Raw genomic sequence first — 57185 nt, 5'->3', positions numbered from 1 at the left:
TCAGTGTGTAGTCATTACTCACTGAAGAAACGTTAAGTTCAGTCGCGTTTGGTGAATGTCGATTCAGTAACCAACTGAACCCGTCAAAATAACTGGCACTGCATGCAACTAAAACCAAGGTGGTCATAACCAGCTTAGTCGCTAACTGATTAAGTCGTAACCATTTTAAACAGGTAGTCGCTAACTTTTATGCCACTCAAATTGCTCAAAGGGTTTATCCAGTGGGGTTTCTGCCAGATGGTTTACGTAGTTGCTCATCACCTTCTGACTCAGGATCATCACTATCTCGAGCAATTGGCGCTTATTGAAGCCTGCGCCGAAAAACGTATCCAGCTGCGAGTCACTAAGATGACCCCGGTCTCTGACCAGAGCCAGCGTCGTATCTCTGAGTATTTCCAGTTCATCGCTGGGCAGGGGCTTTTCGTCCCTCAGCGCGTCGATCAGCTCATCACTGACCTCCATATTCTTTGCAATACCAGTGTGTGCCGGCACACAGTAATGACAGGCGTGTTCAACATTAATGGACTGCCAAACCACCGTCAGCTCATCCTTATCGAAGCTGCTCTCGGTGGCGCGCTGATGCAATAATTGATACCCCTCCAGCAAACCTGGTGCTTCGGCCATCACCGCATGCAAATTAGGGATCATGCCAAAGGCATCTTGAGATTTTTTCAACAGGGGTTGCGCCGCCTCGGGTGCCGATTGGATATCGTGCAACGTAAAGTCAGTCATTGCTCCTCCATTCATTGCTGAAAAGTACATTAACAACATAGTTGCACGTGAACGCTCGTTCAAGCTATATTTGAACAATCGTTCAAATGCTTAGTTATGCGTTATCCAATGACGAAATATGACCGTCAGGCGGCCATCGATAAAGCCATGGAGCTTTTCTGGCAACGAGGCTATCAGGCCACAACCATGAGAGACCTACAGCAAGCACTGGATATGCGCCCCGGCAGTATTTACTCTGGCTTTGGCAGCAAGGAGGGGTTATTTCGCGAGGTTTTGAACTGCTACACCCAAAACAGCCTGGACCTACTGAACAAGCACCTGACCCAGACGTCTGATGCAATGGCAGGTTTAGAGCGTTTTTTCTATGCGAGTCTGGAACCGGGGGACTGTCCCAGCACCGAACCGTGCCGCATTTGTTTGCTAACCAAGGTGGTGACGGAGATCGGTGACAGCCATCAAGAGCTGGCCGAGTGCGCTCGTCTGTCCCTTGAGTACATAGAGCACGCTTTTGAACGCGCCTTGAGAGCGTCTCAGCAACAGGGAAAACTTGAAGAGTCAGCCAATTGCCGCGAACTGGCCTGCTGGCTGCAGATGCAAATGATCGGACTCAGGGTCTATGCCAGCGTGCAGTCGGATCCTGAGTGTCTGCGACAAATGGTGGCACGGGTGTTTAATGCCCTACCCGTGACCAGCTGATTCAATTACATGCCTGGCTTTGTTGCCGGGCAATGCTGGTCGATAAAGGCCCGGTGGCTTGGCATTGCTCGTGCGCCATCGGTCAAACTCTGACGGATCTGTTGCAAAAGCGGCTCCAGCCGGGTCACCGGTATATCCTCTGATAACGGCGACATCCGCCTTGGCCGGACTCTCAGTCCCTCAAGCACCGCATACCAGTTGTTGGCGGTGAATAGGTCATCCTCTCCCGGTATCAGGCCACCGTTTTCCTCAAACAGAGTCAGCTTTTTCTCTAATCGCTCAGGCAGGTTCATTCTCTGGTAGTAGCACCAGAACTCACTATCTGAGCGCTGGTTTTTACAGTAATGCAGAACCAAAAAATCTCTGATTTCTTCAAAATCCCGACGCATGCGCCGATTGTATTCCTCTTGCAGAACCGGATTAAAAGCGCGATCCGGCAACAGGCGCAGTAGGTGCTTCACTCCACGCGTCACCATATGGATAGCGGTGGACTCCAGTGGTTCCAGAAAGCCTGCCGCCAGCCCGATAGCCACACAGTTACCCAACCAGGGTGAGGGCCGAATGCCGGTGCGAAAGCGGATCCGTCTTGGGTCGGACAATGGTGGCGTCGGCAACTGTTCGAGCAGAGTCTGTGCCGCCGACTCACTATCGATATAACGATTATCGTAAACATAGCCATTACCGGTGCGGTGCTGCAGAGGGATATGCCAGCTCCAGCCATAGGCCTGGGCCTTGGATTCAGTGTAAGACGGCGGCTCTGGGAATGGTTCACTTTGAATTGTCACCGCCTCATTAACCGTAAGAAACTCTGACCAATCCTCGAATTCGGCACCCAGCGTCTGACCGCTAATCAGGGCGGAAAAGCCGCTGCAATCCAAAAACAGCTGACCACCCACCGCGCTACCGTCGGATAATAACAGCTGCGATACGTGACCATTCTCGTGACAGAGAACTTGCTCCACCCGTCCCTCAACACGCTCCACGCCGAGCTTTTCAGCATGGTTGCGAAAATATCGCGCTGCCAGAGTCGCGTCGATATGCAACGCATAAGCGGAAGCCTGCATGGGGTGATTTTTGACCATGGCGGGCATCATAAAGCCGCCCGCCTCTGCTAACACGGCAGCGGGAGAATGGGCCATTAACGGGCTATTGTTACCCGCCTGATAAGACTTAAGCCAGCACTGATAAAAGTCCTGATGGAATAGTGGCTGCCCAAGTTGACCAAAGGGATGCATGTAGGCATCAGTCTGCTCTAACCATCCGCTGAACCGAATGCCAAGCTTGAAAGTCGACTGGGTTTGCCGAATAAAGTCGAATTGGTCGATGCCTATGCTGCTCAGTACATCCAGAAACGGAGGAATGGTAGCCTCGCCAACCCCGATGGTGCCAATCTGTTCCGACTCCACCAGAGTAATGCGCACTGGCTGGTGTCGAAACTGATAAGACAGAATCGCGGCACTGAGCCAGCCAGAAGTGCCCCCACCGAGAATAGTGATGTGTTGAATTTTCGCCATTACTGAGAATGCTGTTCGAGAAACTGATTTAAGGCATCCATATTGTCGGACGCCAACACGGGAATACTCACGTTCGCCCCGAGTTGATTTTGTACCATATCCCGGTATACCGGTCCCACTTCACAAGCAATCGCCACACAGCCCGCACTTTCGAACAACCGATAGGCATTCGATAACTCCACTTCTGCCTCCGATGTTACCGCCGCCAGATTGCGGGGATGTTCAAACAGCAGCCAGCTTTGCAGGGTATTGCCCTGCTCTAACACCTTCAGACAATACTGACGGATGCCTTCTTCGTTAAAGCCTTCCTCTGGGTAGGTGTGGACAATCCGACCCTGTGTTTCAACCCTAAATTTACCGTGAGCCAGCATAGTTTCTCCTGAGAACTCTCTGATTATCCCATAATGTATACGAGCTAATGGTTTAACCAGGTCACTGAGCCAGCCTTATCCAGCAGCGCTTTGCCGTAAACACTGGGTGTCTGATACCCCGGCGGCGCATGCCGATTGAGTATTTCCTTAACGATAACGCCAAGACAAAGGGCATCCCACTTGACCGGATGGGGCCCCACCAGTGATAGGGTTCGCTTGTCTTGTCCGTTGGAAGCTATAGCCTTAATACGGGTACGTCCTGCTTTTAATTGTGAGTCTGTTAAGACTTTGTCAGACTTTAATCCATTAACAAAGGCCAAAAAGGGGCACAAGAACCTGAGGCGCCAACGTAAAAGACGTGTAACCCAACCAGGATAAGTACTGTAAATATCGATATTGGCGATGCCGGTATCTAACCCCGCGGTGAAAAGATCGCCATGCCAGTAGTCCCTGATGCCTTCAAAGCGCTGACCCTGTAACTCGAAGAACTTTGGCTCCAGAGAGATATCGGCATCGGTTAAGGCCCCCTTGCGTCGGGCTTGAGGTAACTGTGGCAATTTAGACAACCAGGATAACTTCATCGCCTTGGTATATTTACCTTCAACCCCTTGAAACAACACCAATTGGTGAGGCCGGTTTAGCAAGGTTTTGATCATGGTGGCCACCAAAGCCGTTGGCGTCAGTCCCACTCCTGGCATCAACATAACCCCTTGGTCCTGAGCATGGTTATTAAACCGGTAGACCCTCTGCAAGCTGGCGATATCGTCGCAAAAATCCAAATAATGCGTCTGGGTCTTCAAACACGCTGAGAGCAGTTTCTTTTGTGTCTTCTTATAGGGTGCTTTTAAATTGATGAGCACCTTCGCGTCCGATAGCAAGGAGGACCAATCACCATTGAGCTTAATCACCTGACTGGGGCATAAAAGCTCCTTAGCCTGTCGATGAATGCTGCTGACATTATCCGCCAATAAAGGTTTCAGGCCCGCCGCCACCAGCACCTGGGCGTACACCTTTCCTTCATAACTGGCCGCGCCGTACAGCACAATGTCCGTCATTCACTTTGACCCTGTTGACATATCACCGCGCTGACACTGACAGATTTGGCTCCAGCGAAGTGATGATTGCTTTTCTGCTAACTTACCATAACTTATACAGTTAATTAGGTTCTGGCAATCTCAGACACCCGAGATCAGATGCTCAAGGGTTGGGGCTAAGGCTCGCAGCTGCTCCGCTTCCGCAGAGGCTGGGTCCATCAGGGTAAAATCGGCAAACTCAAATCCCGGTGCCACCGAGCAGCCCACCAGAACCTTGTCCGATAAAGGCTCGGTTGCCTGCCACATACCCGCAGGGACAACATGGCAAAAGCAGTTCTCCAGAGCGGACAGAATGACACTCTTAGGACGGCGATGACTACCGTCCCATAGCGTCAGCTTGATGCCCTCGCCCCGGTATAGATTCCATACTTCATCGGAGGTCACTCGATGGAACCGGCTGACCTCTCCCGGATTCAGGGAGAAATAAATATGGGTTAAGGCGCTGCGCTCATGAGCGTTGTCGGTCTGCACCCGGTGAGCGGAGCGAAATACTTCCTGGAATCGACCGCCTTCAGGATGCTCAACCAGTGCATTCGGCGTCATCGGCGACAAATTTTGCTCTTCCATTGGCTTTTCCTTTTGTGAATGCCTCCAGACTCTCAGTATATGGTGCTCAAAACGCCCCCGCATGACTCTTTAGTGAAAATCCACTCACATTCCGTCTTAGGAAACCAGAATGAAATAAATCCGCAATATCACTGTCATAGTTGGCAGGCAGACTAGGTGCCGTCATTCTAACGGACCCGGATTTGTTATGTTGAAACGTTCAACCCTTGTACTCGTAATCAGCAGTGTCGCTTTTACTGCACAGGCGAATTTAACCGATGCCTCAAGCCCATGTCAGATGAATACAGCCATATTAGAACTGGATACTGACAAGTTCAGCCACCAGGAAAACCGTTGGACTTTAGTTAAAGGTCAACAGGAAGTCGTGTTCTCAGGTTCGCGCTATGCGGGCAACCACCAACATCGCGAACAATTATGCCTGGATGATGGAGATTACACCCTGACCGTTGAAGACAACTACGGTGACGGCCTGTCCGAGGGACACTACCGCCTGATGGTAAACCAACAGACATTAGCCGAAGGCGCGGATTTTGGTTACCGCAACGTGCACAGTTTTACTCTGGGTCAGGGTAAAACTCAGGCACCAACAACCCAACCCGGCGAGTAACGCCGGGCCTGAATCTGTTACTCCGCGCTGTCGGTAGTCGATACCTGAGCAAAGGCTGTCACTGGTCGTAACTGCCCGTAGCGCATCACATGAGTGATAGTTCGAAAGGCGCTCGCGGAGTGACCGGGATCCTGTTTCAGGATAATCAGGTCAGCATTCTTACCCTTCTCGAGCGTACCTAACTCGTTCTCCAGACCCATAGCCTTAGCGCCATTTTGGGTCGACATGACGATAATATCCTTTGGCTCAATGCCAGCTTCTTCCATCATTTCCAACTCTGTATAAATAGCAGGACCGTGAAATACGACTGGGATCCCGGCATCGGTGGAAGTGGCAACAGTAATACCCGCCTCATGGACTCGCTTGGCATTCACCTGTGCCATCTGCAATAGCTCCCCGCGAGCAAGAAGCTTGTCGGCAAACTGCGTGGCGGACATTTCCTGATAATAGCTCTTGAAAGTCTGATATCCCTCCTGAACCAGGACGCGGGTTCGCTCGTCGATACAGCCATTCGGATCATCAAAATCAGGGGGTAAACCATGATAAATTTCCATCTCTGCCAAAGCTTTTAGTTTCTGCATACCCATGGTCGGCTGGTAAACAACGTCGTTTTTCTTGGCCAGAGACAAAAACTCCTCGTCAACAAGTTGGTCCTCAACACTGTGCACCAGTATTTCTGCACCTGCTTTGAGAGCCGACTTTGCTTCTCTAAGCTCCGGTGCATGAACTATTAACTTGAGCCCGAGACGCTTGGCTTCCTGGCCGACCACCTTTAATCGCTCATCAAACTCATCTACGACGTCATCGGCAGGTGGCTGATACCAGACCTTTACTGCAGACGAACCTAGCTGAGCTAACCTAGCAACGCTCTGTCTCGCTTCTTCATCCGTTGCCATTGGTAAGAACTCAGGTGTGCCTCTGTATTTTTGATGAGTCATTACAAATCTCGAGGCTGGTGAAGCTCCGTGGGTGATCAAAGGTCCCGAACCAAAAAATCTTGGAGCATTTGGGTTTTTAATGGAGGAACTTTGCAATGGCAAAGTCCAGGGAAAGCCACCAGTGTCAAGAACTGCCGTGATGCCTGAACACAAATAACTATGGTCAAACTTCTCAGTGTGCTCCTTCAGGTAATCTTGTGCATCGCTTAAATCATACGCTTTTTGAGCAAGGAGCGAACCTTGCCGAGTATCAATCCAACCACTGGCGGCGTAGTGGACATGAGCATCCACTAAGCCTGGAGTAATAAATTTCCCCGAGGCATCAACAATATTGGCAGTATCAGGAACCGTGCAATCCGAGCCCATACAGCGAACATGGCCCTTATCTACAACGATAGTCGCATCGGTTAGCGGGGCAGCGCCTGTGCCATCATAAACTGTGGCGCCGGTGATAACTGAGGGTACAGCACTGACTAAGGGCGTAAAGACAACGCCTAGTAATAACAAAAAACGTCTCATCATCCTTCTCCTTGAGGCTAAGGGGAGATACTTCCTGCTGACATTCAACTCTCCCAATACGAGATTACGTTGACCCGAGCGGGTCAGAGGCAAGAATAGACGAGATCAGGGATAAGTCTAAGCAGGGAAGTCTCCCCCTGCCTGTAAGGCGATTATGCCAGTGTATCGCTAGGTATTCTCACCCAGCCTTCCATCAGTACCCGAGCGCTGCGGCTCATGCTGACCTTATCCACATTCCAGTGACCATTGGCCTGGCTGGCCTTACCGCCCACGGTGAGCGTCCCGGAAGGATGTCCGAAGGTCACCGATTCGCGGTCACCACCGCCGGCGGCCTGATTCACCAGAGTGCCGGGAATGGCCGCGGCAGCGGCAATGGCAACGGCCGCAGTGCCCATCATGGCATGGTGCAATTTGCCCATTGACAAGGCCCGCACCAGCAAATCAATATCCTCAGCGTTAACCTGCTTGCCACTGGATGCCGTGTAACTCTTTGGCGAGGCCACAAAGGCCACCTTGGGCGTATGCTGACGATTAGCCGCCTCAGCCACATCCTGAATCAGGCCCATCTTAATCGCACCGTGTGCACGTATGGTCTCGAAACGCGCTAAGGCTTCCGGGCTACCATTAATCGCCTCCTGCAATTCAGTGCCCTGATAGCCAATTTCATCAGCATTTAAAAATACCGTGGGGATGCCCGCGTTGATCAGGGTGGCGTTGAGCACTCCAACACCGGGCACCTCCAGCTTGTCCACCAGGTTGCCGGTGGGAAAGATGGCGCCATCCACCGGCTCGACGAAGTCCACCTGGACCTCCGCCGCCGGGAAAGTCACCCCGTCCAGTTCAAAATCGCCGGTCTCCTGCACCTCTCCGTTGGTCATGGGGATATGAGCGATGATGGTCTTCTGGATATTGGCCTGCCAGATTCGGATCTCGGCAATACCATCATCGGGAATGCGATCGGGATGCACCAGATCGTTGGCGATGGCAAAGGCGCCCACGGCCGCGGTCAGGTTGCCGCAGTTACCGCTCCAGTCGATAAACGGCTTATCGATAGAGACCTGTCCAAACAGGTAATCCACATCATGATCCGGCTTATCACTGGCCGATAAGATCACCGTCTTACTGGTACTGGAAGTCGCTCCGCCCATACCATCAGTGTGCTTGCCATAAGGATCGGGGCTGCCGATTACCCTTAACAACAACTTATCCCGCTTCTCACCTGCCACCTGCGCCGCCTCCGGCAAATCCTGCAGCCGAAAAAACACGCCTTTCGAGGTGCCGCCTCTCATATAGGTGGCCGGGATTTTAATCTGAGGTTGATACATGTTTGTCTCCAAGATTATTCACCATTGTCAGCGGCACCGAAGTGGTCGAGGGAACGACCACCAAACACATCAATGTTTGCGAGCCAGCAAAAATCACACTTTTTGCGCCGCGACCCAAGCGGGCTGTCGGGAGCAGCACGCTTGTTATATTCCAGCAATGGATTCCTGCTTGCGCAGGAATGACCATGACCCTTAGGCAGTTTCCGCCTCAATAAAGTCCTGGGCAAAACGCTGTAAGACGCCACCAGCTGAGTAGATAGACACTTCCTCTTGAGTATCCAGTCGGCAAATCACCGGCACATCCAGCTGTTCGCCGTCCTTGCGGGTAATGTGCAAGGTTAGCTCAGCGCCCGGGGCTACATCGCCTTTGACGTCGTAGACTTCGCTGCCATCAAGATTCAGCGTCTTGCGGGTCGTGCCTGCTTCAAACTCCAGCGGCAGTACACCCATACCAATTAAGTTGGTGCGGTGAATACGCTCGAAGCCCTCAGCCACAATGGCTTCCACACCGGCCAGACGGACACCCTTGGCGGCCCAGTCACGGGAAGAACCCTGACCGTAGTCGGCCCCGGCCACAATGATCAGCGGCTGCTTGCGCTCCTTGTAAGTCTCGATCGCCTCCCACATGCGGCTGACCTTGCCTTCCGGCTCGATGCGGGTCAGCGAGCCCTGCTTCACCTCACCGTCTTCCATCACCATTTCGTTCAACAGTTTCGGGTTAGCCAGAGTGGCTCGCTGGGCAGTCAGGTGATCGCCCCTATGAGTGGCGTAGGAGTTAAAGTCCTCTTCCGGAAGGCCCATCTTATCCAGATATTCCCCGGCCGCGCTGTCCAGCATAATGGCATTGGACGGTGACAAATGATCCGTGGTGATGTTATCGCCCAGCACAGCAAGCGGACGCATCCCGGTGAGTGAGGGCTTACCACTAAACTCCTTCTCCCAGTAAGGGGGGCGTCGAATATAAGTGGACTGAGGCCGCCAGTCGTACAGCGGGTTAATCTGCTCGCCATGATCCACGGCAATATCGAACATGGGCTCGTAAATCTTGCGGAACTGCTCCGGTTGTACGCTCTCACGCACAATGGCATCGATCTCGGCGTCATCAGGCCAGATGTCTTTCAACGTCACGGGGTTGCCGTCTTTGTCTTTACCCAGCTCATCTTTTTCGATATCGAAGCGAATGGTACCGGCAATGGCGTAGGCCACCACTAAAGGCGGCGATGCCAGGAACGCCTGATCGGCATGGGGATGAATCCGGCCATCGAAGTTACGGTTACCGGAGAGGACGGCGGTGGTGTACAGGTTCCGCTCTTTAATCTCTTGTTCAATTTTCGGGTCCAGCGCGCCGCTCATTCCGTTGCACGAGGTACAGGCAAAGGCCACCACACCAAAACCCAGTTTTTCCAGTTCCGGCAGCAGCTTGGCTTCTTCAAGATACAGTTGCACGGCCTTGGAGCCCGGTGCCAGTGAGGTTTTCACCCAGGGCTTGCGGGTGAGTCCCAACTTGTTGGCATTACGGGCGATCAGCCCTGCCGCGATCATATTGCGCGGGTTGCTGGTATTGGTGCAGCTGGTGATCGCCGCAATAATGGCGGCGCCATCGGGCATCTTGCCTTCTTCTTCGGCATCCAGGTGCTTGCTGATACCCCGGCTTTCGAGATCGGTGGTAGACACCCGGTTATGGGGCGTGGACGGTCCGGCAATGTTTCGAACCACAGATGACAGGTCAAAAGTAAGTACTCGCTCATACTCGGCGCCGGTCATATCATCGGCCCACAGGCCGGTTTGCCGGGCGTAGTTTTCCACCAGTTGTACCTGTTTATCGTCCCGGCCGGTCAACTTGAGATAGTCGATGGTCTGCTCGTCGATATAGAACATGGCCGCCGTGGCGCCGTATTCCGGCGTCATATTGGAGATGGTGGCTCTGTCACCCAGGGTCAGGTGAGAAGCCCCCTCACCGAAAAATTCCAGATAGGCCGATACAACCTTCTCTTTACGCAGGAATTCGGTCAGCGCCAAAACAATATCGGTGGCGGTGATTCCGGGCTGTGGCTTGCCTTTCAGCTCCACACCCACAATATCCGGCAGGCGCATGTAAGAGGCCCGGCCCAGCATCACGCTCTCAGCCTCAAGGCCCCCAACACCCACTGCGATCACACCCAGGGCATCCACCATGGGCGTGTGGCTGTCGGTACCCACCAGCGTATCGGGGAAGGCCACACCATCGCGAGCCTGCACCACTGGCGACATACGCTCTAAGTTAATCTGGTGCAGAATACCGTTCCCCGGCGGGATCACATCGACATTTTTAAAGGCGGTCTTGGTCCAGTTAATAAAGTGGAAGCGGTCTTCGTTGCGGCGTTCTTCCACGGCCCGGTTTTTCTCGAAGGCGTCCTTTTCATAGCCGGCGTGTTCTACCGCCAGCGAGTGGTCCACGATTAATTGTGTGGGCACCACGGGGTTTACCTTGGACGGGTCACCGCCTTTCTCGGCGATGGCATCCCGTAGCCCCGCTAAATCCACCAGCGCGGTCTGGCCCAGAATGTCATGGCAGACCACACGGGCCGGGAACCACGGGAAATCCAGATCACGACGACGCTCAATGTGCTGACGTAGCGCGCCTTCCAGTTGCTCGGGCGGGCAGCGACGCACCAGGTTTTCGGCAAAAACTTTGGAGGTGTAGGGCAGTTTGTCATAGGCGCCCGGCTGAATCGCTTCCACCGCCTCGCGGGTATCGAAGTAATCCAGGTTCGCCCCGGGCAAGGGCTTACGGTAATCAGTATTCATGGTCTTTTTCCAGGGTCATGCTAAGCAGGGTAATAGAACTGACAAAATAGAAACTCACCGGCCCATGCCGGTGAGTATTTGCTTACTAGCGCTCGCTGATAGCAGGTACCGGGCGCAGCTCTTCGCCGGTGTACTCCGCCGAAGGACGGATAATGCGGTTGTCGGCGCGCTGCTCCATTACATGGGCGGCCCAGCCGGTCAGTCGGCTCATCACAAAGATGGGGGTAAACAGCTTGGTGGGAATACCCATAAAGTTGTACGCAGAGGCATGGAAGAAGTCGGCGTTACAGAACAGCTTCTTCTCGCGCCACATCACTTCCTCACAGCGAACAGAAACCGGATAGAGCACGGTATCACCCACATCCTTGGACAGCTTTTCCGACCACTGCTTGATGATTTCGTTGCGTGGGTCAGAATCTGAGTAAACGGCATGGCCGAAGCCCATGATCTTCTCTTTACGCTCTAACATGCCCATCATTTCTTTCTCGGCATGCTCAGGAGAATCGAACTTCTCGATCATGTCCATGGCAGCCTCATTGGCGCCACCGTGCAGCGGGCCGCGGAGGGAACCGATGGCGCCGGTAACACAGGAATGCATATCCGACAGCGTCGATGCGCACACCCGGGCTGTGAAGGTGGAAGCATTGAACTCATGCTCGGCGTACAGGATCAGCGATACATTCATCACCTGCTCATGCAGTTCCCGCGGCTTTTCGCCGTGCAGCAGATGCAGGAAATGCGCACCGATGGTGTCATCGTCGGTCTCCACGTCCACTTTCACGCCGTCGTGGGTGAAGCGATACCAGTAGCAGATGATACTGGGGAAGCAGGCCAACATACGGTCTGTTGCATCCTGCTGCTGGTCGAAGCTTTCTTCCGTTTCCAGATTACCTAACATGGAGCACCCCGTGCGCAGCACATCCATGGGATGGGCGTCTTTGGGGATACGCTCAAGCACCTCTTTTAGCGCCGTTGGCAGGCCGCGCAGTGAACGCAGCTTAGCTTTGTAGTCATCCAGTTCCTGCTGGTTGGGCAGCTTACCCTTGAGGATCAGATGGGCCACCTCTTCAAACTGGCATTTGTCGGCCAGCTCTTTCACGTCATAGCCGCGATAGGTGAGGCCAGAGCCGGATTTGCCCACAGTAGATAGGGCGGTTTTACCAGCCACTTGTCCGCGCAGACCTGCGCCACTGAGTTGCTTCGCCATAATTTGTCTCCTGGTGTTCTGTCAGTAATTTTGTTTCTGAGTAAGATTAACGTCGGGTATTGGCGTTTATTTATTCTTTCCTTCGGCAAACAAGGTATCCAGCTTTTCTTCATACTGGTGGTAGTCGAGATAATCGTACAGTTCCATACGGGTTTGCATGGTATCGACGACAGCTTTTTGATCGCCGTGCTCTAGGATGCTTGTATAAACATTTTCCGCCGCCTTGTTCATGGCCCGGAACGCGCTTAAGGGGTACAGCACCATATCGGCGCCCCACTCGGCCAGTTCTTTCTTATTCCACAGCTCTGTCTTACCGAATTCGGTGATATTAGCCAGAATGGGCACACCCAGGGCTTCGGCAAAGGCACGATAGTGCTCTTCGGTTTGTACCGCCTCGGCAAAGATGCCATCGGCACCTGCAGCCACATAAGCCTTAGCCCGTGCAATAGCGGCCTCTAACCCTTCCTGTGCGAAAGCATCGGTACGGGCCATAATGAAAAAATCTGGATCAGTTCGGGCGTCCACGGCCGCCTTAATGCGATCCACCATCTCACCGGTAGAGACAATTTCTTTATTGGGACGATGACCACAACGCTTCTGAGCCACCTGGTCCTCCATATGCACTGCTGCTGCACCGGCTTTTTCCATATCGCGAATGGTCTTGGCGATGTTAAAGGCGCCGCCCCAACCGGTGTCGATATCCACCAGCAGCGGCAAATCACAAGCCGAGGTGATGCGCTGTACATCGGCGATCACATCATTTAAAGAGGTCATGCCCAGATCCGGTAGGCCGTAAGAAGCATTCGCCACACCGCCGCCTGACAGGTAGATGGCCTGATGGCCGATTTTTTTGGCCATAATGGCGCTGTAGGCGTTAATCGTTCCGACAATTTGCAGCGGATGGTTATCCGCCAGCGCCTGTCTGAATTTCTTTCCCGGACTGGTCATAGTGTCTCCTGCTGGTTCTGGGTTAACTTGCGTTGAATATTGTTTCTGGAATAAAGAATATGGCGGCGCATCAGCATTTCCGCCAATTCCTCGTCTCGATTGGCAATGGCCTGCACAATCTGCTTGTGCTCATCAAAGGCAGTGGTCACTCTGGGCCCGGCCATGCCAAGCTGTACCCGGTACATACGCACCAGGTGATAAATGCCATCGATCAGCATTGAAATAAGGTGCTGGTTCTTGCTGCCGACAATGATGCGGTAGTGAAAATCGACGTCGCCCGCTTCCTGGTAATAGGACTGGCCGTCTTTAACCCGGTCGAAGTGTTCACCAAGCAGCCCTTGCAGGCTGTCAATCTCGTCCTGGCTCATATTACGTGCCGCCAAGCGGGCTGCCATGCCTTCCAGCGCCTCACGCACCTGATACAGTTCAATGAGCCCCTCGGGTGTCAGCGTTACTACCCGGGCGCCAATATTGGCTTTTCGCTCCACTAGGTGACAGCGCTCTACCCGGTTGATGGCCTCACGCACCACCGCCCGACTGACCTGATATTTTGTCGACAACCCCACTTCACTGAGTTTCGTGCCTGAAGGAATCTCTCCTTCTACAATATCCTTACGAAGCTGAAAAAATGTCTTGTCGGAAGAGGTCACCGGCTGTTCGTTGAAAAAGGCCATAGGTCGCTATCGAGCATTAAAGTGTCGACAATATAGCCTCGTATAATTCATTTATCAACCTATGACCGCTTTATTGTCGACAATACTTCGGTGCACCTGACTAGGGCTAGCAATAACCTTATAAAACAGACGTTGTTGTTGGCGGCCTGATGACCTAGGCTGCGCAAAGAAAAGGCACAGAAGCGCGAATTTATGACTCAGATACCCTTTCAGTTGAGCCAAAGCTACGCTCAGGCCCTGCCCGAAGCCGGTACTGTGTGGCCGCCGGCTCAGATCCACAAACCCCGCACCCTTTATTTTAATGACAAGCTTGCCCGGCAGTTGCACCTTCCCCTTGAAAACGCAGATTCCCATACATTGGCACAGCTGTTCAGTGGTAATGCCTTTCGCGATGCTGATACCTGCTTTGCCCAGGCCTACACCGGTCACCAGTTTGGTCAGTTAGCACCGATGCTGGGCGATGGCCGCGCAGTAATCTTAGGCGAGTGGCTGGACGATGATGACCGCCGTTGGGACATCGCTCTGAAAGGATCGGGCCGCACCCCATACTCGCGCGGGGGCGATGGTAAGGCCGCATTAGGCCCCATGCTACGGGAGGTATTGATCAGCGAGGCAATGGCCCACCTGGGCATTGCCACCACCCGCAGCCTGGCGGTGATCGGCACCGGCGAAGTCGTACACCGGCAGCACCCCGAACCCGGCGCCATCCTCACCCGCACAGCCGCGAGCCATATTCGCATCGGTACCTTCGAGTATTTTATGCATGGGCAGGATACAGCCAGCCTCAAAAGGCTGGCTGACTATACCCTGGAGCGCCATTTCCCTGAGTGCGCCAACAAAAAAGAGCCTTACCTGGCCATGCTGGATGCTGTCATTGAGCAACAGGCCCGGCTTGTCGCGCAATGGATGAGCGTGGGCTTTATCCATGGCGTGATGAATACCGATAATATTGCGCTGTCCGGTGAGACCATCGACTACGGTCCCTGTGCTTTTATGGATGCCTATCACCCGGATACCGTATTTAGCTCCATCGACCGCCAGGGCCGTTATGCTTATGACAACCAACCCATTATCATGCAGTGGAATCTGGCCCGCTTTGCTGAAACCCTGTATCCCCTATTGGACGGCGATCATGAACAACGTATCGAACGACTGACCCAGGCAGTACATACTTTTCAACCACAGTATGAAGCGGCTTATCTTGATAGATTCCGCCGCAAGCTGGGTCTCTTGCAAACGGCGCACACCGGTGATGGTCAACTGATTCAGGACTGGTTGTGGTTACTCGAACAGCAAAGTGTTGACTTCACTCTGGCGTGGCGACGACTCAGCGACGTATTGCGAGATAACGAGGCTGAGCTACTAAAACTGTTCGAGGATCCAACGCCGGTGAAATTCTGGCTAGACCGCTGGGAGCAACGACTCCTGGAAGATAAGAATAATGATTCTTCATTATCAGATAGCCAGCGAGCCGAGCAGATGGACCAGAGTAATCCGATCATTATCCCCCGCAACCACCGGGTGGAAGAGGCTCTGTCTGCCGCATCCGAAGAGGGAGACCTGAGCTTGTTTAACGCTCTGTTAGAAGCCCTGAAAGTCCCCTACCAGGATACTTCCCAAAACCAGCGCTACCAACAGGCAGCCCCCGCCGAGTTTAGCCAACGCTATAGAACCTTCTGCGGCACATGATGTTGACAAAGCTTCTCTGCCAACTCCTATACTCTCGTTATAACTACTCAATAACTATAAGAGGTATCGTTCGTGGAGCACTCTAGTGCGTTTCAGATATGGATTGAAGAGCGCGTGCTGGTGGTCCAAATAGCTGGTGCGTGGAGTCTCGAAACAGCAAAAGCATTTTCCAGAGAGTTGAAACATTACTCTCAGCCCCTGATAGATGCAGGTCAACCATGGGCCCATTTGGCTTTGCTGGAAGAGTGGCAATCAGGAACCTCTGACATAGAGCCTGAGATTCAGCGTCTTTCCAACTGGATGGTCCTTAACGGCTTGAGTTGCACTGCGAACGTTTTCTCCCCTGATGCGCTCAAAAGCTTTCAACTGAGCAGAATGCTGGAGCATCTCAGCGTTGCTTCAACTCGCTACGCATTCGACAATGAGAAAAGCGCTCGAAGATGGCTCGCGAGTCGCGGATTTCTCCACTGTGATTGATTTCCCAGAGACTTCGTCCTGTCTCAGCTTTTTAGTCTGCGGCATACGTTCGTTTGCGTCCTGCGACACCTTAGCCTCAAATCAAAAACAAAAATAATTAAAGCAATTTTCATATGCGCCGATAGCCCTAATTGAGAGCGAGGAGGTGAGTATGCAAGAACAAACCATGAGTACCGAGCAGTATCAGAGTGCCAAAGAGTGTGCATTGTTTTTGCCCGGCATCCCTGAAGTGGAGAGCCAGGCCTCAACCTTTAACTTGCCTCAGGCACTGCTGATGAAGCTGCGCCAATCGATGACCGAATCTGAGTAATGGCATAGATTCAGAGTTATCCGCTTTAACTACCCCAAGCAGACGGGCGGCCTTGAGCCGCCCGTTCTGTATTTAAACTGCGCAAAATGTTAGCATCCCCTGCTTTCCGCAAAGCGTTACTTCTCAATGACCACTTGCCCGCGGACATGCTGGTACGAGAGGTTCACTGACCACAGCAATAGGTAAATTAATGTCTAAATACGAGAGCGTAGAAGCCCGTGCCAGCTATGGCATCGGCCTGAATATGGGTGAGCAACTGGCCAGCAACCCTTTCGACGGCCTGGATATCGACGCCGTTACTGCCGGTATCGCCACGGCTTTTAATAAAGAGCCCAGTGAAGTCGCCCCTGAAGATCTGCAAGCCGCCTTCGAAGAGATTCAAAAGCGCATGCAGGCGCAAAAAGAAGAAGAAGCCAAGGCCCAGATCCAAGCCGGTGTAGACTTCTTAAAAGAAAATGGCGCACGTGACGAAGTCACCGTGACCGACACTGGCCTGCAATACGAAGTACTGGCCGAAGGTGAAGGCGAAAGCCCCACTGCGGAAGACAAAGTTAAGGTCCACTACCATGGCACCTTTATCGACGGTCAGGTGTTTGACAGCTCAGTACAGCGCGGTGAGCCCGTCGAATTCCCCGCCAATGGCGTCATTGCCGGCTGGACCGAAGCCCTGCAACTGATGAAGCCTGGCTCTAAATTCAAGCTGGCCGTGCCTCACCAATTGGCATACGGCGAGCAGGGTGCCGGTGGTGCGATTCCGCCTTACACCACTCTGTGCTTCGAAGTTGAACTGCTGGAAGTAGTTAAATAACTTACTTTTGAGTAGCAGAACTGTGGGAACGCGTATATTGCGCTGTTCCCGCAGCCTTATTCAGTTCCCTTCCCCTTCATGGCTTTCCCCAGCCTTATGTTAAACTGGCCTTTTTAGCCAAGAGCCCTAATCTCTATGCAAGGCCACCTTAATAAAATGACCAGTACACTGGCATCCCCAGTGCAGTACGCGCTGCCTGTCGGCGAGAACCAGTTACCCCTGAATGGCTACATCGGTAAACCACTGAACTTTAGCTTTACCGGCAATATCAACTGTAAGAATTGTGGCCGCAAGACCAAGAAGAGTTATTCTCAAGGCTACTGCTTCCCCTGCATGAAGAAGCTGGCGGCCTGCGACATGTGCATTATGAAGCCGGAAACCTGTCACTATCATCAGGGCACCTGTCGCGAACCAGAATGGGGCGAGCGCAATTGCATGATCGAGCACTATGTGTATCTGGCTAATACCTCTGGGCTTAAGGTAGGCATTACCCGCCACTCTCAGGTGCCTACCCGGTGGATCGATCAGGGGGCGACCCAGGCACTACCCGTCTTTAAAGTCCAGACCCGGCAACAATCGGGGCTGGTTGAAGTGGCCCTTGCCGAGATGGTCGCTGATAAGACCAACTGGCGGGCCATGCTCAAGGGCGACGGAGAGCCAATGGATCTGAAAGCGCACGCCAGGGAATTGGTGCCAGAGATTGGTGACAGGCTCAAAGAATTGCGTCTACAGTTTGGTGAGGAGGCCGTCCAGGAGCTGGACGAGGCCGTCACTGAGATTCGGTATCCGGTGACCCACTACCCCAAAAAAATTAGCTCCTTTAATCTGGATAAATCACCAGAAGTCAGTGGCACCTTGCTTGGTATTAAGGGCCAATATCTGATTCTGGATACAGGCGTGATCAATATCCGCAAATTTACGTCTTACGAAATATCCCTGTAAGAATCAACATTCCTGATAAAAAGGCCGGATATCCGGCCTTAATCATCATCCTCATCAAAGGCAGCAACCAGAGAACGAAACTCTGTCAGTCGCTTGCTGACGTCAGCCACTTCGTCAGTGGTTTGTTTCGCCATCGTGTGCACATGGGTGTTGCCTTCTTTAGCTTCATTGAGCGCCTGACTGACCTCTTTCACCGCATACGAATGCTCCTCGGATGCCGAAGCAATCTGGGTCATTTGTTCATTCACTGATTCGACTTCCTCACGAATCAGGCGCATTTCAGAGCGGGAGCGCTCACTCATATCAGAGCACTTGGTCGCCAGATCCGCATGCTGCTGCATTTCAGCGCGCCAGTTCTCAATAGAGGACACGATGCCGTTAATTGTCTCCTCGATTTCATCCACTGCTTCCTGAGTGTGAGCAGACAGGTTGCGGACTTCATCCGCCACCACAGAAAAGCCACGACCGGACTCACCCGCCCGAGCGGCCTCAATAGCAGCGTTGAGCGCCAACAGATTGGTTTGCTCTGCAATGTTATCGATTTTCTGACTGATGACTTTGGCGGATTCGGATTTTTCCACCAGCTCTTCCGTGGCGGAGGCACTGCGGGCAATATGCTGAGACAATTGTTCAGTATTGGTGGACGCCTCGTCAATCAGATCGGCCGATGAGCGGACCTTATCACTGGCCTCATTGCATGAGTCAGCAGACGCACTGGCGTTATTGCTGATTTCCTGGATGGCCTCTGACATCTGAGTCATCGATACTGAGATTTGCTGGGTAGCCGAAGCGCTCTGCTCAACGGCACTGAGCATCTCCAATGAATAGTCTTTGGTGGTCCCCAGAGTCTGTGACAGGTCATCCGTTCCCGCTTCAACTCTGGCACTCATCACCCTGAGGGCGCCTTCTTTGAGAGCCACTTCATATTGAAGGCGACCCCGCTCCCCCATACCGCCGAGTATTTGCTGTTGAGTCGGTGCAACATCTCCGTCCAGCCCAAGCTCCTGCTGACGCACATTGGCGTAGCGACCGATAAAGGCTGCCATTATCGCGGTTACCAAAGCGCTGGCGCCGGCCAGTAATGACTCCGATGTTAACAGGTAGGCCACCACGGCCAGAACGCCCACCGACAACAGGATCACCGGCAGCTGACTGGGCAGCGAAAGACGGCTTTGGTAAATCGACTCAGCCGCCTCTTTGTGTTCTTTATCTGCCGGCTCCAGAAACCATTGCGCTCCGACAGCCTTGCCTTTTCTGAATACCGGACGAACGTATGCATCCATCCAGACTTCAGAGCCCGCCTGGCTGCGAAATGGCACGATTCCTCGCCATGAAAGCTCTTGACCAAGCGCATGCTTGACCTCAGCCAGTACCTGAGATGGCACATCGGCAATGAGACTACCCACTCCCACCCGGGACTGTTTGATCTGTGCGTTCGTCAGCCCGAACATGGCCGTGGAGCTGTCATACATTCGTTGTAGCTTAAGCTCAAGACTGGTAGTGAACAGGACCGGCTGGGTTGGGTCATAGCCCGGTGCAGCCTGTGCCTGAACCCCCGATTGTTTGGACGTATCCTCTTCCTCAATAGGAAGGGCGTCTGCGGTCAGTGTCGGCATACTCGCCTCCTGATTTGGTCGATGAATTCATGTGGCGAGTGCGACTACCACATGGTGAGTTTTACTCTTAATGCTGAGCAAAAGATCGCCAAAAGTTGCAACGTGCTGTTTTAGCTCGTTAAGAAAATGCCCCACTGGCATTACTGGCCGGTGGGGCATTGAGCGGACCATACTATGCCAGAACCGGCACCAGCTGATTGAACCCGCCCGCAAGAATAATACCGGCGGCCGTTTCAATATCCGGTGAAAAGTAGCGGTCATGGTCATAAAAGCTGACCTTATCGCGAATGATCTGATAAGCCTGCTCCAGCTTGGCACTGGTCTTCAGCGGACGACGAAAGTCCACCCCCTGAGCGGCAGCCAGTAGCTCAACCGCCACGATGCCCCGTGTATTCTCTGCCATATCAGCCAGTCGGCGTCCGGCAAACGTTGCCATAGACACATGGTCTTCCTGATTGGCTGAGGTAGGTAAGCTATCCACCGACGCCGGATGAGCCAGAGACTTATTCTCGGACGCCAGCGCAGCTGCCGTCACCTGAGCTAGCATAAAGCCCGAGTTTACACCGCCATTTTCCACCAGGAAGGGCGGTAGTTTGCTGAGGTTAGCATCGATCAGAAGTGCCGTGCGCCGTTCGGACAAGGCGCCGATTTCGGCTAATACCAGAGCCAGGTTGTCCGCCGCCATAGCCACCGGCTCGGCATGGAAGTTACCGCCGGAGATAATGTCTTCACCAAACACCAAGGGATTATCGGTGACGCCATTGGCCTCAGCCAGTAACACCCCAGCGGCATGACGCATCTGGGTTAGGCACGCGCCCATGACCTGAGGCTGACAGCGCAGCGAATACGGGTCCTGGACCTTGTCGCAATTTTCATGGGAGTCTCCAATTTCCGACTGCTCTTCCAGTAGGTCACGAAAAGCTGCGGCGACGTCTATCTGACCTTTTTGCCCGCGAGCTTTGTGGATACGCGCATCGAAGGGTGAGCGGCTACCCAAGGCTGCTTCGACGCTCATGGCTCCGGCCACTATCGCCGCGGCGAGCGCATTTTCGGCATGAAACAGCCCCTCCAGAGCGAAAGCAGTGGACGCCTGGGTGCCATTCAACAACGCCAGGCCCTCTTTAGGTGCGAAGTTGACCGGGTGAATGCCGGCGATTTCCAGGCCTTTGGCCCCATCGAGGATCTCACCCTGATAGCGCACATGCCCCTCACCCATCAGTGGCATGCTCATATGCGCCAATGGGGCGAGATCGCCACTGGCGCCCACCGAGCCCTTCTTCGGCACGCAGGGATAAACACCGGCGTTTAGCAGTGCCACCAGATTCTCGATCACAATAGGACGAATCCCCGAGTAGCCCTGTGACAGCGCATTGATCTTAAGCAGCATCATCAGACGCACGGTGGCATCATCCATTAACTCACCGGTGCCCGCTGCATGAGACAGCACGATGGATTTCTGCAGTAGTTCCAGTTCATCGTGCTGAATGCGAGTATTAGCCAACAAACCAAAGCCGGTATTGATGCCGTACACCACCCGACCTTGGTCCAATACCGACTGCACCGCCTCGGCGGATCTGGCGATCACACCCTTGGCACTCTCGGCCAACTTGAGCCGCAATGGCTGGCGCTGGAATTCCCGTAAGTCGGCGAGCGTCAGCTCGCCCGGCATTAATACAAATTCTGACATTATTCTTCCCCCAGCATCGGCAGATCCAGGCCGTTTTCACGAGCGCAGTCTTTAGCGATGTCGTAGCCCGCGTCGGCGTGGCGCATCACCCCTGTGGCCGGATCATTCCACAATACTCGACCGATTCGCTCTGCAGCGTCATCGGTTCCGTCACAGACGATCACCACCCCGGCATGCTGGCTAAAGCCCATGCCCACGCCGCCGCCGTGATGCAGGCTGACCCAGGTAGCGCCACCTGCGGTACTGAGCAACGCGTTAAGCAATGGCCAATCAGACACGGCATCCGAACCGTCCAGCATGGATTCGGTTTCCCGGTTGGGACTGGCCACTGAACCTGAATCCAGGTGGTCCCGACCGATCACCACTGGCGCTTTGAGCTCGCCAGTTTTGACCATCTCGTTGAACGCCAGCGCCACACGGGCACGATCTTTCAGCCCAATCCAGCAAATGCGCGAAGGCAACCCCTGAAACTGAATACGCTCGCGGGCCATATCCAGCCAGTTATGCAGATGAGCGTTATCGGGGATCAGCTCTTTAACCTTCTGGTCAGTCTTATAAATATCCTCAGGGTCCCCGGACAGCGCCGCCCAGCGGAAGGGCCCAATGCCTTCACAGAACAGAGGCCGGATATAAGCCGGGACGAAGCCCGGGAAGTCGAAAGCGTTGTCCACACCCTCTTCTTTGGCCATCTGGCGGATGTTGTTGCCATAGTCCAGTGTCGCCGCACCACGGGCTTGCAGGGTCAGCATGGCCTGTACCTGAATCGCCATGGACTCTTTAGCGGCTTTCACGACTTGGTCAGGATGAGTTTCACGCTCGCCCTTGGCCTGCTCCAGAGTCCAACCTCTGGGCAGATAGCCGTTTAAGGGATCGTGCGCCGAGGTCTGATCGGTGACCACATCCGGAGTGATGTCTTTCTCCACCAATTCGGGGAAGATATCGGCAGCGTTCGCCAATAGCCCCACAGATATTGGCTTGTCCGTGTTTTTAATCAAGTCCAAGGCCGCTTCTAACGAGTCGGCTTTCTTGTCTAAGTAACCGGTGCGCAGACGGAAATCGATACGAGTCTCGTCGCATTCCACCGCCAACATGGAAAAGCCCGCCATGGTTCCGGCCAGTGGCTGAGCGCCACCCATGCCACCTAGGCCCGCAGTCAGGATCCATTTGCCCTCGGCCTTGCCATCAAAATGCTGACGGGACACGGCACCGAAGGTTTCATAGGTGCCCTGAACGATGCCCTGGCTGCCAATGTAGATCCAGCTCCCAGCCGTCATCTGGCCGTACATCATCAGGCCCTTCTTATCCAGCTCGTTGAAGTGCTCCCAGTTGGCCCAGTGAGGCACCAGGTTAGAGTTGGCGATCAGGACCCGGGGCGCGTTTTTGTGAGTGGTAAATACGCCCACTGGCTTGCCGGACTGGATTAACAGGGACTGGTTGTCTTCCAGACGCTGTAATACCTCGACGATCTTATCAAAGCAGGCCCAGTTGCGAGCGGCGCGACCGATACCACCGTAGACCACCAGGTCCTCTGGACGTTCGGCGACCTCAGGATCGAGGTTATTCATTAACATGCGCAGTGCCGCTTCGGTTTGCCAGCTCTTACATCTTAGCTGACTGCCGTGGGGCGCTCGAATCTCTCTTGTAGGGTCGTGTCTGTCGTTATTCATTCGATGCTCCAATGTTCTATCTATTCTGAGATCGGGGTTTATTTGGCCTAACGAAATGTCAGATGGCCACCCAGCTGGAATTTATCGCCGGGATGAGTCAGCACCGCATAGCTGACGGTTCCGGCTTTACTCCAGGTAGTGCGGTGTAAGCGCAAACAAGGGGCGTGGGCCTCCAATCCCAGATGCTGCTGGGCCAGAATATCCGCAGAGACAGCCTCAACCCGATGCTCTGCCTCGGTCAGTGGTGCCACCTGACACAGGTACTCATGGGGAGTAATCTGAGTGAAGTCCTGTTGCAGATATTCGGGCACCACCTTGGGATTCACGTAGCGCTGTTCCAACTGGATCGGACTGTCGTCCTGCCAGTGGCAAATCAAGGTCTCGAAGTAGCTATCCCCCCGATCCAGACCCAGCATGGCGGCAAACACCATCCCTGCCTTTTGCTCAGAGGCCACCAGCACCTGCGCTTTGTGCCTGTGCCCGCGATCGGCGATTTCATCGGCTATATTCTTAATTTCGAGGATCGAGGACTGACTCTTCAGGCTGGCCACCACCGAGGCGGCTCCCTGATTGCGTTTGATCAGCCCCTGGTCGGCCAGTTCCTGTAACGCTCTGCGTGCCGTCATCCGACTGACTGAAAACGACTCGGCCAGTTGGTTCTCCGAGGGCACCGGATGGCCCTCAGGCCAGTCGCCGGATTCGATCTGATCGAGCAGATGCTGCTTGATGGTCTGGTATTTACTGACTGCCATAACAGGTCCCTTTTCCCAAAATGTTTGACACTTACACCTTGTATATACAAGATAGAACAAAGTGTCAGCCAACACAATAAGAGAGCTAGTATGTCCGATAGTGTTTTTTGCATCGTGAATGTTCACCTCGCCACCATGAACCCAAAGCATGGAGCCTATGGTGCTATCAAAAACGGGGCTTTGGTGGCAAATAAAGGCAAGATTGTGTGGCTGGGCAAAGAGCGTGACCTGCCGGCAGACTACAGGAACATTGGACCCATCGACGGTCAGGGCCAGTGGCTGCTGCCGGGACTGATCGATTGCCACACCCACCTGGTATTCGGCGGCAACCGTGCCGATGAATTTGAACAGCGTTTGCAAGGAGTCAGCTATGCCGACATCGCCAAGGCTGGCGGCGGCATCCGCCGCACCGTTCAAGCCACCCGTGAAGCCAGCGAAAATGAGTTACTCTCACTGGCCCTGGAGCGGGCTCAGACGCTGATCGACCAAGGCGTGACCACGGTGGAGATCAAGTCCGGCTACGGACTGGACACAGATACCGAGCTAAAAATGCTTAAAGTAGCGCGTAAAGTCGGCGAAAAGCTGCCAATACGCGTTAAAACCACCTTCTTAGGCGCCCATGCTCTACCGCCAGAATTTGATGGCAACCCCGATGGCTATATCGAACTGGTGTGTAACGAGATGCTGCCCGAAGTCGCCAAACACAACCTGGCCGATGCGGTGGATGTATTCTGTGAGTCCATCGGCTTTAGTCGCGAGCAGACCCAGCGAGTATTTGAAAAGGCCAAGGCCTTAGGTCTACCGGTGAAACTGCATGCCGAGCAATTATCCAACCTGGGCGGCAGCACCCTGGCGGCCGAGTATCAGGGGCTGTCGGTGGATCATATCGAGTATCTGGATGAAGCAGGCGTTAAAGCCATTAGTCAGAGCGGGACTGTGGCGACCCTTCTCCCAGGGGCTTTCTATTTTTTAAAGGAAACGCAAAAGCCACCGGTGGATCTTCTGCGCCAGTACGATGTACCCATGGCCATCGCCACCGACTTTAACCCCGGTTCCTCGCCGCTGTGCCAGCTGCAACTAATGCTTAACATGGCTTGCACCTTGTTCGCCCTCACGCCCGAGGAAGCCCTTAAAGGCGTGACCCTCAACGCGGCTAAAGCCCTGGGGTTAGACGATCAAGTCGGTAGCCTGGAACTAGGCAAAGCTGCCGACATGGTGCTAATGGCTATCGACCATCCCAATCAACTGGCGTATAACTTTGGTGTCAATCCAGTAAAAAGTCGGTGGTTGAGGTCAAAACACCTCGTTTAGCCCTGCAAGCGGCAGAAAGTGGCTATCAGAGACCAACGAATTATACTTATTAATTATTTGTTTCTTATCAGGCTACTATTAGATGCGGTTAGTGCTTGGCCTTTTTTTGTTCTGCTGTCACTTCCTGTCATCCGCCGAGCCCGATGGCCTACCTCAGATAACAGTCGATTATCGTGACTACCAGGGCTCTCATGAGGTCGAGGGTAGAAAAACCGCGGCTCATACGTATCTATTCAATGAAGACGCTAGGACGGTTCTAAAACTGGCAACGTTAAACTGGTCGCCTTACATCGCCGAGAAAGCCTGCGAAAAAGGGTGGGTGTTTCAGACCGCTGTCGCACTGCTCCACCGTCAGGGGTATGGGGCTCAAATCACCTTTTACCCCTGGGCGAGAGCCATTACCCTGGTGGAGTCGGGTAAGGCCGACATTCTGTTTCCAGAGTACTTTATAGAGCCTGAGGCGTCTTCGGACGTGTTTCCCGGTACCCGCCGGCTTGATCACCTTACTCTTTCGCACTCTTTCGGCGCGGGTCCCATCGCATTCATCAAGCGAAGAGGTTACGACACAAGCCATTATAAAAACTTAATATCCCTTAAAGATGAGTTCATTGGCGTGGTTCGTGGCTATCAGAATACGCCTGAGTTTGATCGTTTAATGGAAATGGGCACCTTTAATGTCGTCGAGGCACTGAGTGACCTTAACAATGTAGAGCTGTTGCTCAATAACCGAGTAAACCTGATCATTGGCGACCCCAAAGTGGTCAGAGAGGAAATTCGGCTCTCCGACTACGCGAATGAAGAAAAAGTCGAAATGCTTGCAACCATAGAAACCGTCAAGCCTATTCTGCGTATGAACAAACTGTTTTTTGCTATCTCGAAACATCGCAAAGATGCCAAAAAATTAAAACACGAGCTCAATCAGGCCATCGATAGCTTTAAGAGACAGGGTGTCATCAACAACATTCAATATCGCTGGCAACGTCACTGCTTAAAATAGAGTCGCTTTATGGCCCCCTCTCAGGGTGTTTGCTGCTCGTTACTGATTTCCGCCCAGAACCGTTCTACCAGTGCGGGATGTTGTCGATAAAAATCTTTATTAAAAGCCACGTGCCAGTTTGCCTCGACCAGACTGGCTTTGGTGGGCACAACTTGTTGCTGAATACCCAGCTGCTGGACCAAAGTCATTCCAATGCGTCGCTCCAAAACATAAGCATCCAGCTTTCCTTTTGCCACCATCGATAAACCTTTGGAGGGAGAATACTGAAAGCCACTTAATAACCCCAGGTCAGCGAGCTGTCCGTGAACAATATACCCCAACGGGGCGCCCACGCCATAACGTCCATTTTCCTGCAACTCCCGGATAACCTGAGCCCGGGATAACTCCAATAATTTCGAGTTGGTGCCAGTGGGGTTCACAAAAAGCGGATAGTTGGCACGAATAAAATAAGACTCTTTCGGAAAGGCAAATTGCTGCTCTCGCTCAGGCGTGTTGATCATCACAAACAAGGCATCGGCAAGACCCTGCTTCACCAGCTGTTGACATTTTAGCCATGAGAAACGATCAAAAAGTGGCTCTATATTGAGCTCTTCACTGACAGCACTAATACGTTTCACCAGTATACCTGGCTTACCCACCTGCACCTCTCTTTCGTCATTGATATAGGGAGGCTGAGCGTGCAGTTCATAACAGAACTTAACAGGCTGACTAAATAGAGCGCCCGCCCAAACCGACAAGAAAAAGGCCAATACCACACGAAGTAACATAGGTTCTGTGTTTCTCTATTCGTAGATAGACAAAGTATTGTAGACAAGCCACTTGTATACAAGTGAACAGCCAAGCGGTTTGCTAGTTAGCTCCCAGTATTCAAAGCCGCTCGTTAACACCACCGCGCCGAAACTCACAGACTACACAGACTAATAGCCCATTGAGCTCTATATTCATTCGCTCAGCTTACCGGTGAGAGGATTACATCCCAGCCCAAGCGCCTGGTTTGGGCTCAATGGCAACTGGGCTATAGCTTTGGGGCTAATCCGGAAGTAAATCAGTGGCGGGGCGTGAGCCCTACCTAATATTATTATTACTTTTTCATTGGAGAGCCTGTTTTACTTGCAATACGGCTACAAACCATCTGTGCCATATTTAATGCGTTTTCAGGGTCTCGTCCATGCTCGTTCACGAAAAAAGTTAGTTCGGATGAGGCTATGTTCGAATCTGGCTTACCCACAAGGATCCCTACAGCATCAATAACACGACTATCGGTCCGGCCCTTGTTGAAATACATTCTAGCGGTATTTGCAATACCTTCAGCAGTTATCGCCCCTTCTGTGGCCACTGTAATGAAGAGAAGTCGCTGGGAGCGTATCCCTAGAACATCGGAAGTTGACTTTAATTGTGAAGCCCCTTTCTTAATCAGGTCGTTCTCTATATTTCTATACAAGTAGTTCTCAATTTCCTGCCGAAAGCGAGTGGAGTTAGGATGCTTTTGTATAAGCTCTTCAACATGGACTTCGCCAGCCCAGCTTTTGGCTAACCATACATCTCTTTTAGTACGTTGGTTCAACCAATCTCCGAGTTTTTTATCCCTAGACGTCTTAAACTCTTTATGCTCAACGATTAGGCTGCGGTCCATAGCTAGAAAATCAGCTTTTTTATCCCCTTCAGAGAATACAGGGCGGAACTTTTCATCGTCCAGATCTTCAACGTCTCTTAGAGTAAACAACAGTTCACAGGCTCTTTTCCCAAGGCTGGTTGTAAAATCCTTCATATATTAATTTCCTAGAGTTAATCAATATCCAATTTCCGCAAAAAAGTTACATATACAGTTTTCTTTAGCTGATGGGCGACTCCTGAGTGAAGGTACACTTTTTGGCCCGTCAAAACACCCTGTGGCGGGAAGGCGCCGGAGAAAAGTGGGACGATTTTCAGGGAAGAAAATCGAGCGAAGACGAACAGGGAGTGAGTGTGAGCGACCGACTTTTCCAAGTCTGACCGGCACGACTAGGGTGCCTACGGGCCTCTAGGTCTTTTTCGCCGGTTTTGTGAGCTGACAAAACCGGCTGGCTCGCCACGGACGGCGAGTCATATCCGCAAGGAAGCAAATCCACTATAGATCCAGCTCTTTTAGCTTACGAGTCAGGGTGTTACGCCCCCAGCCCAGACGCTTGGCGGCTTCCTGTTTATGACCACGGGTATGGTGTAAGGCTCGCTCCAGGAGTACCTTCTCAAAAATGACGCTGGCTTCGTCCAGGATGCCGTCTTTATTGGTCACCAGTTGCTTGTCGGCCCAGTGGGCCAGTAGCTCCGGCCAGTCGCCGTCCACAGCTTGCTCACTGACTACCGGCTTTTGGTCGTAGAGCTCTGGTGGCAGATCGGAAGGGATGATTTCCTGACCGCTGGCCATCACCGTCAGCCAACGGCACAGGTTCTCCAACTGACGGACATTCCCCGGCCAGGGCAAATCTTTGATGACCTTTGCCGCCTCCTTGCCCAGAACCTTGGCTTCTACATCCAGCTCTTTGGCGGCGCTGGACAGAAAGTGCTCCGCCAAGAGCGGGATATCTTCACGACGATCACTGAGTTTTGGAATATGGACCCGAATTACATTCAGGCGATGGAACAAATCTTCACGGAAGCGGCCCTCCGCCACCCGCTGCTCCAAATTTTGGTGAGTGGCAGCAATAATCCGCACATCCACTGACACCGCCTGATGTCCCCCCACCCGATAGAACTGACCATCGGCCAGCACCCGCAATAGCCGGGTTTGCACGTCCAATGGCATATCACCTATTTCATCCAAAAACAGTGTCCCGCCATTGGCTTGCTCAAAGCGTCCTTTTCGGGCGGCCTGCGCGCCGGTGAAAGCGCCTTTCTCATGACCGAACAATTCCGATTCAATGAGATCTGTGGGGATGGCCGCCATATTTAGAGCAATAAAGGGGTTGTCGGAGCGAGGACTGTGTTTGTGTAGCGCGTGAGCCACCAGTTCCTTACCTGTGCCCGACTCACCATTAATAAGAACGCTTATACTTGAACGCGACAAACGGCCGATGGCGCGAAACACCTCCTGCATGGCGGGCGCTTCACCGATGATCTCAGTTTGCAGTTGCGGTTTCTGCGGCGCGTTCTTAGACGCCTGTTCTCGGGCGTGAGACAAGCCTCTTTTCACTAAAGTAACCGCCTCGTCGATATCAAAGGGCTTTGGCAGATACTCGAACGCCCCGCTCTTATAGGCATTGACCGCACTGTCGAGGTCGGAGTGAGCGGTCATAATGATCACGGGTAGGTTCGGATACAGCTGATGCACTTCTTGCAGCAATTCCATACCTCCCATCTGCGGCATCCGAATGTCGGAGACAATCACCTCCGGCTGCTGCTCGGTTTGCAGCTGCAGTAACAAATCTTGCGGATTCTCAAAACTTTCGCACTGAATCTGTGCGGTTTGCAGAGCTTTCTGTAAAACCCAGCGGATGGAGCTGTCGTCGTCAACGATCCAAACGGGTGCAACACTCATTAACTTGGCTCCCTCTTATCAATTGGCAGGTAGATAGTGAATTGGGTTTCTCCCGGCCAAGACTCCACCTCGATCTTGCCTCTATGATGGTCAATCAAATGTTGTGCGATGGACAGTCCAAGGCCGGTACCGTCTTGCTTGCCACTGACCATAGGGTAAAACAGGGTGTCTTTTAGTTCATCGGGGATGCCCGGGCCATTGTCGATAATCTGAATACGGGCGCATAGCGGGGTATTGCGACCGTGGATCACCACATTTCGCTCAATACGAGTTACAAAACGAATCTGACCTTGTCCCTCCAGCGCCTGAGCACTATTGCGGGCGATATTCAGCACCGCCTGCTGGATTTTGTCCTGATCCATCCAGATATCGGGAATACTGGGGTCATAGTCGCGCACCAGCTTAATGTCGGCAAAGTCATCCACACTGATCAGCGTCCGGATCTTCTCTAATACCTGATGCAAGTTATGCCAATCGAACTGGGGGGGCTGATTCGGTCCCAACAAACGGTCAACCAGGTTACGCAAACGGTCTGATTGCTCTACGATAAGGCCGGTATATTCGCCTAACTCCGGGTCTTGCAACTGCATCTGTAACAGTTGCGCTGCACCTCTTATACCCCCTAAGGGGTTCTTAATTTCATGAGCGATACCACGAACCAGCTCTCTGGCGGCTTGTTGCTGGGCCCACTGCTGGTTTTCCTTACTAATCCGACGCAGACTGTCGATGGGTTTGATTTCCAACAGCAGCAGTTCCTGCTCCTGTTCGTTAAAGCTACTGACAGTAATCTCAGCCAGACAGTGACGACCATCGAACAGGGTCATCTTGACCTCAGTATCGGAAAAGCTACTGCGTTGTTCTAAGGCATCCTCCAGACGCTGAGTTTCCAGGCTCGATTGTAAGACCAATCGCTCCAGAGGCTGTCCCCGCAGTTGATTTCGGCTCTGCTCAAAAAAACCTTCTGACGCCGGGTTGGCGTACACCACGGTCAGACGTGCATCCAGCACCAGTAATGTGGTGGATAGCTGATTCAGCAAATTGTCCTGACGGATCATGGCCCTCTCCAAACCGAATGCACCATTTTTGTGCATCCTAATTTAGCATGAATTCTACAGGGTGCGTTACTTGCTAGTTGCTTTGTTGATTCTGGTGCAGAATCGAGAAACGATGCAGATAAAAGACCCTTTCGGGTGAGGATGCAAGGATCTTGCCTGAACGACCAACATACTGAATTTTTACCCGATGTTCGCCACGATCCACATTCTCCAACGCAAACTGGGGGCTGGAACCGCGATGAATGACCTGCCCGTCGAGCAATAAGTGAAATTCACCGTCCGCTGCTTTGGGCTGCATATGCCCCATAACGGTGAGATTCCCCGCGTTATTACGGATATTCGCCTCATTTTGGGGCTGAGTAATGGTCAGTTGATACTCGGGTTTAAGCCGTTTTTTCCGCTTCGTCTTTTCGACATCGGCGGAAGAGCGAGGGTTTGGCGTAGCCAATGGCTCGGCGGTATTAGCCTTTGGTAAGCCAACCTTCTCGGCACCCGCTACCGGTTTGTCGGTATAAACCACGGTGCCGTCTTCTTTGACGACCTTATACACTGTGCCTGCGGACACCGACAAACTCAGCAACAAAATGAATAAACTCAGTAAGCGCATAACCGCCTCTAAAAAAGTACTCACTGACTAGTGTAGTCAGCCAGAGAATAAAAAAAAGCCCGCGACTGCGGGCTTTTCTGCGTGTTGTGTGTACCTAGCTATAGCGAGTTATACGCTGTAGTACATATCGAACTCAACAGGGTGTGTGGTCATGTTGAGCTTTTCTACTTCTTCGCGCTTCAGTGCAATGTAGGCATCGATCATATCGTCAGACATAACACCACCGGAGGTCAGGAAGTCACGATCTGCATCCAGAGCGTCCAGTGCCATTTCCAGCGAGCTGGCCACAGTTGGAATTTCTTTGGCTTCTTCAGCTGGCAGGTCATACAAGTCCTTATCCATGGCATCACCGGGGTGAATCTTGTTCTGAATACCATCCAGACCCGCCATCAGCATGGCAGTGAAAGCCAGGTAAGGGTTGGCCGTCGGGTCAGGGAATCGGATCTCAATGCGGCGTGCTTTCGCGCTGCTCACATGAGGAATACGAATAGAGGCAGAACGGTTACGAGCTGAGTAAGCCAGCATAACTGGCGCTTCGAAACCTGGAACCAAACGCTTGTACGAGTTAGTTGAAGCGTTAGAGAAAGCATTGATAGCGCGAGCGTGCTTGATGATTCCACCCACATAGTACAATGCTTCTTCCGACAGACCGGCATACTTATCACCGGCAAATATGTTCTGACCATCTTTGGAAATAGACTGATGCACATGCATACCTGAGCCGTTATCACCGACCACAGGCTTAGGCATAAAGGTTGCTGTCTTGCCATAGGCATGCGCCACATTGTGAACCACATACTTGTAGATCTGAATCTCGTCGGCTTTTTTCACCAACGTATTGAAGCGGCAGGCGATCTCGTTTTGCCCTGCGGTCGCTACCTCGTGGTGGTGCGCCTCTATATGCAGACCCATCTCTTCCATCACCATACACATGGCTGAACGGATATCGTGGGCAGAATCTACGGGAGGTACTGGGAAGTAGCCACCTTTCACACCGGGACGGTGGCCCTGGTTACCGCCATCGTATTCGGCTCCAGAGTTCCACTTGGCTTCCATGGAGTCGACCTCGTAGAAAGATCCGGCCATGTCGGTGTGAAAACGCACATCGTCGAACATAAAGAACTCAGGCTCGGGCCCAATCAATACACTGTCACCGATGCCGGTCGACTTCAGGTATTCTTCTGCACGACGCGCCACAGAGCGAGGGTCCCGCTCATAACCTTGCATGGTAGACGGTTCGACGATGTCACAGGTTACGTTGACCTGAACTTCCTCGGCGAAGGGGTCCAATACCACGGTGCTGGGATCTGGCAGTAGCACCATGTCAGACTCATTGATGCCCTTCCAACCTGAAATGGAGGAGCCGTCAAACATCTTACCTTCTTCGAAAAACTCTTCATCCACCAGATTTGCAGGGATGGAAACGTGCTGCTCTTTACCCTTGGTATCGGTAAAACGCATATCGACAAATTTTGCTTCGCTTTCTTTTATTAGCTCTAAAGCCTTCTCAATAGACATCAGGGTCCTCCGGTTAAATCTGACTATGGGCGTAAAATACCTGCACGGAACAAAGCGATAATCATGCCAGATCGCTAAAACTCGCTCCGGTGCCCCATTTTCACCCACTTTCCGGTTTCACTGCCGAACCGTCTCGAACGACAAATGCACCATAACAAGTCACTATTGCACCACTATTGTGCGAAAGAAACATTGCTCGTCATTAAAACTAGCTGAAATCCAAAAGGGTGCAATCAAAACTCTCGATACTCGGTATGGTGCACTCCTCAATAGCGCCTATTCTTTCATCAGAAAAGCTGTATAATCGCGGCCAATTTCACAATGAAGCCAGCAACGCCAACGGGTGGCGCTCTGTCTGGTCCCGCAATCTGAGACACCTATTGATGACATCTGCAAATAAAATCACTGATATTAACAAGTTACGTAATATCGCCATTATCGCGCACGTTGACCACGGCAAGACGACCCTGGTAGATAAGCTGCTAGAGCAGTCCGGCACCTTTGATGAACGCTCCGAGCACGACGAGCGCGTAATGGACTCCAACGATCTGGAAAAAGAGCGTGGTATTACCATTCTGGCCAAAAACACTGCCATTAACTGGCAAGATTACCGCATTAACATTCTGGACACTCCAGGACACGCCGACTTTGGTGGTGAGGTTGAGCGGGTGATGTCCATGGCCGACTCGGTATTGCTACTGGTAGACGCGGTCGATGGCCCCATGCCGCAAACCCGTTTTGTAACCCAGAAAGCCTTTGCGCACGGTCTGAACCCTATTGTGGTTATCAACAAGATTGACCGCCCCGGTGCACGTCCCGACTGGGTAATGGATCAGGTCTTCGACCTGTTCGACAACCTGGGCGCAACCGATGAACAGCTGGATTTCCCAGTGGTTTACGCGTCGGCCCTGCAAGGCTGGGCCAGCATGGACGATGGCGAACAGGGCGGTGATATGACGCCACTGTTTGAGGCTATTGTAGAGCAGGTTTCCGCGCCCAATGCTAACCCTGAAGGTCCGCTGCAAATGCAGATCTCTCAGTTGGATTATTCCAGCTACCTGGGCGTTATCGGTATTGGCCGTATCAAGCAGGGTCAGGTTAAGGTCAACCAGCAAGTGACCATCGCCAGTGCCGACGGCACCGAGCGTAAAGGTAAAATCGGTAAGGTATTTGGGTATCTGGGCCTTGAGCGTATGGAAACTGAAATGGCCTCAGCTGGGGATATTGTTGCCATCAGCGGCCTGGGTGAGCTAAAAATCTCAGATACCGTGTGTGACTTAGACCAGGTGGATCGCCTGCCGCCACTGACCGTGGATGAGCCAACAGTGACCATGACCTTCCAGGTCAACACCTCACCCTTTGCCGGCCAGGACGGTAAGTTTGTCACCTCGCGTCAGATCCTTGAACGTTTAGAGATGGAACTGAAACACAACGTGGCCCTTCGCGTAGAAGAAACCGAAAACCCGGATAAATTCCGCGTTTCCGGTCGTGGAGAACTTCACCTGGGTGTTCTTATCGAGAACATGCGCCGTGAAGGCTATGAGCTGGCGGTGTCCCGCCCAGAGGTTATCGTCAAAGAAGAAGACGGTCAGAAGATGGAGCCCTACGAGTCCCTGACAGTGGATATCGAAGAGGAACATCAAGGTTCGATCATGGAAAACCTGGGTCTGCGTAAGGCCGAGATGCGTGATATGAACCCCGACGGCAAAGGCCGGGTGCGCATCGACTTTATCGTACCCAGCCGCGGCCTTATCGGTTTCCAGACCGAGTTTATGAGCCTGACCTCCGGCACCGGTTTGGTTTACCACACCTTTGAAGAATACGGCCCTCATGCGGGCGGTACCATCGGCCAGCGTAACAACGGGGTGATGATTTCCAACGGTAAGGGTAAGGCACTGTCTTACGCGCTGTATAACCTGCAGGATCGTGGCCGTCTGTTTGCCTCTCACGGTGAGGAAGTCTACGAAGGTCAGATCATCGGTATTCACAACCGCTCCAATGACCTGACCGTTAACTGTCTGAAAGGCAAGCAGCTGACCAACGTACGCGCCTCGGGCACCGACGAAGCCACGACTTTGTCACCACCAATCAAGCTGACGCTGGAGCGTGCTCTTGAGTTTATCAATGACGACGAACTGGTTGAGGTAACCCCCAACTATGTGCGCCTGCGTAAGAAGCAGCTCACCGAAAGTGAGCGTAAACGCGCCAGCCGCGGTTAATCCTCAGGATTAACAAATCTAAATAAAAAAGCCCGCATTTGCGGGCTTTTTTGTACAGATCTTTTGCGCTATCGGGCATGCTAATCAACTGGCCATTTATCTATACGCGTTTTATCAGCGACCTCCTGCTGATACACATAAACCCAGGCATCAACCAGGTAGTATTTGCCTCTATCCTTAACTTTTACAGGTATCGTAGTACGGCGGTATTCCCACTCCGAGCTATCCTCGGTGTTACACTCCTCGTATATATCAATCTTCTCGAATATTCTGCCTTGCTTACCCTGCTCATTAATTCGGAATAAATCTGCTGACACTCCAGCATTTTCACCATCCATCTCATCCGGTTCTAAAATTAATCCTGGATAATCACCCAGATCATACAGCTTACCTCTTAGACAACGCTCCCCAAGATATTCACACTGTTTATCCAAGCCTAATTCAAAATATTTTGGCGTCCCCCGTCTCAAAGAACCATAAACCAATATGTATTCTTCTCTCTGAGCTCTGGCCCCCTCGGGAAAACAATATTGTGCGATCAGTTCATACCCGAAGTTATGACAATATCTACGCAAAGTCCCGTATTCCGGTTTCTTGAACAGACCAAACCAATAGCCGAAGTAAGCATTCAAATGAGCGCGTGTTATACGGCCATTCGACTCCAGAAAAAGAAGGTGCTCGAATTGATTTAATACTCTGTCCAATTCAACCGATAACTTAAGGTCACTCTCTTTCAAACCTTTATTGCAATAGATAATCAATGTCGAAAGTAGCGGCTCAACCACTTCCCGAAACCTAAAGTCCAGTAAAAACTTGCCATTACTCAGTTTGTCCGAAAACTGAAACTCTTGGCTCAACTCGTGTAACCAACGAGCCGCCTCTACTTGTTTGTTTACTCGGTAATTAACCAAGGCCCATACCCCAGCAACAATTAACGCAAAGGCAGTAATAAACTCGCCAATATGTGCGAGCATCTCAAACAAATCGGTATAGGTTATTGAGGACAAAAGCACAGCTCCTGTAACTGAAATAGAAAAAATGTATCACAGAAGGTTTCTGAAAATACTGCTTTCATATGTGAGGTAAAAATCTTACCTAAAGAGGGAGAATATCACTGCTTCTAATCATCATCATGAGCTTTAATAAAGCCGCTGACCAGTTCGGCCAGGGCCTGGCCGGTGACGCGCATACCGGCTTTTTCACCAGCGGGATGACGCTCGGGAGCAGCTTCGGCCAGGTGCAGGTATTTCACCGCGGGCTGGCGTCCGATCTGGTCCACATAGTAGAGGGCATCGTCCAGACTCATGCCCGCCCGGGTAATAGCACTGGTGGGCATTTCACTGATGGCATCCATATCCAGTTCTATTCCCACCGGCATACCACTGGACAACAAATAATGGCCCACATGGCCAATGGCCCGAGCCAGAGTCAGCTCACGCCGCCAGCTAATTTGCTGCACGCTGTACCAGGGAAAACCCTGTTCTTTGAGAGCGTCCAGCGCTTCCTGACTGTTTTTCTGCTCGTGCAGCCCCAAAACGGCGTAGTGGCTCAGAAAGCCCTCGTGATGAGCGTAGCGGAAGGGATTACCGCTGTGACGCCCCTCCATAGCTCTAAAGTCGGCATGGGGGTCAAAATTAGACACCGCCAGCGAAGTATTTAACACCTGACTACAGGCCTTGATGGCCCCGTAGGCATTGTTATGCCCTCCGCCGATGATGATGGGAATTAAACCGGCCTGGAAGATAGGAGTCAGCGTGACCACCAGGCGCTCATCCAGTTCGGCACAGTGGTGACGGAGGCTCTCCAGATCCGTCAGGGCCTTACTGCTCTGACAGTCCATTTGTCCGGCAACCATCACCTGTTCACCTGTGAACAGCAGGTTGGACTGCAGGTTCACAAAGGCCTGTAAGAAGGCATCCCAGCCCAGATGTGCGCCGCCCTTGCCCAAATTAGCCTTAGGCCCGGTTTGCTCTGGCACACCCAACAACACATATTTCACACCAGCACGCGCGGCCTCCCGGTAGTCAGGGCTCGAGCCGCTTAGGTGCAACCTCTGACCGAGCTTAACTTCCCCGGGACGCTGGGCTACCAGCCCATCAAGATCACTTTGCGAGGTAGGGAGTAGAAAGTCTGTCATGGTTCAATCAATATCCAATGGCTCCGGAGACAGTATTATACCGGTGCTGTCGGCATACAAATGATCTTCCGGCAGGAAGGTCACGCCGCCAAAATTCACCGCCAGGTCCACATCGCCGACGCCTTCGGCATCGGCGCTTACCGGGATCGAGGCCAGGGCATGAATGCCAATATCCAGCTCTTCCAGCAAATCCACTTCCCGCACACTGCCATAGCAGACAATGCCTTCCCAATCATTGTCCAGTGCCAGTTGCGCGGTTTCGGCATCGAGCAATGCCCGGCGGGTAGAACCGCCGCCATCGATCAGCAGCACCTTGCCGGCGCCGGGCTGTGAAACCACCTTTTCAATCAAGCCTTTGTCTTCAAAGCACTTGATGGTAGTCACCTCCCCGCCATAGGACACTCGCCCTCCATAATTCACGAACATGGGTTCGACCACATCCACACTATCGGCAAAAAGGTCGCATAACTCTGAGGTATTGTATTCCATCGTTGGTTCCCGTCGTTTAAGGGCGTCAGCTATCAGTATACGTTGATAGAGAAGATAGCGTAAACCACCGGCTTTATCAGCCAGGATGAACGTTGTCATAAAGTTTTCGCGGTTCTGTCAATTTCTGTTCATATTTCACACATAGGATGAGCAACAAATAAGCAGAGCCATGTATCAACATGAATCTATTTGCCCGGGCCGATACCCAACTATTCTACTGGTTTTTTAATATCACCAAGCGTCGCAACTGTGCGCCAGTGAGGTGGGTATCCAAAACCGGTGACGGCCACTTGTACCTGCTTTTGGGCATTGTACTGTGGGCCTTCGAACCTGACCGAGGCAGCCTGTTTCTATATACCGCCCTGCTCGCCTATGCCATGGAGCTGCCGGTGTACCTGGTGCTCAAGAAGTACGTCAAACGCCTGCGCCCTTGCGACCTACTGCTTAACTTAAAGGCGCATATATCTCCGTCCGACAAGTTCAGTTTGCCATCCGGCCACACCGCTGCGGCCTTTTTGATGGCGTCTTTAGTCGCCGAGTTCTACCCCGGTTTTACATTACTGGTATACGCCTGGGCGTCTGTTATCGGCCTGTCTCGGGTCCTGCTTGGGGTCCACTATCCCGGCGACATTCTGGCCGGTGCAGGGTTGGGGTTAACCATCTCTGCGCTCAGCCTTCACGTTCTAGCCTGATAAGCAAACTAACGATCTGAGTCTTTATGATGAAAATACTCTATGGCGTACAAGGCACGGGCAATGGGCATATCACCCGCGCCCGGGTGATGGCTCGCGCCCTTGCAGCGCGTGATGATGTACAGGTTGACTTTCTGTTTTCTGGTCGTGAGGCGAATAAGTTCTTCGATATGGAAATCTTCGGTAACTATCAGCTTCGTACCGGAATGACGTTCCATCACAAAGAAGGGGCCATTGACCACCTGACCACCGCAAGTCAGTTAAAACCGCTGCAATTTATGCGCGATGTAAAGCAGTTGGATTTAAGCGATTATGATCTCGTGTTGAATGATTTTGAGCCGGTTACCGCCTGGGCGGCAAAACGTCAGGGAGTAACCTGTATCTCCATCAGTCATCAGGACGCCTTTCGCTACGAGGTGCCCAAACGGGGTTTTAACCGTATGAACCGGCTTTTGCTGGACTACTTTGCCCCGGCCGATATTCATTTAGGCGTGCACTGGTATCATTTCGGCCAGACGATCATGCCGCCCTTTATCGAAGATGAATATGTGCACGGAGCTTCCGGGTCCCATGTATTAGTGTATCTGCCGTTCGAGGCCCTCGATGAGATCACTATGATGCTGGAACCCATCAGCGAGGTAAATTTTCTGTGCTTTCATCCGGATATCGACCAGCCGGAGCAAGACGGTAACATTAGCTGGCACCCCACCAGCAAAAATGCCTTTCATCACGCTTTACAACAGGCGACCGGGGTGATCGCGAACGGCGGCTTTGAGCTTTCGAGCGAGTGCTTAAAGCTGGGCAAGAAGCTGCTGATTAAGCCTCTGCATGGTCAGTTCGAGCAATTGTCTAATGTGTTGACGCTGGAGAGCCTGGACTTATGTCGCAGCATGCATGACCTGGATGTCGATGCGCTGGAAGCCTGGCTGAAGCTGCCGCCCGGCGAGCCAATTCACTACCCGGATGACCCTCAGCTACTTATCGACTGGCTTTTGGAGCGAAACTGGCAGGATACCCAGAGTCTCTGCGCGCGCCTGTGGCAGCAGGTCCGTTTTCCCGAGCCGGTAAGGCGCAAGCTGAGTCGTTATCAATTGGCGGGGTGAACGTGCCAATTGATACGGATTGGTACTACAGCACTCTGGGCTCGAAATCTTCCATAAACGCATCCAGCACTTCGTCGGCATCACCAATCTTTTCGGCATCATAGCGGGCAATATGAATTAACGCCTCACCGCCGTTAGCCACCGGTATATTGGAGACACCAATCACGATGCCATCACTGGGTGAGCGAATGGTCTCCTCTCCCTCACCGTGGGGACTTGCCGAATAGGCCAGAGTCTGGCCTTTACTGACAATATCGCCCAGTCTGATGCGGAAAATAATCAGGCCATCGTATTCATTACGCACCCAGTAGCTGGAGTTGGCGATCACCGGCTCGTATTTTTTCCGACTGCCACGACGCTGTGTCATTCCCAGCATCTTCATCACATTAAGAATGCCGTTTAACCCGGTCTTTATCGACGTATCGTCAAAGCGCAGCGCCTCTCCCGCTTCATACAGTATGGTGGGTACGCCAAGCTTGGACGCTGTCGCCCTCAAGGAGCCATCCCGCTGCTTGGCATCCAAAATCACCGGTGCGTGAAACGCCTCTGCCATGGCCTTAGCGTCAGGTTCACTGAGATTCGCGCGAATTTGTGGCAAGTTGCTCCGATGGATAGCGCCAGTGTGCAGGTCGATGATGTGCGAAGCCCGCTGCATTAACTCGGTATACACCAGATGGGCCAACCGACTGCCTAAGGCACCGCGCTCAGAGCCCGGGAAACAGCGATTCAAATCGCGTCTGTCCGGCAGGTAGCGACTCTCATGAATAAAACCAAACACATTGACAATAGGCACCACCATTAAGGTACCCGCCATGCGGGCCGGATTAATTTTCTTGATAAGGCGCCGACAAATGTCGATGCCATTCAATTCATCACCGTGAATGGCGGCACATACCAACAGACACGGCCCGTCTTTCTTACCGTGCAGAACCTCTACATGAAGTTCCATTGGGGTATCGTTATAAAGTCGGGCTACCGGCAACTTAATTGAGGTCTGAGTGCCCGCCTGTACCTGCTGCTCGGCGATCTCAAAGGGCGGACGACGTTTGGCCATTAACCGCGGCTTCCCTTGGTGCGAGTTTTATGGGCTTTGGCGTTTTTCTCCAAAAACTCAATCACTTTGCCGGCCACATCCTTGTTGGTGGCCGCTTCTATGCCTTCCAGTCCCGGAGAAGAGTTAACCTCCATCACCACCGGCCCGTGGTTTGAGCGTAAGATATCCACCCCAGCCACATTCAACCCCATGGTCTTGGCAGCGCGCACAGCTGTGCTGCGCTCTTCCGGTGTTAAGCGCACCAGAGACGCCTTCCCGCCCCGGTGCAAATTAGAGCGGAACTCTCCTTCTTTGGCCTGACGCTTCATGGCCGCCACTACCTTGCCACCTAACACAAAGCAGCGAATGTCTGCGCCACCGGCTTCACGAATAAATTCCTGCACCATAATTTCGGCTTTCAGCCCCATAAAGGCTTCGATCACACTTTCAGCAGCTTTGCGGGTTTCAGCCAGAACCACCCCGATGCCCTGAGTGCCTTCCAGCATCTTGATGACCAATGGCGGTCCTCCCACCATATCAATGAGATCAGGGATATTACTGGCCTGATTTGCAAACCCCGTGACCGGCAAGCCGATGCCTTTGCGGGATAACAGCTGCAACGAACGCAGTTTATCGCGGCTGCGGGTCACCGCCACCGACTCATTCAGCGGGTAAACGCCCATCATTTCAAACTGACGCAATACGGCGGTGCCATAGAAGGTAATGGAAGCGCCAATACGGGGAATAATGGCATCAAAGGGCATGAGCTCCTTGCCTCTTACGTGGATACTGGGCGTCTGCATATTGATGTTCATATAGCATTTGAGCGCATCCACCACCTGCACTTCATGTCCACGTTCGGTGGCGGCTTCACAAAGCCGGCGCGTTGAATACAGGTTCGCATTGCGAGAAAGAATACCTATTCTCATCCGTAAAGCCTTATAAAAGTTAAATAGAAAATCAGCCCAGGCCGAGACATTACCCTTGCTGACAAGCGTATGGTTAGTCTGGCAGGGGCCGCAAGGGAATTCAAATCAGGCCCTAGTCCCCCTGTAAATAAGACGCCCCCGGATCCACCCAAAACCGTCCTTTCATAGCCTCCCGTCCGAGCAGCATACGAAACTTCATGGTGTCACGGTTGGTGAGGGTCAACTCTACCTCGTAACGGTTGTCACCCAGTATTAATGGGGTTTGGATCACATAACGCATTTCCTGATGACCGCCTGAATCCCGCACACTGCGCTGTTCCAGTACCCGCGCCTGGCAATGATGCTCTTCGTCGCTGTTTTGCTTTGGGTGCACGTAAATATCCAGCCAGGTTTCGCCATCCCGTTCAAAAGACTCAAGCCGGAACGCGTGCAGACAAGAGGTGCGGGCCCCAGTGTCTACCTTCATTTTAATACGTTCAATACCCAGCTCAGGCAGGGCACCGTACTCGCGCCAACCCACCGGCTGTAGTGATGAGGGCTGCTGACTCATAACCACCTCGTTAAAAAACCAATACGGCTAGGCATATAGCACCGAATCCAGATTTAACCAAGAAAAATCATTCTTAAATTTCGCCGATAAGACTTCAGACAGATGTAAAAAAGGCCTGCAATCGCAGGCCTTATAACGTACTGAATCATCGACTCAATCAGAGTATGAACCGGCTCAGATCTTCGTCCTCCACCAGCGAATCCAGGTGGCTGTTAACGTAGTTTGCGTCGATTGTGATGGTTTCACCACTGCGGTCACTGGCATCGAAAGACACATCTTCCATCAGTTTTTCCATCACCGTATGCAGGCGGCGGGCACCAATGTTCTCGGTACTCTCATTGACCTGCCAGGCCGCGTGGGCAATACGCTCGATACCATCTTCGGTATAGTCGATGTTGACGCCTTCTGTCTTCATTAACTCGCGGTATTGCTCGGTCAAAGACGCACTCGGCTCGGTAAGGATACGCACAAAGTCCTTATCGGTGAGCGCGCTCAGTTCCACCCTAATCGGCAGACGGCCCTGTAATTCGGGGATCAGGTCCGACGGCTTGGACATCTGGAAGGCGCCTGAGGCGATAAACAGAATATGGTCTGTCTTAACCATGCCGTGCTTGGTGCTGACAGTACTCCCTTCCACAAGAGGCAACAAGTCGCGCTGCACCCCTTCGCGGGACACATCACCACCGTGAGTATTGTCACCCTTACAAATCTTGTCGATCTCGTCCACAAACACGATGCCGTTTTGCTCCACCGACTCTAAGGCTTTTTCTTTCAGCTCTTCGTGATTGACCAGGCGCGAGGCTTCCTCTTCCACCAGTAATTTAAAGGCGTCCTTGATCTTAAGCTTTTTCTTCTTCTTACCCTGCTGACCATTCAGGTTCTGGAACATCGACTGCAACTGATTGGTCATCTCTTCCATGCCCGGCGGTGCCATGATCTCTACACCCACCTGTGGGGCCGCCACATCGATCTCTATTTCTTTGTCGTCGAGCTGCCCTTCACGCAGCTTCTTGCGGAAGGTCTGACGGGTGGAGCTGTCTCTGGGCTCTTCTTTCTCGCCCCAGGTATTTTCCGCCGGGGGCAATAAGACATCCAGGATGCGCTCTTCAGCCGCTTCCTCTGCCCGATAGCGGACCTTCTTCATTTCCTGCTCTTTGGTCATGGTCACAGCAATGTCGGCCAGATCGCGGATGATGGTTTCCACTTCTTTACCCACATAGCCGACTTCGGTGAACTTGGTCGCTTCCACCTTGATAAAGGGCGCATTGGCCAGCTTGGCTAAACGGCGGGCGATCTCGGTTTTACCTACGCCGGTAGGGCCGATCATCAGGATGTTTTTGGGCGTCACTTCCTGACGCAGATCGTCATCCAGCTGCATTCGACGCCAGCGATTACGCAAGGCAATGGCCACTGCCCGTTTGGCGGTGGACTGGCCGATGATATGGCGGTCCAGTTCATGGACGATTTCTTTAGGAGTCATTTCTGACATGGAATAACCTTTTTCATTAATGCTTGCCCGCAGGCAGAATTCGTTTAGTAGTCCAGCTGCTCGACCGTTTGCTTGTCATTGGTGAAAACGCAGATTTCACCGGCAATGGTCAGGCTCTTTTCGGCAATATCCCGGGCACCTAACTCGGTGTTACGCAACAAGGCACTAGCTGCCGCCTGAGCATAAGGCCCGCCGGAACCAATGGCGATCAGGTCATCTTCCGGCTGAACCACATCGCCATTACCGGTGATGATCAATGAGGCGGTCTCATCCGCCACCGCGAGTAAAGCCTCCAAACGTCGTAAGGCCCGGTCGGTACGCCATTCTTTGGCCAGTTCGACCGCTGCCCGCATTAATTGCCCCTGATGCTTTTCCAGCTTGGATTCGAAGCGCTCAAACAGGGTAAAGGCGTCGGCGGTACCACCGGCGAAACCGGCCAGCACTTTATTATGGTAGAGGCGACGCACCTTGCGGGCATTGCCCTTCATAACCGTGTTACCCAGCGATACCTGGCCGTCGCCAGCGATCACTACCTGATTGTCTCGTCTGACAGATACTATTGTGGTCACAATCTATCCTTTGGTTGGACGCGAACGTCTTTTTGGGAATAGACCATCAGTGGGGGCACCCCGGTATATTTCAAGTGTCAGACCGAATTCAGTCCGACGCAATACGGCGACCGAACCAGCGCGCCGTCTGTCGGCAATAGGCTTTAAATTCACAAGGATACTTAGCCTCCAGATGGACCTCTTCCAGTCGCACCTGAATCACTATCGCTGCCCAGCCTACCAGCATGCACAGCAGCGAGAACCAGCCCGGCAGAGCCATAAAGAAGCCCAGTTGCCCTGTGAGCACGCCAATAAAGATCGGGTTACGGGAATAACGGTACAGAGAGTGAGTAACTATGCCTGCGGAGGCGCTTTCATCCACCCCCGAACGCCATAAACCATCCAGCGTCAGATTTCCCCAAATCGCCAAAGCAAAACCAACCACCAAAAGCCCCATGCCCATACTCACCACAATGGGGAGTTCCGCCAGAGGCACAAACAACAAATAGGCATCCAGTTCCGGCCAAAGCAGCCGCAGCACGCACACGGCCCAAATCAGAAGACGAAATACCCGGAAGGTCAGGTGGTTCCACCAATGCAGGCTACCAAGACTGCCCATGTGCACAAAATCACAGGACGGGGCCTGAGGTCGGGACAACTTGATTCTCAAAGTGTAAAACAAGGCCACCAACGTATAAAAAGCGGCCAGAAAAACCTGGTTAAACAGACTCAGCTCCATAATGCCCCTGCATTGCGGTTCCATCCACTAAGCCTACCACGAAATCCGTCTTTTTGAGTCCTGCCCCTTATGGCTTTCCTTGACCCTACCCTTGCCCTTGCTTATAAATAGCGTTCATCTAACGAATGGGGCCAGTATGTCTGTCAAGCACCCGATTATCGCAATAACAGGTTCATCCGGCGCCGGGACCACCACCACCACCAACGCCATCCGGCATATATTTCGCAATCTGAGTGTCGATGCCGCCTACGTGGAAGGTGACAGTTTTCACCGTTTTACCCGACCGGAAATGGAAGTGGAAATCCGCAAAGCCCAGGAGCAGGGTCGCCACATCAGCTATTTTGGGCCTCATGCCAACGACTTTGAGCTGCTTGAGAGCCTGTTTAATGAATACGGAGCTACTGGTAGTGGCAAGGTGCGTCACTACTTGCATTCGTTCGACGACGCCGTGCCGTTTAATCAGATGCCAGGGACCTTTACCCCCTGGCAGGATCTTCCCAGCAACACCGACTTACTGTTTTACGAGGGCCTGCATGGCGGCGTCGTCAATGAAGAAGCCGACGTAGCTCGTCATGTAGACTTACTGGTGGGCATGGTACCCATCGTCAACCTGGAGTGGATCCAGAAAATCGTTCGCGATACCACCGATCGGGGTCACTCCAGGGAGGCCGTGATGAGCAGCATTGTGCGGAGCATGGACGACTATTTCAACTTTATTACCCCGCAGTTCTCACGCACCCACGTTAATTTCCAGCGTGTTCCCACGGTGGATACGTCCAATCCTTTCAGCGCCCGCGAGATCCCCTCCCACGACGAGAGCTTTGTGGTGGTGCGATTCCGGCGCGAAATGAAAAATGTCGATTTCCCCTATTTATTACAGATGATCGACGGAGCCTTTATGTCCAGAATCAACACTCTGGTCGTGCCTGGCGGCAAGATGGGATTGGCGATGGAATTGATCTTAAGCCCCCTGATTGAAGAGCTGTTAGATAAGAAACGCCGCGCTGGCTATCAGATGGACTGGGTGACAGAAAAGTAATCTCAGGGTCTGCCCCCAGGCCCATGCCGCAGCTTCGGTTCGCAAAAACAACCTAGAGAATTGTTATTCTTGCTCTTTTATCTCAAAGCTGTGACTGATTTCCACCGCTTTACTGAGCATAATAGCGACCGAGCAATATTTATCGGCCGACAGATTCACCGCCCGCTCAACATGTTTCTCACTGACAGCATGACCGGTCACTACAAAGTGCAGGTGAATCTTGGTAAATACGGCCGGAACCCCGGATGCCCGCTCCCCCGAGAGCTCCACCTGCACATCGGTGATGTCTTGGCGGGCTTTTTGTAAAATGCTGACAACATCAACCGACGAGCAGCTCCCCGCCGACATCAGAACCATTTCCATAGGGCTAGGAGCGGTTTCGCCCTTATTGGCATCCATGACCACCGCATGTTTGGCTTCGGAAGTAGCGATAAAGCGGTCCTGACCCGCCCATTGTACATTGGCTTTCATAATCCTCTCCTGATGAATTCAACGGCAATAGTATGCCATAAAGCAGGCAGCCGGATGCAGACCGCTTGCCGCCCGTAGCTAATCACTCGCCCCATTAACGGCTGAATATGGCGGACTTATAAATGGCCCACATCTTGCGGTAGCTTCGAATACCTCAAAACCCCAAAAGCTTTCGAACACAATGGATAAGGCACAGAGGATGAATATCAGTACCCTAAATCACTATCGGTCCAGGCAACCCCAGCCCGAGTATCGTGACCAAAAACCTAACCACCAGTCTGTCGATACCCTCCCGGCGGTTCCCGCCACCTCTGAGGCCCCGGAAACAAGCCGACAAGAGTCTTCTCAGGGGGAGTTCCTGGCCAATGCCTTCGATGCCCTGATGGCCAACCGCATTGGACTGAATAAATCCGAGATCGATAAGCTCAAGGAAGAAATCGAAAAGCTTGAAAAAGCCATAGATGCTCTGGAAAGTCAGCAGAAGCAAGCGTTAGAGAAAATGCAACGGAAGTTAGCGGTGTTGGAAAACCGGCTTGAGCAATTACTGAGGCAGGCGGCGGAACGCCATGCCGAGAAAGAAAACCAACAGGCACCAGAGTTGGAGTAAGAGTCCTGGTGCGACAAACTTTGTAACAATCCTGACAACCTCCTCCCTACTGGGCCTCTTCCCCTTTATCCCGGCTTTATCTATAGTGGCATAAGGGTTTGAATCGGAAAGTGAAAATGGGTCAGGAAACACCAAAAATACTGGTTGTCGATGATGATATGCGCCTGCGAAGCCTGCTGGAACGCTATCTGATGGAGCAGGGGTATCAGGTGCGGGTCGCGGCCAACGCCGAGCAGATGGATCGTCTGCTAGAACGAGAAAACTTTCATCTCTTAGTTCTGGATCTGATGCTGCCCGGTGAGGATGGCTTATCTATTTGCCGCCGCTTGCGCCAGAAGGAAGATAGCCTGCCCATCGTTATGCTCACCGCCAAGGGCGACGAAGTCGACCGCATCATTGGCCTGGAAATGGGGGCTGACGACTACCTGCCCAAGCCTTTCAACCCCCGAGAATTGCTGGCCAGAATCAAGGCAGTTTTGCGTCGTCAGAATGCCGAAGCGCCCGGAGCACCAGCACGCGGCGAGCAGGTGGTGGAGTTCGGACGTTATAAGCTGAACCTGGCCACCAGAGAGATGACCGCGGCTGGCGAGCCTATGACCCTCACCAGCGGAGAGTTTGCGGTCCTTAAATCGCTGGTCACTCACCCGCGTGAACCCTTGTCCCGGGACAAACTGATGAACCTTGCCCGAGGCCGTGACTACAGCGCCCTGGAGCGCAGCATCGACGTGCAGGTATCCCGATTAAGACGCATGCTGGAAGAAGACCCCGCAAACCCCAGGTATATCCAGACCGTATGGGGATTGGGCTATGTGTTTGTTCCGGACGGTCAGAAAAACTGACCATGAAGCTACTTCCAAGGAGCGCCTTTGGTCAGACGGTGTTACTGATTGGCATGCTGCTGTTGATCAACCAGGTCGTGTCCTATTTATCAGTGACCTACTACTTTATTCGCCCCAGCTACGAGCAGATCAATCAATTACTGGCGAACCAGGTGCAAACTCTCTATGCCGACGGGCAGCCCCCCAGCTTCAGACAACAACAGCACCTAAAAGACAAAACAGGAATAGAAATTCTTAATCAGGCTCAGGCGCGTGAGGCCGGACTGGAACAGAGCGTCTATTACCAGTTTTTGAGCCAGCAGATGAGCCAGGCTCTCGAGGGTCCTGCCGAGGTGCGCATTGGCACAGGCGTTCAGTCCCGTTTCTGGGTTCAGGCGCCGCAAGCCCCTCAGCAGTGGATCAGCGTGCCCATGACCGGTATTGGTGATGCCAGCATTTCACCGTTGACCATCTACCTGATGGTGATCGGATTTTTAAGCGTAGCCGGTGGCTGGTTGTTTGTACGGCGGTTAAACCGTCCCCTTCATGCACTGCAAAAAGCCGCGCTTCAGGTGGCCCGGGGCGACTTTCCCAAGCCACTTAAAGAAGAGGGTTCCACCGAGATCATCGCCGTAACCCGAGCTTTTAATCAGATGTCCAAGGGCATTAAACAACTGGAAGATGACCGTAACCTGCTAACCGCCGGCATCAGCCATGATCTGCGCACCCCCCTGACCCGCGTGCGCCTGGCCACCGAAATGCTGCCAGACGATCAGGACTGGGTAAGAGAAGGCATAGTGCACGACATCGAAGATATGAACGACATCATCGATCAGTTTATCAACTATGTGCGCCGCGACCGGCAAGAGCCACTGGAGTCCTGCAATCTGAATAGCCTGATTAGCGAAGTCGTGCAGGCGCGGCAGTTAGAGGCTCAGCAGATACAGCTGGACTTAGCGGAATTACCGGACCTCACCCTGCGCCGGGTCGCCATTAAGCGAGTATTAGAAAATTTGATAGAAAATGCCTTCCGCTACGGCAGCCAGGAAATACTGATTCACAGCCGTTATCTGAAAAAAGCCCAGCAGGTGCAAATTAAGGTTCGCGATTTTGGTCAAGGCATCGAAGAGCAAAAAATCGAGGCCCTGTTCACCCCCTTTACCCAAGGCGATGAAGCCAGAGGTAGCGGTGGCTCAGGTCTGGGGCTAGCGATTATCAAGCGTATCGTGGATATGCACGGCGGTCAGGTGGCACTGCAAAACCACCCCGATGGCGGCCTGGAAGCCACTGTAAGTCTCCCTACCAAACCGCTCAACCATCCAATCTAGCGCCTGCCAGTTTGAAGCTTCGCCACCACTGAGCCAATAAAAAACCGGAGCACCCGGCCCCGGTTTTTAAAGTGACAATAGCTGCTCACCCAGACTAGTTGACTTTGGGTCCAGCGTTACGAATATTATCCGCTACATCGTACTTAGCGAAGTTTTTCTGGAAATCTTCGGCCAGTTTGCGGGCGTATTCGTCATACTGCGCTTGGTCAGCCCAGGTATTACGCGGGTCCAGCAACTTGTCGTCCACACCCGGCACGCTCTCAGGAATATCCAGATTCAACTGCTCCAGGTGGCGAGTGGGCACGCCGGCCAGGTGGTTACTCACTATGGCATCGATCACCGCCCGCGTGGTGGGGATGTCAAATCGTTTGCCCACACCGTAAGGTCCGCCAGTCCAGCCTGTGTTCACCAAGTAGACCTTGGCGCCAAATTCACGCACCCGCTTTTTCAACAGCTCGGCATAAACCCCTGCCGGGCGCGGGAAGAAAGGCGCACCAAAGCAGGTAGAAAAGGTGGACTCAATAGCAGCACTTGAACCGATCTCGGTGGAACCGACCTTGGCCGTGTAGCCAGACAAGAAATGATAAGCCGCCGCTTCCTCGGACAAAATTGACACCGGTGGTAATACACCACTCACATCACAGGTTAAGAATACCACCGCGCGAGGCTCTCCAGCGCGGTTAGCCTCTTCACGCTTTTCGATGTGTCTTAATGGATAGGCGGCGCGGCTGTTCTGAGTCAGGCTGTCGTCGCTGTAGTTCGGCACCCGCTCCTTATCCAGCACCACGTTTTCCAATACGGTACCAAAGCGAATGGCGTTCCAGATCACCGGTTCATTTTTCTGCGACAGGTCGATGCACTTAGCGTAGCAGCCACCCTCGATGTTAAACACCGAACCTGGCGCCCAGCCGTGTTCATCATCGCCAATCAGATAACGGCTGGGATCAGCGGAAAGGGTGGTTTTACCGGTACCGGACAGACCGAAGAACAGGGTCACATCCCCTTGCTCGCCCACATTCGCCGAACAATGCATGGGCAGCACATCTTTACCCGGTAACAGGAAATTTTGCACAGAGAACATGGATTTTTTCATTTCACCGGCATAACGCATTCCCGCCAGTAGCACCTTACGCTGGGCGAAATTGATGATGACAGCACCATCGCTGTTGGTGCCATCACGCTCAGGTTCACAGACAAAGCCGGGAGCATTCATAATCTGCCAGGCGTCCTTGTCGGAAGGGTTCCAGTTTTCCGGCTGAATGAACAGGTTCTGAGCAAACAGCTGGTGCCAGGCCGTTTCGGTCCGGACCTTGAGCGGCAGGTAATGCTCAGGATCGGCGCCTACCTCCAAATGAGACAGAAAATGGGACTTGCTCAACAAGTATTGCTCAACCCGCTCCCAGAGGGCATCGAACTTGGCGGGTTCGAACGGTTGATTCACCGCCCCCCATTCAATGTCCTGCTCAGTTTGGTGTTCTTTCACAATAAAGCGGTCTTTGGGAGAACGGCCGGTGCGCTCACCGGTTTCCACCACCAGAGCACCATTATCGGCCAGTTTGCCTTCGCCGCGCTGGACGGCCGCTTCGATCAGTTCACTGCGGTTCAGATCCACAGCAACATTTGGAGGGGTAGAGGTCATCAAAGGTAACTCCGAGATTAAGCTTTCAGGTAGACTTTCAATATTATTATTTTGGCTGTCATTCTAATTAAAACCTGACCTCAGGCATAGCCCAAAAGCGCATAAATATCGAGTAATTCTGTAATACTTTCAGGGAAGGTTACTAGTCATTCAATAACAGTGCATGACCATGCGAATTAACAGCGGAATCGGGCATGACTATCCAGTCAATGATTTCGCTATATCAAATAAGGAAGCAAGCCTCAGGGAGGCGTCATAACGCCTTCCCCTAGTCGGGAAGGCATCTGACACAGCTATTGTGGTGTAGGCTCACTGGTAAAGGTACCAGCGTGGATGGCCTCCACATCAATGGCATCGAAACGATATTCGGCGTGGCAGTACTGACAGTTCATGCTGATGGTCCCCTGCTCGGCCACAATCTGCAGCAATTCATCCTTATCTACCGATTCCAACGCCGCGGCGCTGCGCTCCTTACTGCAACTGCACTTAAACATCACTGGCTGGGGTTCAAATAACTGGACCTGTTGTTCGTGATACAGGCGATGCAGAACTTCGGTCACCGGCAGAGAAAACAGCTCTTTGTCGGTCATCGTCTCGGTAAGCTTAGCCAGATGCTCAAAATCCTGTTTGGCGGTCTCCGCTACCGGCAGTACTTGCAGTAACAAGCCTCCCGCCTGTCGTGCTGAAAGATCCACAAACAGATTAACCTGAGTAGCGAGTTGCTCCGATTGCTCGAAGTAGCTTTCCAGACACTGAGCCAGGCTGGGCTTATCTAAGGGCACCACCCCCTGGTAACGTTCACCCTCCTTCGGAGTGATGGTAATGGCCAGATAACCCTTTACAAACATCTCACTGAAATTGTCTGGCACCTGCCCCTGCCAGCGTGCCACACCACGCAACTCCTGATTCTGAGTCCCATTGATCACGGCATACTGTACCGGCCCCTCGCTTTGAATCTGCACCGCAATATCCCCTTCAAACTTTAGGGTTGCGGTCAGCAGGGAAGTCGCGGCCATCAGCTCACCCAACAACCGTTGTATGGGTTCCGGATAGTCCTGGGCCGACAGAATCTGCTGGTAACTGTCGTGCAAACGGACCAGTTCCCCCCTGACATTGAGGTCGTCAAAGAGGTAGCGGTATAAGTGATCAAAGGCGTCTTTCATAACCCTGCCTACTTCTGCTGTTTAAACTTAATAAGATTCCGGCGCTGTTTCTTGTCCGGCTTTTGCTCAGGGTTGGGATTATACATGGCCCCCAGCTTACGGGCAGCCGCATTTTTTTCGCGCTGCTCTATACTGGCCTGAGTTTCTTCATACATATTGACAATTTCTTTGGCGCTGCGGCGTTTCTCGTGCAGCTCCTGCACCAGAATTTCTTTATGGTCGAAACCTTGCGCCAGACGAATCAAAGCACCTAACTCCACTAATTTTCCCGGCTTGACCCGCTGTCCGTTATAATGCACTTTTCCGCCTTGGATCATGTCTCTGGCGAGTGAGCGGGTCTTATAGAGCCGTGCAGCCCACAACCATTTATCCAGGCGCACTTTTTGTGGTTCAGTTGTCGATTTATTCATCAGGCTGTCATTTTTCGTAAATCTTTTGAATATAGAGTGTGTTTACCTTTCACCGGTGCCTTTGGAAAAGATAAATACATTCCGGAGTTGTCGCTGTTTCTATGACTGGATATGATGGCCTATTGTATCAGTCTCAAGGCCGAGGCACGATCCGCCAGGCGGAAAGTAATAATAACCATAATAACGACGCCTTTATGAAATAGGACCACAGCCAACCGTATGCAAGCGTTCAATTCCAATCAGGTGCAGAATCTATGGCAACAGCTCCAGAGCCGCCCCAAGCTTTGGCGCACGCTCGCTATTTGGCTGTTGAGCCTTTATCTGGTGGCCTATGCAGCAGAACTTACCTGGCGCCTGCTGCCTGAGCCTGCCGATAAAGCCATGGATACAGTAGCCGTTCACGCCGGCGGCAATGCCAAGCAGCCCAGTCAAAATATTGGAGCCATCAAGCGGCTGCACCTATTCGGACGCCCGGGGCAACAGCCTCAAGCGGCTCGCCAACAAGTGGAAGAAGCGCCGGAAACGCGATTAAATCTGGCTCTCACCGGTGTCGTCGCTTCCAACGAGGAAAATCAGGGGGCGGCCATTATCGAAAGCAGTGGCAAACAAAAGACTTATGGGGTTGGCGAGAAAATTGACCGCACCAGTGTGATCCTGCATCAGGTATACCCGGATCGGGTGATTCTGAAAAACGGCAGCCAATTCGAAACTCTGATGCTTGAAGGCCTGGATTACAGCAAAAATCCACAGATCTCGGTATTGGCAGAAGACAACACACCTTCATCGTCTTCAGACGACGGGGCTGGCGAGGAGGCGGAGTCGCGCACCTTATCGGATGAGGCCCTCGCCACCACTCAGGCTCTGCAACAACAACCTGCTAATTTTACCGATTATATCGCCATTACCCAGCATCGACGAGATGGCGAACTCGCAGGCTACCGTGTCAGCCCGGGTAAAGATCCGGCGCTGTTTGAAGCCGCCGGCCTTAAAGCCAATGATGTGATTACCGAAATCAACGGTCTTAGCCTGACCGACACCGAACAAGCGATGCAGGCCATGCAAGAATTACGTAACACCCAGTCTCTACAGCTGACCATTGAGCGAGACGGGTCATTGTTAACCCTTTATCTGGACTTACCGTCCGCGTAGCAAAACCAAAGGATAGCCATTATGAGGCGACTGAGCCAAAACCTGTTCAAGCGAATTGCCATAGCGGCCCTGGCCACTTTTATCGCCGCTTCGTCGCTGAGCGCCGCCGAGTATTCGCCTAACTTCAAAGGCACGGATATTGAAGAGTTCATCAATATCGTCGGCAAGAACCTGCAAAAGACCATCATCGTTGATCCTAATGTGCGCGGTAAGATTACCGTGCGCAGCTACGACCTGCTCAATGAAGAGCAGTACTACCAGTTTTTCCTGAACGTATTGCAGGTGTATGGCTTTGCCGTGGTGGAGATGCCCAATAATGTGCTTAAGGTGGTGCGCGATAAGGACGCCAAGCACAGCAATATTCCGGTAGTGGAAAGCGCCCCCTTCGATGGCGATGAAATGATCACCCGGGTTGTCCCCGTATATAACGTTTCGGTGCGCGAGCTGGCACCACTGCTGCGCCAGCTGAATGACCAGGCCGGTGGCGGTAATGTGGTCAGCTACGACCAGTCCAATGTCATGCTACTAACCGGCCGGGCTGCCGTCGTTAACCGGCTGGTTGAGATCATCGAGAGGGTAGACAAGGCCGGCGACCAGGAAGTAGAGATCGTTAAGCTTAAGTATGCCTCCGCGTCGGAGATGGTGCGCATCGTCGATAACGTCAACAAGTCTCAGGGCAATAAGGGTGGCGCCGATGTTTTGGAGCCCAAAATCGTTGCCGATGACCGCACCAACAGTGTGCTGGTCAGTGGTGACACAAAGGCCCGACAACGTTTGATCACACTAATCCAACGGCTGGACAGTGAGTTGGAGACCAGCGGCAACACCCGGGTCCATTACCTGAAATATGCCAAAGCCGAGGATCTGGTTAAGGTTTTGCAAGGCGTCAGTGCCAGCATTCAGGCCGAAGGCCAAACTGAAAATAACCGTCGCAGTAGTAACAAACGAGACATCAGCATTGAAGCTCACCCCGACTCCAATGCGTTGGTTATCACCGCCGAACCCGACATGATGCGTTCGCTGGAAGAGGTAATCCGCCAATTGGATATTCGCCGCGCCCAGGTGCAGGTAGAAGCCATTATTGTGGAAGTCTTTGAAGGTGACGGCACGACGCTTGGCGTGCAGTGGGTCTCAGAAGACGGCGGTATGCAGCAGTTTGGTAATGCCGGCGTCCCCATCGGCCAGTTGGGGGTGGGCGCTTATCAGGCGCGGGATAAAACGATCGACAAGACTACCGTCACCGCCGATGGGCAGGTAGTTACCAGTTCAGATACCGTCGAAGGTGATCTCAGCCTGCTGGGTCAGTTGCTGGGGAATGTTAACGGCTTCCTGGTCGGCACCATTAAAGACGACTGGGGCGCCGTGGTTCAGGCGGTCAGTAACGACACTAATTCCAACATCCTGGCCACCCCTCACCTGACGACAATGGACAACGAAGAAGCCTTCTTTATCGTCGGTGAAGAGGTTCCCATTATTACCGGACAGACCGCCAGCGACTCGAACACCAACCCTTTCCAGACCGTGGATCGCAAAGAAGTAGGTATCAAGCTGAAAGTCACTCCGCAAATTAATGAGGGCAATGCGGTACAGCTGCTGATCGAACAGGAAGTGTCCAGCGTCAGCGGGGCCACGGCCGTGGACATATCCATCAATAAGCGGGAGATCAAGACCTCGGTGATTGTGGACGACGGCGGCACCGTGGCTCTGGGTGGTCTGATCGATGAGGATGTTCAAGAAAGCGTGTCCAAAGTGCCCTTGTTGGGTGACATTCCCGTACTGGGTCATTTATTCAAATCTACCACCACCAGCAAGCGCAAACGTAACCTGATGGTGTTCATCCGCCCCAAAATCATCCGCGACGGTGTCACCATGAACACCATCAGCAAGCGTAAGTACAACTTTATCCGTGCCGAGCAGCTGAAACGCCGGTCCGAGGGCGTTCCTCTGATGCCATTTAAAGAAACGCCAATTCTGCCTGAGTGGGACGATGATCTGGCTCTGCCTCCGTCCTTTGAGGAGACGCAAGACCGGCAGGAAAGAGACGGCAAAGAGGGCCAGTAAGGATGAGTGATCAAGTCGAGCCGATGGCGCCTATTCAGAACGAAGGCACTGAGCACCGCCAGCTCTCGTTTGGTTTTGCCCGGCGTCATCAGGTGTTATTGGACACCTCCGCCGACCCGGCACTGCTCTACCACACCGCCGAAACGCCGCTGCATATCTTTGCCGAGGTGCGGCGTTTTCTGGGCCAGCCCTTCCAGTTGCATAAGATCCCGGCTGACAACTTCGAGTCTCTGCTGACCAAGGCTTTCCAGCGCGACTCCTCAGAGGCCAAGCAGTTAATGGAAGACATTGGCAATGAGGATGACCTGTTCACTCTGGCAGAAGAGCTGCCGGAGACCGAAGATCTACTGGAAAGCGAAGACGACGCCCCGATTATCAAGCTGATCAACGCCATGCTCAGCGAAGCCATCAAGGAAGGTGCCTCGGATATTCATATCGAAACGTTCGAGAAGCATCTGATCATCCGTTTCCGGGTCGATGGGGTACTTCGTGAGATACTGCGCCCCAGCCGTAAGATGGCGTCCATGCTGGTATCCCGCATCAAGGTCATGGCGAGGCTGGATATCGCCGAGAAGCGTGTGCCTCAGGATGGCCGTATTACGTTGCGAATTGCAGGCCGGGCGGTGGATGTTCGGGTCAGTACCATGCCGTCCAATCATGGTGAACGGGTCGTATTGCGTTTGCTGGACAAAAACACCGCCCGTCTGAATTTAGAAGATCTGGGCATGACCAAGGCCATACGTCATTCCGTTTCGGCCCTGATTAGAAAGCCTCATGGCATTATTTTGGTCACCGGCCCCACCGGCTCCGGCAAGAGTACCACTCTCTATGCCGGACTTAGCGAGATCAATACCAAAGACCGTAATATCCTGACCGTGGAAGACCCTATCGAATACGATCTGGAAGGCATCGGTCAGACTCAGGTCAACCCCAGAGTGGATATGACCTTTGCCCGCGGACTCAGAGCGATCCTGCGTCAGGACCCGGATGTGGTCATGGTGGGGGAAATCCGGGATCTAGAAACCGCCCAGATTGCGGTGCAGGCCAGTTTAACCGGCCATTTGGTCCTGTCGACCTTACACACCAATACCGCCTCCGGTGCCATAACCCGGTTGGAAGATATGGGCATTGAGCCATTCTTGTTATCGTCCAGTCTACTGGCGGTGTTATCGCAGCGTCTAGTGCGTACCCTGTGCCCGGAATGTAAAACGCCCCATACCTTGTCTAAACAAGAGCGCAAGATCCTGGGACTGGATAAGGATGAAGCCAAGGATGTCACCATCTATGGTCCAGCCGGATGTGCCGCCTGCAATCACACCGGTTACCGTGGCCGAACGGGCATCCACGAACTACTGGAAGTGGATGAAACCATCCGTGATATGGTGCATAACGGCAAAGGCGAACAGAATATTGAACGCTATGTACGCGCCATTTCCCCGAGCATCCGCGACGATGGCTGTCAGAAGGTAATGCTGGGCATTACCTCCTTAGAAGAAGTGTTGCGCGTCACGAGGGAAGACTGATATGGCCGCCTTTGCCTACAAGGCCATGACACAGGCCGGCCGCAATAAGTCAGGCGTGTTAGAAGCGGATAACGCGCGCCAGGCCCGTCAGCAACTTCGGGATTCAGGTTTAATCCCATT

General features: G+C 52.8%; 53 protein-coding genes (1 of these 53 cut by a window edge). 19 read left to right on the top strand and 34 right to left on the bottom strand.

The features are described 5' to 3' along the window. Window positions 1-180: 180 nt before the first annotated feature. Window positions 181-732 carry a carboxymuconolactone decarboxylase family protein gene (locus tag HMF8227_RS00850; RefSeq protein WP_109338377.1) on the bottom strand — a complete coding sequence of 184 codons (552 nt, stop codon included), beginning with the start codon at window positions 730-732 and terminating at the stop codon, window positions 181-183. Between the two features lie 108 nt (window positions 733-840). On the opposite strand from HMF8227_RS00850, the gene HMF8227_RS00845 reads away from it, so the two are divergent. After that, a complete protein-coding gene (locus tag HMF8227_RS00845; protein ID WP_162558437.1) occupies window positions 841-1428 on the top strand; it encodes a TetR/AcrR family transcriptional regulator in 588 nt (195 codons plus the stop codon). A 5-nt stretch (window positions 1429-1433) separates the two neighbouring features. On the opposite strand, the gene HMF8227_RS00840 is transcribed toward HMF8227_RS00845, so the two are convergent. The 4 genes from HMF8227_RS00840 to HMF8227_RS00825 all read right to left on the bottom strand — a co-directional run bounded on the left by HMF8227_RS00840 (window position 1434) and on the right by HMF8227_RS00825 (window position 4974). After that, entirely contained in the window at window positions 1434-2942 is a 1509-nt protein-coding gene (locus HMF8227_RS00840) for a tryptophan halogenase family protein (protein WP_109338375.1), read from the bottom strand. Continuing rightward, the gene (locus HMF8227_RS00835; RefSeq protein ID WP_109338374.1) at window positions 2942-3313 is read right to left on the bottom strand and encodes a hypothetical protein; all 372 of its coding nucleotides are present in this window, start codon (window positions 3311-3313) and stop codon (window positions 2942-2944) included. Before HMF8227_RS00835 ends, HMF8227_RS00840 begins: the two co-directional genes overlap by 1 nt. A 44-nt stretch (window positions 3314-3357) precedes the next feature. After that, window positions 3358-4368, bottom strand: a complete 1011-nt coding sequence (locus HMF8227_RS00830) for a saccharopine dehydrogenase family protein (RefSeq protein ID WP_109338373.1) — start codon at window positions 4366-4368, stop codon at window positions 3358-3360. A 120-nt stretch (window positions 4369-4488) separates the two neighbouring features. Continuing rightward, complete coding sequence (locus HMF8227_RS00825; protein WP_239421168.1) at window positions 4489-4974, bottom strand: cupin domain-containing protein; 486 nt, start codon at window positions 4972-4974, stop codon at window positions 4489-4491. 187 nt (window positions 4975-5161) lie between these two features. On the opposite strand from HMF8227_RS00825, the gene HMF8227_RS00820 reads away from it, so the two are divergent. Then, entirely contained in the window at window positions 5162-5581 is a 420-nt protein-coding gene (locus HMF8227_RS00820) for a hypothetical protein (protein WP_162558436.1), read from the top strand. 17 nt (window positions 5582-5598) lie between these two features. Here HMF8227_RS00820 and HMF8227_RS00815 read toward each other — a convergent pair whose 3' ends face one another. From HMF8227_RS00815 to HMF8227_RS00790, 6 genes are all read right to left on the bottom strand, one after another. Beyond that, on the bottom strand, window positions 5599-7041 hold the full coding sequence (locus HMF8227_RS00815; RefSeq protein ID WP_109338371.1) for an amidohydrolase family protein: 1443 nt from the start codon (window positions 7039-7041) through the stop codon (window positions 5599-5601). Between the two features lie 149 nt (window positions 7042-7190). Then, window positions 7191-8363: a 2-methylaconitate cis-trans isomerase PrpF gene (gene prpF, locus HMF8227_RS00810; RefSeq protein WP_109338370.1), complete on the bottom strand. Its 1173-nt coding sequence runs from the start codon at window positions 8361-8363 to the stop codon at window positions 7191-7193. A gap of 192 nt (window positions 8364-8555) precedes the next feature. Next, window positions 8556-11150, bottom strand: coding sequence for a Fe/S-dependent 2-methylisocitrate dehydratase AcnD (acnD, locus tag HMF8227_RS00805; RefSeq protein ID WP_109338369.1), 2595 nt, complete (start codon window positions 11148-11150; stop codon window positions 8556-8558). A gap of 85 nt (window positions 11151-11235) precedes the next feature. Continuing rightward, window positions 11236-12357, bottom strand: coding sequence for a bifunctional 2-methylcitrate synthase/citrate synthase (prpC, locus tag HMF8227_RS00800; protein ID WP_109338368.1), 1122 nt, complete (start codon window positions 12355-12357; stop codon window positions 11236-11238). A 66-nt stretch (window positions 12358-12423) separates the two neighbouring features. After that, window positions 12424-13305: a methylisocitrate lyase gene (gene prpB, locus HMF8227_RS00795; RefSeq protein WP_109338367.1), complete on the bottom strand. Its 882-nt coding sequence runs from the start codon at window positions 13303-13305 to the stop codon at window positions 12424-12426. Further along, window positions 13302-13979, bottom strand: coding sequence for a GntR family transcriptional regulator (locus HMF8227_RS00790; RefSeq protein WP_109338366.1), 678 nt, complete (start codon window positions 13977-13979; stop codon window positions 13302-13304). The genes prpB and HMF8227_RS00790 overlap by 4 nt, the downstream gene beginning before the upstream one ends. A gap of 192 nt (window positions 13980-14171) precedes the next feature. On the opposite strand from HMF8227_RS00790, the gene HMF8227_RS00785 reads away from it, so the two are divergent. The 4 genes from HMF8227_RS00785 (at window position 14172) to HMF8227_RS00770 (ending at window position 18205) form a co-directional block, all read left to right on the top strand. Further along, a complete protein-coding gene (locus tag HMF8227_RS00785; protein WP_109338365.1) occupies window positions 14172-15668 on the top strand; it encodes a protein adenylyltransferase SelO in 1497 nt (498 codons plus the stop codon). 628 nt (window positions 15669-16296) lie between these two features. Then, complete coding sequence (locus HMF8227_RS14985) at window positions 16297-16455, top strand: hypothetical protein (protein WP_162558435.1); 159 nt, start codon at window positions 16297-16299, stop codon at window positions 16453-16455. A gap of 190 nt (window positions 16456-16645) precedes the next feature. Beyond that, the gene (locus tag HMF8227_RS00775) at window positions 16646-17263 is read left to right on the top strand and encodes a BamJ family beta-barrel-assembly machinery protein (RefSeq protein WP_109338363.1); all 618 of its coding nucleotides are present in this window, start codon (window positions 16646-16648) and stop codon (window positions 17261-17263) included. 135 nt (window positions 17264-17398) lie between these two features. Then, entirely contained in the window at window positions 17399-18205 is an 807-nt protein-coding gene (locus HMF8227_RS00770; protein ID WP_109338362.1) for a DUF2797 domain-containing protein, read from the top strand. A 38-nt stretch (window positions 18206-18243) separates the two neighbouring features. Here the strand turns inward: HMF8227_RS00770 and HMF8227_RS00765 are convergent, their stop codons facing one another. The 4 genes from HMF8227_RS00765 to hutC form a co-directional block, all read right to left on the bottom strand. Next, the gene (locus HMF8227_RS00765; RefSeq protein WP_109338361.1) at window positions 18244-19821 is read right to left on the bottom strand and encodes a methyl-accepting chemotaxis protein; all 1578 of its coding nucleotides are present in this window, start codon (window positions 19819-19821) and stop codon (window positions 18244-18246) included. A 172-nt stretch (window positions 19822-19993) separates the two neighbouring features. Further along, window positions 19994-21508, bottom strand: a complete 1515-nt coding sequence (hutH, locus tag HMF8227_RS00760; protein ID WP_109338360.1) for a histidine ammonia-lyase — start codon at window positions 21506-21508, stop codon at window positions 19994-19996. Continuing rightward, window positions 21508-23175 carry a urocanate hydratase gene (hutU, locus tag HMF8227_RS00755; protein WP_109338359.1) on the bottom strand — a complete coding sequence of 556 codons (1668 nt, stop codon included), beginning with the start codon at window positions 23173-23175 and terminating at the stop codon, window positions 21508-21510. The genes hutH and hutU overlap by 1 nt, the downstream gene beginning before the upstream one ends. A 47-nt stretch (window positions 23176-23222) precedes the next feature. Next, on the bottom strand, window positions 23223-23927 hold the full coding sequence (hutC, locus tag HMF8227_RS00750; protein ID WP_109338358.1) for a histidine utilization repressor: 705 nt from the start codon (window positions 23925-23927) through the stop codon (window positions 23223-23225). 90 nt (window positions 23928-24017) lie between these two features. Between hutC and hutI the strand changes: the two genes are divergently transcribed. Further along, complete coding sequence (hutI, locus tag HMF8227_RS00745) at window positions 24018-25238, top strand: imidazolonepropionase (RefSeq protein ID WP_109338357.1); 1221 nt, start codon at window positions 24018-24020, stop codon at window positions 25236-25238. 82 nt (window positions 25239-25320) lie between these two features. Continuing rightward, window positions 25321-26235 carry a substrate-binding periplasmic protein gene (locus tag HMF8227_RS00740; RefSeq protein ID WP_109338356.1) on the top strand — a complete coding sequence of 305 codons (915 nt, stop codon included), beginning with the start codon at window positions 25321-25323 and terminating at the stop codon, window positions 26233-26235. A gap of 20 nt (window positions 26236-26255) precedes the next feature. Here HMF8227_RS00740 and HMF8227_RS00735 read toward each other — a convergent pair whose 3' ends face one another. From HMF8227_RS00735 to glnA, 6 genes are all read right to left on the bottom strand, one after another. Beyond that, window positions 26256-27002 (bottom strand): type 2 periplasmic-binding domain-containing protein, encoded by a 747-nt coding sequence (locus HMF8227_RS00735; RefSeq protein WP_109338355.1) that lies wholly within the window; start codon window positions 27000-27002, stop codon window positions 26256-26258. Between the two features lie 314 nt (window positions 27003-27316). Further along, window positions 27317-28003, bottom strand: a complete 687-nt coding sequence (locus tag HMF8227_RS00730) for a hypothetical protein (RefSeq protein WP_109338354.1) — start codon at window positions 28001-28003, stop codon at window positions 27317-27319. 339 nt (window positions 28004-28342) lie between these two features. After that, the gene (glnG, locus tag HMF8227_RS00725) at window positions 28343-29749 is read right to left on the bottom strand and encodes a nitrogen regulation protein NR(I) (protein WP_109338353.1); all 1407 of its coding nucleotides are present in this window, start codon (window positions 29747-29749) and stop codon (window positions 28343-28345) included. Beyond that, the gene (glnL, locus tag HMF8227_RS00720; RefSeq protein WP_109338352.1) at window positions 29749-30804 is read right to left on the bottom strand and encodes a nitrogen regulation protein NR(II); all 1056 of its coding nucleotides are present in this window, start codon (window positions 30802-30804) and stop codon (window positions 29749-29751) included. Before glnL ends, glnG begins: the two co-directional genes overlap by 1 nt. Before the next feature lie 73 nt (window positions 30805-30877). Then, window positions 30878-31411 (bottom strand): DUF4124 domain-containing protein, encoded by a 534-nt coding sequence (locus HMF8227_RS00715; protein WP_109338351.1) that lies wholly within the window; start codon window positions 31409-31411, stop codon window positions 30878-30880. Between the two features lie 108 nt (window positions 31412-31519). Further along, the gene (gene glnA, locus HMF8227_RS00710) at window positions 31520-32929 is read right to left on the bottom strand and encodes a glutamate--ammonia ligase (protein WP_109338350.1); all 1410 of its coding nucleotides are present in this window, start codon (window positions 32927-32929) and stop codon (window positions 31520-31522) included. A gap of 383 nt (window positions 32930-33312) precedes the next feature. On the opposite strand from glnA, the gene typA reads away from it, so the two are divergent. Next, on the top strand, window positions 33313-35148 hold the full coding sequence (gene typA / locus HMF8227_RS00705; RefSeq protein ID WP_109338349.1) for a translational GTPase TypA: 1836 nt from the start codon (window positions 33313-33315) through the stop codon (window positions 35146-35148). Window positions 35149-35228: 80 nt separating this feature from the next. On the opposite strand, the gene HMF8227_RS00700 is transcribed toward typA, so the two are convergent. The 3 genes from HMF8227_RS00700 to rraA all read right to left on the bottom strand — a co-directional run bounded on the left by HMF8227_RS00700 (window position 35229) and on the right by rraA (window position 37774). After that, entirely contained in the window at window positions 35229-36155 is a 927-nt protein-coding gene (locus HMF8227_RS00700) for a gamma-glutamylcyclotransferase family protein (protein ID WP_109338348.1), read from the bottom strand. 113 nt (window positions 36156-36268) lie between these two features. Continuing rightward, complete coding sequence (locus HMF8227_RS00695) at window positions 36269-37285, bottom strand: formimidoylglutamase (protein WP_109338347.1); 1017 nt, start codon at window positions 37283-37285, stop codon at window positions 36269-36271. Window positions 37286-37288: 3 nt separating this feature from the next. Then, window positions 37289-37774 carry a ribonuclease E activity regulator RraA gene (gene rraA / locus HMF8227_RS00690; RefSeq protein WP_109338346.1) on the bottom strand — a complete coding sequence of 162 codons (486 nt, stop codon included), beginning with the start codon at window positions 37772-37774 and terminating at the stop codon, window positions 37289-37291. Window positions 37775-37953: 179 nt separating this feature from the next. Between rraA and HMF8227_RS00685 the strand changes: the two genes are divergently transcribed. Both HMF8227_RS00685 and HMF8227_RS00680 read left to right on the top strand, forming a co-directional pair. After that, on the top strand, window positions 37954-38466 hold the full coding sequence (locus HMF8227_RS00685; RefSeq protein ID WP_109338345.1) for a phosphatase PAP2 family protein: 513 nt from the start codon (window positions 37954-37956) through the stop codon (window positions 38464-38466). Between the two features lie 29 nt (window positions 38467-38495). Continuing rightward, complete coding sequence (locus HMF8227_RS00680) at window positions 38496-39569, top strand: MJ1255/VC2487 family glycosyltransferase (RefSeq protein ID WP_109338344.1); 1074 nt, start codon at window positions 38496-38498, stop codon at window positions 39567-39569. Window positions 39570-39594: 25 nt separating this feature from the next. Here HMF8227_RS00680 and HMF8227_RS00675 read toward each other — a convergent pair whose 3' ends face one another. From HMF8227_RS00675 to HMF8227_RS00650, 6 genes are all read right to left on the bottom strand, one after another. After that, entirely contained in the window at window positions 39595-40623 is a 1029-nt protein-coding gene (locus HMF8227_RS00675) for a succinylglutamate desuccinylase/aspartoacylase family protein (protein ID WP_109338343.1), read from the bottom strand. Next, window positions 40623-41531 (bottom strand): 30S ribosomal protein S6--L-glutamate ligase, encoded by a 909-nt coding sequence (gene rimK / locus HMF8227_RS00670; RefSeq protein WP_109338342.1) that lies wholly within the window; start codon window positions 41529-41531, stop codon window positions 40623-40625. Before rimK ends, HMF8227_RS00675 begins: the two co-directional genes overlap by 1 nt. Window positions 41532-41643: 112 nt before the next feature. Next, entirely contained in the window at window positions 41644-42081 is a 438-nt protein-coding gene (locus tag HMF8227_RS00665; protein WP_109338341.1) for an ATP-dependent zinc protease family protein, read from the bottom strand. 157 nt (window positions 42082-42238) lie between these two features. Further along, window positions 42239-43570 (bottom strand): HslU--HslV peptidase ATPase subunit, encoded by a 1332-nt coding sequence (hslU, locus tag HMF8227_RS00660; protein ID WP_109338340.1) that lies wholly within the window; start codon window positions 43568-43570, stop codon window positions 42239-42241. 44 nt (window positions 43571-43614) lie between these two features. After that, the gene (gene hslV / locus HMF8227_RS00655; RefSeq protein ID WP_109338339.1) at window positions 43615-44139 is read right to left on the bottom strand and encodes an ATP-dependent protease subunit HslV; all 525 of its coding nucleotides are present in this window, start codon (window positions 44137-44139) and stop codon (window positions 43615-43617) included. A gap of 88 nt (window positions 44140-44227) precedes the next feature. Continuing rightward, window positions 44228-44881 (bottom strand): methyltransferase family protein, encoded by a 654-nt coding sequence (locus HMF8227_RS00650; protein WP_109338338.1) that lies wholly within the window; start codon window positions 44879-44881, stop codon window positions 44228-44230. A gap of 112 nt (window positions 44882-44993) precedes the next feature. Between HMF8227_RS00650 and HMF8227_RS00645 the strand changes: the two genes are divergently transcribed. Continuing rightward, on the top strand, window positions 44994-45896 hold the full coding sequence (locus HMF8227_RS00645) for a phosphoribulokinase (protein ID WP_109338337.1): 903 nt from the start codon (window positions 44994-44996) through the stop codon (window positions 45894-45896). Window positions 45897-45959: 63 nt separating this feature from the next. Here the strand turns inward: HMF8227_RS00645 and HMF8227_RS00640 are convergent, their stop codons facing one another. Then, a complete protein-coding gene (locus HMF8227_RS00640) occupies window positions 45960-46367 on the bottom strand; it encodes an OsmC family protein (protein ID WP_109338336.1) in 408 nt (135 codons plus the stop codon). A 199-nt stretch (window positions 46368-46566) separates the two neighbouring features. On the opposite strand from HMF8227_RS00640, the gene HMF8227_RS00635 reads away from it, so the two are divergent. The 3 genes from HMF8227_RS00635 (at window position 46567) to envZ (ending at window position 49120) form a co-directional block, all read left to right on the top strand. Further along, window positions 46567-46974: a hypothetical protein gene (locus HMF8227_RS00635; RefSeq protein WP_109338335.1), complete on the top strand. Its 408-nt coding sequence runs from the start codon at window positions 46567-46569 to the stop codon at window positions 46972-46974. Window positions 46975-47090: 116 nt separating this feature from the next. Next, window positions 47091-47813: an osmolarity response regulator transcription factor OmpR gene (gene ompR, locus HMF8227_RS00630; protein ID WP_109338334.1), complete on the top strand. Its 723-nt coding sequence runs from the start codon at window positions 47091-47093 to the stop codon at window positions 47811-47813. Between the two features lie 2 nt (window positions 47814-47815). Further along, the gene (envZ, locus tag HMF8227_RS00625) at window positions 47816-49120 is read left to right on the top strand and encodes a two-component system sensor histidine kinase EnvZ (RefSeq protein WP_109338333.1); all 1305 of its coding nucleotides are present in this window, start codon (window positions 47816-47818) and stop codon (window positions 49118-49120) included. 94 nt (window positions 49121-49214) lie between these two features. Here the strand turns inward: envZ and HMF8227_RS00620 are convergent, their stop codons facing one another. From HMF8227_RS00620 to hslR, 3 genes are all read right to left on the bottom strand, one after another. Further along, entirely contained in the window at window positions 49215-50759 is a 1545-nt protein-coding gene (locus tag HMF8227_RS00620) for a phosphoenolpyruvate carboxykinase (protein WP_109338332.1), read from the bottom strand. Window positions 50760-51052: 293 nt separating this feature from the next. Continuing rightward, complete coding sequence (gene hslO, locus HMF8227_RS00615) at window positions 51053-51922, bottom strand: Hsp33 family molecular chaperone HslO (RefSeq protein WP_109338331.1); 870 nt, start codon at window positions 51920-51922, stop codon at window positions 51053-51055. Window positions 51923-51930: 8 nt separating this feature from the next. Next, a complete protein-coding gene (gene hslR / locus HMF8227_RS00610) occupies window positions 51931-52332 on the bottom strand; it encodes a ribosome-associated heat shock protein Hsp15 (protein ID WP_109338330.1) in 402 nt (133 codons plus the stop codon). A 219-nt stretch (window positions 52333-52551) separates the two neighbouring features. On the opposite strand from hslR, the gene gspC reads away from it, so the two are divergent. The 4 genes in view from gspC to gspF are tightly spaced (at most 21 nt apart) and all read left to right on the top strand, a layout consistent with a single transcriptional unit that may run on beyond the window. Beyond that, window positions 52552-53481, top strand: coding sequence for a type II secretion system protein GspC (gene gspC / locus HMF8227_RS00605; RefSeq protein WP_109338329.1), 930 nt, complete (start codon window positions 52552-52554; stop codon window positions 53479-53481). Window positions 53482-53502: 21 nt separating this feature from the next. Beyond that, window positions 53503-55542, top strand: coding sequence for a type II secretion system secretin GspD (gspD, locus tag HMF8227_RS00600; protein ID WP_109338328.1), 2040 nt, complete (start codon window positions 53503-53505; stop codon window positions 55540-55542). A gap of 2 nt (window positions 55543-55544) precedes the next feature. Next, window positions 55545-57065: a type II secretion system ATPase GspE gene (gene gspE, locus HMF8227_RS00595; protein ID WP_109338327.1), complete on the top strand. Its 1521-nt coding sequence runs from the start codon at window positions 55545-55547 to the stop codon at window positions 57063-57065. Window position 57066: 1 nt separating this feature from the next. Continuing rightward, on the top strand, window positions 57067-57185 hold the 5' end (the start) of the coding sequence (gspF, locus tag HMF8227_RS00590) for a type II secretion system inner membrane protein GspF (RefSeq protein WP_109338326.1). Its footprint extends 1102 nt past the window's final position; only the first 119 of its 1221 coding nucleotides appear in the window; it begins with the start codon at window positions 57067-57069; its stop codon lies off the right edge, out of view.

Origin of the sequence: Saliniradius amylolyticus (genome assembly GCF_003143555.1) — a bacterium.
Taxonomy (GTDB): Bacteria; Pseudomonadota; Gammaproteobacteria; order Enterobacterales; family Alteromonadaceae; genus Saliniradius; species Saliniradius amylolyticus.
This window is presented reverse-complemented; position numbering and strand designations above follow the sequence as displayed.

Excerpts from the sequence above, each read along its gene's own strand:
- HMF8227_RS00850 (WP_109338377.1), bottom strand. The coding sequence starts at position 732 with ATGACTGACTTTACGTTGCACGATATCCAATCGGCACCCGAGGCGGCG.
- HMF8227_RS00845 (WP_162558437.1), top strand. The coding sequence starts at position 841 with ATGACGAAATATGACCGTCAGGCGGCCATCGATAAAGCCATGGAGCTT.
- HMF8227_RS00840 (WP_109338375.1), bottom strand. The coding sequence starts at position 2,942 with ATGGCGAAAATTCAACACATCACTATTCTCGGTGGGGGCACTTCTGGC.
- HMF8227_RS00835 (WP_109338374.1), bottom strand. The coding sequence starts at position 3,313 with ATGCTGGCTCACGGTAAATTTAGGGTTGAAACACAGGGTCGGATTGTC.
- HMF8227_RS00830 (WP_109338373.1), bottom strand. The coding sequence starts at position 4,368 with ATGACGGACATTGTGCTGTACGGCGCGGCCAGTTATGAAGGAAAGGTG.
- HMF8227_RS00825 (WP_239421168.1), bottom strand. The coding sequence starts at position 4,974 with ATGGAAGAGCAAAATTTGTCGCCGATGACGCCGAATGCACTGGTTGAG.
- HMF8227_RS00820 (WP_162558436.1), top strand. The coding sequence starts at position 5,162 with ATGTTGAAACGTTCAACCCTTGTACTCGTAATCAGCAGTGTCGCTTTT.
- HMF8227_RS00815 (WP_109338371.1), bottom strand. The coding sequence starts at position 7,041 with ATGATGAGACGTTTTTTGTTATTACTAGGCGTTGTCTTTACGCCCTTA.
- prpF (WP_109338370.1), bottom strand. The coding sequence starts at position 8,363 with ATGTATCAACCTCAGATTAAAATCCCGGCCACCTATATGAGAGGCGGC.
- acnD (WP_109338369.1), bottom strand. The coding sequence starts at position 11,150 with ATGAATACTGATTACCGTAAGCCCTTGCCCGGGGCGAACCTGGATTAC.
- prpC (WP_109338368.1), bottom strand. The coding sequence starts at position 12,357 with ATGGCGAAGCAACTCAGTGGCGCAGGTCTGCGCGGACAAGTGGCTGGT.
- prpB (WP_109338367.1), bottom strand. The coding sequence starts at position 13,305 with ATGACCAGTCCGGGAAAGAAATTCAGACAGGCGCTGGCGGATAACCAT.
- HMF8227_RS00790 (WP_109338366.1), bottom strand. The coding sequence starts at position 13,979 with ATGGCCTTTTTCAACGAACAGCCGGTGACCTCTTCCGACAAGACATTT.
- HMF8227_RS00785 (WP_109338365.1), top strand. The coding sequence starts at position 14,172 with ATGACTCAGATACCCTTTCAGTTGAGCCAAAGCTACGCTCAGGCCCTG.
- HMF8227_RS14985 (WP_162558435.1), top strand. The coding sequence starts at position 16,297 with ATGCAAGAACAAACCATGAGTACCGAGCAGTATCAGAGTGCCAAAGAG.
- HMF8227_RS00775 (WP_109338363.1), top strand. The coding sequence starts at position 16,646 with ATGTCTAAATACGAGAGCGTAGAAGCCCGTGCCAGCTATGGCATCGGC.
- HMF8227_RS00770 (WP_109338362.1), top strand. The coding sequence starts at position 17,399 with ATGCAAGGCCACCTTAATAAAATGACCAGTACACTGGCATCCCCAGTG.
- HMF8227_RS00765 (WP_109338361.1), bottom strand. The coding sequence starts at position 19,821 with ATGCCGACACTGACCGCAGACGCCCTTCCTATTGAGGAAGAGGATACG.
- hutH (WP_109338360.1), bottom strand. The coding sequence starts at position 21,508 with ATGTCAGAATTTGTATTAATGCCGGGCGAGCTGACGCTCGCCGACTTA.
- hutU (WP_109338359.1), bottom strand. The coding sequence starts at position 23,175 with ATGAATAACGACAGACACGACCCTACAAGAGAGATTCGAGCGCCCCAC.
- hutC (WP_109338358.1), bottom strand. The coding sequence starts at position 23,927 with ATGGCAGTCAGTAAATACCAGACCATCAAGCAGCATCTGCTCGATCAG.
- hutI (WP_109338357.1), top strand. The coding sequence starts at position 24,018 with ATGTCCGATAGTGTTTTTTGCATCGTGAATGTTCACCTCGCCACCATG.
- HMF8227_RS00740 (WP_109338356.1), top strand. The coding sequence starts at position 25,321 with ATGCGGTTAGTGCTTGGCCTTTTTTTGTTCTGCTGTCACTTCCTGTCA.
- HMF8227_RS00735 (WP_109338355.1), bottom strand. The coding sequence starts at position 27,002 with ATGTTACTTCGTGTGGTATTGGCCTTTTTCTTGTCGGTTTGGGCGGGC.
- HMF8227_RS00730 (WP_109338354.1), bottom strand. The coding sequence starts at position 28,003 with ATGAAGGATTTTACAACCAGCCTTGGGAAAAGAGCCTGTGAACTGTTG.
- glnG (WP_109338353.1), bottom strand. The coding sequence starts at position 29,749 with ATGAGTGTTGCACCCGTTTGGATCGTTGACGACGACAGCTCCATCCGC.
- glnL (WP_109338352.1), bottom strand. The coding sequence starts at position 30,804 with ATGATCCGTCAGGACAATTTGCTGAATCAGCTATCCACCACATTACTG.
- HMF8227_RS00715 (WP_109338351.1), bottom strand. The coding sequence starts at position 31,411 with ATGCGCTTACTGAGTTTATTCATTTTGTTGCTGAGTTTGTCGGTGTCC.
- glnA (WP_109338350.1), bottom strand. The coding sequence starts at position 32,929 with ATGTCTATTGAGAAGGCTTTAGAGCTAATAAAAGAAAGCGAAGCAAAA.
- typA (WP_109338349.1), top strand. The coding sequence starts at position 33,313 with ATGACATCTGCAAATAAAATCACTGATATTAACAAGTTACGTAATATC.
- HMF8227_RS00695 (WP_109338347.1), bottom strand. The coding sequence starts at position 37,285 with ATGACAGACTTTCTACTCCCTACCTCGCAAAGTGATCTTGATGGGCTG.
- rraA (WP_109338346.1), bottom strand. The coding sequence starts at position 37,774 with ATGGAATACAATACCTCAGAGTTATGCGACCTTTTTGCCGATAGTGTG.
- HMF8227_RS00685 (WP_109338345.1), top strand. The coding sequence starts at position 37,954 with ATGAATCTATTTGCCCGGGCCGATACCCAACTATTCTACTGGTTTTTT.
- HMF8227_RS00680 (WP_109338344.1), top strand. The coding sequence starts at position 38,496 with ATGAAAATACTCTATGGCGTACAAGGCACGGGCAATGGGCATATCACC.
- HMF8227_RS00675 (WP_109338343.1), bottom strand. The coding sequence starts at position 40,623 with ATGGCCAAACGTCGTCCGCCCTTTGAGATCGCCGAGCAGCAGGTACAG.
- rimK (WP_109338342.1), bottom strand. The coding sequence starts at position 41,531 with ATGAGAATAGGTATTCTTTCTCGCAATGCGAACCTGTATTCAACGCGC.
- HMF8227_RS00665 (WP_109338341.1), bottom strand. The coding sequence starts at position 42,081 with ATGAGTCAGCAGCCCTCATCACTACAGCCGGTGGGTTGGCGCGAGTAC.
- hslU (WP_109338340.1), bottom strand. The coding sequence starts at position 43,570 with ATGTCAGAAATGACTCCTAAAGAAATCGTCCATGAACTGGACCGCCAT.
- HMF8227_RS00650 (WP_109338338.1), bottom strand. The coding sequence starts at position 44,881 with ATGGAACCGCAATGCAGGGGCATTATGGAGCTGAGTCTGTTTAACCAG.
- HMF8227_RS00645 (WP_109338337.1), top strand. The coding sequence starts at position 44,994 with ATGTCTGTCAAGCACCCGATTATCGCAATAACAGGTTCATCCGGCGCC.
- HMF8227_RS00640 (WP_109338336.1), bottom strand. The coding sequence starts at position 46,367 with ATGAAAGCCAATGTACAATGGGCGGGTCAGGACCGCTTTATCGCTACT.
- HMF8227_RS00635 (WP_109338335.1), top strand. The coding sequence starts at position 46,567 with ATGAATATCAGTACCCTAAATCACTATCGGTCCAGGCAACCCCAGCCC.
- ompR (WP_109338334.1), top strand. The coding sequence starts at position 47,091 with ATGGGTCAGGAAACACCAAAAATACTGGTTGTCGATGATGATATGCGC.
- envZ (WP_109338333.1), top strand. The coding sequence starts at position 47,816 with ATGAAGCTACTTCCAAGGAGCGCCTTTGGTCAGACGGTGTTACTGATT.
- HMF8227_RS00620 (WP_109338332.1), bottom strand. The coding sequence starts at position 50,759 with ATGACCTCTACCCCTCCAAATGTTGCTGTGGATCTGAACCGCAGTGAA.
- hslO (WP_109338331.1), bottom strand. The coding sequence starts at position 51,922 with ATGAAAGACGCCTTTGATCACTTATACCGCTACCTCTTTGACGACCTC.
- hslR (WP_109338330.1), bottom strand. The coding sequence starts at position 52,332 with ATGAATAAATCGACAACTGAACCACAAAAAGTGCGCCTGGATAAATGG.
- gspC (WP_109338329.1), top strand. The coding sequence starts at position 52,552 with ATGCAAGCGTTCAATTCCAATCAGGTGCAGAATCTATGGCAACAGCTC.
- gspD (WP_109338328.1), top strand. The coding sequence starts at position 53,503 with ATGAGGCGACTGAGCCAAAACCTGTTCAAGCGAATTGCCATAGCGGCC.
- gspE (WP_109338327.1), top strand. The coding sequence starts at position 55,545 with ATGAGTGATCAAGTCGAGCCGATGGCGCCTATTCAGAACGAAGGCACT.